General features: G+C 67.4%; 55 protein-coding genes (2 of these 55 running past the window's edge). 21 read left to right on the top strand and 34 right to left on the bottom strand.

Translation table 11 applies throughout. From position 1 onward, the window contains the following. From ACQY72_RS10010 to ACQY72_RS09990, 5 genes are all read right to left on the bottom strand, one after another. On the bottom strand, nt 1-614 hold the 5' portion of the coding sequence (locus ACQY72_RS10010) for an AraC family transcriptional regulator (protein ID WP_428153342.1). 208 nt of this gene lie to the left of the window's left edge; the window shows 614 of its 822 coding nt (coding positions 1-614); its start codon is at nt 612-614; the stop codon falls past the left edge of the window. 1 nt (nt 615) lies between these two features. Then, nucleotides 616-1050 carry a DUF1178 family protein gene (locus tag ACQY72_RS10005; RefSeq protein ID WP_428153340.1) on the bottom strand — a complete coding sequence of 145 codons (435 nt, stop codon included), beginning with the start codon at nt 1048-1050 and terminating at the stop codon, nt 616-618. Between the two features lie 7 nt (nt 1051-1057). Next, on the bottom strand, nt 1058-1897 hold the full coding sequence (locus ACQY72_RS10000; RefSeq protein ID WP_428153339.1) for a carbon-nitrogen hydrolase family protein: 840 nt from the start codon (nt 1895-1897) through the stop codon (nt 1058-1060). A gap of 4 nt (nt 1898-1901) precedes the next feature. Beyond that, entirely contained in the window at nt 1902-2159 is a 258-nt protein-coding gene (grxC, locus tag ACQY72_RS09995; protein ID WP_409717067.1) for a glutaredoxin 3, read from the bottom strand. Between the two features lie 61 nt (nt 2160-2220). Continuing rightward, complete coding sequence (locus ACQY72_RS09990) at nt 2221-3015, bottom strand: ComF family protein (protein ID WP_428153337.1); 795 nt, start codon at nt 3013-3015, stop codon at nt 2221-2223. Here ACQY72_RS09990 and ACQY72_RS09985 point away from each other — a divergent pair. Continuing rightward, nucleotides 3014-3916 carry a methyltransferase domain-containing protein gene (locus ACQY72_RS09985; RefSeq protein ID WP_428153336.1) on the top strand — a complete coding sequence of 301 codons (903 nt, stop codon included), beginning with the start codon at nt 3014-3016 and terminating at the stop codon, nt 3914-3916. The genes ACQY72_RS09990 and ACQY72_RS09985 overlap by 2 nt on opposite strands. Here the strand turns inward: ACQY72_RS09985 and ACQY72_RS09980 are convergent. Genes ACQY72_RS09980 through ACQY72_RS09965 form a run of 4 tightly spaced genes read right to left on the bottom strand, consistent with a single transcriptional unit; the run spans nt 3913 to nt 6799 of the window. Further along, nucleotides 3913-4104, bottom strand: coding sequence for a Flp family type IVb pilin (locus ACQY72_RS09980; protein ID WP_428153335.1), 192 nt, complete (start codon nt 4102-4104; stop codon nt 3913-3915). The genes ACQY72_RS09985 and ACQY72_RS09980 overlap by 4 nt on opposite strands. 25 nt (nt 4105-4129) lie before the next feature. Then, the gene (locus ACQY72_RS09975) at nt 4130-4543 is read right to left on the bottom strand and encodes a (deoxy)nucleoside triphosphate pyrophosphohydrolase (RefSeq protein ID WP_428153334.1); all 414 of its coding nucleotides are present in this window, start codon (nt 4541-4543) and stop codon (nt 4130-4132) included. Next, entirely contained in the window at nt 4540-5928 is a 1389-nt protein-coding gene (gene argJ / locus ACQY72_RS09970) for a bifunctional glutamate N-acetyltransferase/amino-acid acetyltransferase ArgJ (protein WP_428153333.1), read from the bottom strand. Before argJ ends, ACQY72_RS09975 begins: the two co-directional genes overlap by 4 nt. Nucleotide 5929: 1 nt before the next feature. After that, entirely contained in the window at nt 5930-6799 is an 870-nt protein-coding gene (locus ACQY72_RS09965; RefSeq protein WP_428153332.1) for a peptidylprolyl isomerase, read from the bottom strand. A gap of 288 nt (nt 6800-7087) precedes the next feature. Between ACQY72_RS09965 and secA the strand changes: the two genes are divergently transcribed. The 4 genes from secA to ACQY72_RS09945 are packed head-to-tail and all read left to right on the top strand — an operon-like array spanning nt 7088 to nt 11726. Further along, a complete protein-coding gene (gene secA / locus ACQY72_RS09960) occupies nt 7088-9937 on the top strand; it encodes a preprotein translocase subunit SecA (RefSeq protein WP_428153330.1) in 2850 nt (949 codons plus the stop codon). Nucleotides 9938-9994: 57 nt separating this feature from the next. Further along, nucleotides 9995-10276 (top strand): hypothetical protein, encoded by a 282-nt coding sequence (locus ACQY72_RS09955; RefSeq protein ID WP_428153329.1) that lies wholly within the window; start codon nt 9995-9997, stop codon nt 10274-10276. Then, nucleotides 10273-10569: a type II toxin-antitoxin system RelE/ParE family toxin gene (locus tag ACQY72_RS09950; RefSeq protein ID WP_428153327.1), complete on the top strand. Its 297-nt coding sequence runs from the start codon at nt 10273-10275 to the stop codon at nt 10567-10569. The genes ACQY72_RS09955 and ACQY72_RS09950 overlap by 4 nt, the downstream gene beginning before the upstream one ends. Then, on the top strand, nt 10566-11726 hold the full coding sequence (locus ACQY72_RS09945) for an aminotransferase class V-fold PLP-dependent enzyme (RefSeq protein WP_428153326.1): 1161 nt from the start codon (nt 10566-10568) through the stop codon (nt 11724-11726). The genes ACQY72_RS09950 and ACQY72_RS09945 overlap by 4 nt, the downstream gene beginning before the upstream one ends. On the opposite strand, the gene ACQY72_RS09940 is transcribed toward ACQY72_RS09945, so the two are convergent. Continuing rightward, nucleotides 11727-12626, bottom strand: a complete 900-nt coding sequence (locus tag ACQY72_RS09940) for a hypothetical protein (protein WP_428153325.1) — start codon at nt 12624-12626, stop codon at nt 11727-11729. Nucleotides 12627-13065: 439 nt separating this feature from the next. Here ACQY72_RS09940 and ACQY72_RS09935 point away from each other — a divergent pair, with 439 nt between their 5' ends. Continuing rightward, the gene (locus ACQY72_RS09935; protein WP_428153323.1) at nt 13066-17940 is read left to right on the top strand and encodes an NAD-glutamate dehydrogenase; all 4875 of its coding nucleotides are present in this window, start codon (nt 13066-13068) and stop codon (nt 17938-17940) included. A 79-nt stretch (nt 17941-18019) separates the two neighbouring features. Continuing rightward, nucleotides 18020-18487, top strand: a complete 468-nt coding sequence (locus ACQY72_RS09930) for a universal stress protein (RefSeq protein ID WP_428153321.1) — start codon at nt 18020-18022, stop codon at nt 18485-18487. A 10-nt stretch (nt 18488-18497) separates the two neighbouring features. On the opposite strand, the gene ACQY72_RS09925 is transcribed toward ACQY72_RS09930, so the two are convergent. Together ACQY72_RS09925 and timA are read right to left on the bottom strand one after the other, a co-directional pair. Then, nucleotides 18498-19619: an MltA domain-containing protein gene (locus ACQY72_RS09925; RefSeq protein WP_428153320.1), complete on the bottom strand. Its 1122-nt coding sequence runs from the start codon at nt 19617-19619 to the stop codon at nt 18498-18500. Further along, the gene (gene timA, locus ACQY72_RS09920; RefSeq protein ID WP_428156696.1) at nt 19619-20257 is read right to left on the bottom strand and encodes a TIM44-related membrane protein TimA; all 639 of its coding nucleotides are present in this window, start codon (nt 20255-20257) and stop codon (nt 19619-19621) included. The genes ACQY72_RS09925 and timA overlap by 1 nt, the downstream gene beginning before the upstream one ends. Nucleotides 20258-20456: 199 nt before the next feature. On the opposite strand from timA, the gene secB reads away from it, so the two are divergent. The 3 genes from secB to ACQY72_RS09905 all read left to right on the top strand — a co-directional run bounded on the left by secB (nt 20457) and on the right by ACQY72_RS09905 (nt 22877). Next, nucleotides 20457-20969 carry a protein-export chaperone SecB gene (gene secB / locus ACQY72_RS09915; protein WP_428153318.1) on the top strand — a complete coding sequence of 171 codons (513 nt, stop codon included), beginning with the start codon at nt 20457-20459 and terminating at the stop codon, nt 20967-20969. Nucleotides 20970-21034: 65 nt separating this feature from the next. Next, nucleotides 21035-21955 carry a DMT family transporter gene (locus ACQY72_RS09910; RefSeq protein ID WP_428153316.1) on the top strand — a complete coding sequence of 307 codons (921 nt, stop codon included), beginning with the start codon at nt 21035-21037 and terminating at the stop codon, nt 21953-21955. A gap of 79 nt (nt 21956-22034) precedes the next feature. Further along, nucleotides 22035-22877 (top strand): DUF3800 domain-containing protein, encoded by an 843-nt coding sequence (locus tag ACQY72_RS09905; RefSeq protein ID WP_428153315.1) that lies wholly within the window; start codon nt 22035-22037, stop codon nt 22875-22877. A 130-nt stretch (nt 22878-23007) separates the two neighbouring features. Here ACQY72_RS09905 and dut read toward each other — a convergent pair whose 3' ends face one another. Beyond that, nucleotides 23008-23466 (bottom strand): dUTP diphosphatase, encoded by a 459-nt coding sequence (gene dut, locus ACQY72_RS09900; RefSeq protein WP_428153314.1) that lies wholly within the window; start codon nt 23464-23466, stop codon nt 23008-23010. Then, entirely contained in the window at nt 23463-24692 is a 1230-nt protein-coding gene (gene coaBC / locus ACQY72_RS09895; protein WP_428153313.1) for a bifunctional phosphopantothenoylcysteine decarboxylase/phosphopantothenate--cysteine ligase CoaBC, read from the bottom strand. Before coaBC ends, dut begins: the two co-directional genes overlap by 4 nt. Nucleotides 24693-24794: 102 nt before the next feature. Between coaBC and ACQY72_RS09890 the strand changes: the two genes are divergently transcribed. Then, on the top strand, nt 24795-25304 hold the full coding sequence (locus ACQY72_RS09890; RefSeq protein WP_428153312.1) for an S-type pyocin family protein: 510 nt from the start codon (nt 24795-24797) through the stop codon (nt 25302-25304). A gap of 35 nt (nt 25305-25339) precedes the next feature. Further along, complete coding sequence (locus tag ACQY72_RS09885; protein WP_428153311.1) at nt 25340-26194, top strand: haloacid dehalogenase-like hydrolase; 855 nt, start codon at nt 25340-25342, stop codon at nt 26192-26194. On the opposite strand, the gene ACQY72_RS09880 is transcribed toward ACQY72_RS09885, so the two are convergent. From ACQY72_RS09880 to ACQY72_RS09870, 3 genes are read right to left on the bottom strand one after another with little or no spacing between them, the layout of a single operon-like run. Next, nucleotides 26191-26538: a PilZ domain-containing protein gene (locus ACQY72_RS09880; protein WP_428153310.1), complete on the bottom strand. Its 348-nt coding sequence runs from the start codon at nt 26536-26538 to the stop codon at nt 26191-26193. The genes ACQY72_RS09885 and ACQY72_RS09880 overlap by 4 nt on opposite strands. Then, nucleotides 26535-27401, bottom strand: a complete 867-nt coding sequence (locus ACQY72_RS09875) for a kinase (RefSeq protein ID WP_428153309.1) — start codon at nt 27399-27401, stop codon at nt 26535-26537. The genes ACQY72_RS09880 and ACQY72_RS09875 overlap by 4 nt, the downstream gene beginning before the upstream one ends. Nucleotide 27402: 1 nt before the next feature. Further along, nucleotides 27403-27723, bottom strand: a complete 321-nt coding sequence (locus ACQY72_RS09870) for a 2Fe-2S iron-sulfur cluster-binding protein (protein ID WP_135194274.1) — start codon at nt 27721-27723, stop codon at nt 27403-27405. Nucleotides 27724-27801: 78 nt separating this feature from the next. Between ACQY72_RS09870 and ACQY72_RS09865 the strand changes: the two genes are divergently transcribed. Further along, nucleotides 27802-28032 (top strand): hypothetical protein, encoded by a 231-nt coding sequence (locus tag ACQY72_RS09865; RefSeq protein WP_428153307.1) that lies wholly within the window; start codon nt 27802-27804, stop codon nt 28030-28032. After that, on the top strand, nt 28029-28406 hold the full coding sequence (locus ACQY72_RS09860) for a PIN domain-containing protein (RefSeq protein WP_428153305.1): 378 nt from the start codon (nt 28029-28031) through the stop codon (nt 28404-28406). The genes ACQY72_RS09865 and ACQY72_RS09860 overlap by 4 nt, the downstream gene beginning before the upstream one ends. Nucleotides 28407-28451: 45 nt before the next feature. Here the strand turns inward: ACQY72_RS09860 and ACQY72_RS09855 are convergent, their stop codons facing one another. Genes ACQY72_RS09855 through sdhC form a run of 4 tightly spaced genes read right to left on the bottom strand, consistent with a single transcriptional unit; the run spans nt 28452 to nt 31905 of the window. Beyond that, nucleotides 28452-29246: a succinate dehydrogenase iron-sulfur subunit gene (locus ACQY72_RS09855; protein WP_159847198.1), complete on the bottom strand. Its 795-nt coding sequence runs from the start codon at nt 29244-29246 to the stop codon at nt 28452-28454. Nucleotide 29247: 1 nt separating this feature from the next. Beyond that, complete coding sequence (gene sdhA / locus ACQY72_RS09850) at nt 29248-31032, bottom strand: succinate dehydrogenase flavoprotein subunit (protein ID WP_428153303.1); 1785 nt, start codon at nt 31030-31032, stop codon at nt 29248-29250. 7 nt (nt 31033-31039) lie between these two features. Next, nucleotides 31040-31444: a succinate dehydrogenase, hydrophobic membrane anchor protein gene (gene sdhD / locus ACQY72_RS09845; RefSeq protein ID WP_428153302.1), complete on the bottom strand. Its 405-nt coding sequence runs from the start codon at nt 31442-31444 to the stop codon at nt 31040-31042. Beyond that, nucleotides 31441-31905 carry a succinate dehydrogenase, cytochrome b556 subunit gene (gene sdhC, locus ACQY72_RS09840; RefSeq protein ID WP_428153301.1) on the bottom strand — a complete coding sequence of 155 codons (465 nt, stop codon included), beginning with the start codon at nt 31903-31905 and terminating at the stop codon, nt 31441-31443. The genes sdhD and sdhC overlap by 4 nt, the downstream gene beginning before the upstream one ends. Before the next feature lie 207 nt (nt 31906-32112). On the opposite strand from sdhC, the gene ACQY72_RS09835 reads away from it, so the two are divergent. The 4 genes from ACQY72_RS09835 (at nt 32113) to alaS (ending at nt 36821) form a co-directional block, all read left to right on the top strand. After that, nucleotides 32113-32706 (top strand): hypothetical protein, encoded by a 594-nt coding sequence (locus ACQY72_RS09835; protein WP_428153300.1) that lies wholly within the window; start codon nt 32113-32115, stop codon nt 32704-32706. 37 nt (nt 32707-32743) lie between these two features. After that, a complete protein-coding gene (locus ACQY72_RS09830; protein WP_428153298.1) occupies nt 32744-33604 on the top strand; it encodes a pirin family protein in 861 nt (286 codons plus the stop codon). A 116-nt stretch (nt 33605-33720) separates the two neighbouring features. Next, entirely contained in the window at nt 33721-34011 is a 291-nt protein-coding gene (locus ACQY72_RS09825) for a hypothetical protein (protein ID WP_428153297.1), read from the top strand. Nucleotides 34012-34169: 158 nt separating this feature from the next. Then, on the top strand, nt 34170-36821 hold the full coding sequence (gene alaS, locus ACQY72_RS09820) for an alanine--tRNA ligase (protein WP_428153296.1): 2652 nt from the start codon (nt 34170-34172) through the stop codon (nt 36819-36821). A gap of 398 nt (nt 36822-37219) precedes the next feature. Here alaS and ACQY72_RS09815 read toward each other — a convergent pair whose 3' ends face one another. The 3 genes from ACQY72_RS09815 to ACQY72_RS09805 form a co-directional block, all read right to left on the bottom strand. Then, complete coding sequence (locus ACQY72_RS09815; protein WP_428153294.1) at nt 37220-37774, bottom strand: DUF2939 domain-containing protein; 555 nt, start codon at nt 37772-37774, stop codon at nt 37220-37222. A 61-nt stretch (nt 37775-37835) separates the two neighbouring features. Then, a complete protein-coding gene (locus ACQY72_RS09810) occupies nt 37836-38411 on the bottom strand; it encodes a DUF2939 domain-containing protein (protein WP_428153293.1) in 576 nt (191 codons plus the stop codon). Nucleotides 38412-38621: 210 nt separating this feature from the next. After that, a complete protein-coding gene (locus ACQY72_RS09805) occupies nt 38622-39842 on the bottom strand; it encodes an NADP-dependent isocitrate dehydrogenase (protein ID WP_428153292.1) in 1221 nt (406 codons plus the stop codon). 310 nt (nt 39843-40152) lie between these two features. Here ACQY72_RS09805 and ACQY72_RS09800 point away from each other — a divergent pair, with 310 nt between their 5' ends. From ACQY72_RS09800 to ACQY72_RS09790, 3 genes are read left to right on the top strand one after another with little or no spacing between them, the layout of a single operon-like run. Beyond that, nucleotides 40153-40365 carry a DUF2945 domain-containing protein gene (locus tag ACQY72_RS09800; protein ID WP_428153290.1) on the top strand — a complete coding sequence of 71 codons (213 nt, stop codon included), beginning with the start codon at nt 40153-40155 and terminating at the stop codon, nt 40363-40365. After that, a complete protein-coding gene (locus tag ACQY72_RS09795; RefSeq protein ID WP_428153289.1) occupies nt 40362-41510 on the top strand; it encodes a DUF1176 domain-containing protein in 1149 nt (382 codons plus the stop codon). The genes ACQY72_RS09800 and ACQY72_RS09795 overlap by 4 nt, the downstream gene beginning before the upstream one ends. After that, the gene (locus ACQY72_RS09790; protein ID WP_428153288.1) at nt 41507-42430 is read left to right on the top strand and encodes an NAD(P)/FAD-dependent oxidoreductase; all 924 of its coding nucleotides are present in this window, start codon (nt 41507-41509) and stop codon (nt 42428-42430) included. The genes ACQY72_RS09795 and ACQY72_RS09790 overlap by 4 nt, the downstream gene beginning before the upstream one ends. Here the strand turns inward: ACQY72_RS09790 and ACQY72_RS09785 are convergent. The 10 genes from ACQY72_RS09785 to ACQY72_RS09740 form a co-directional block, all read right to left on the bottom strand. Continuing rightward, complete coding sequence (locus tag ACQY72_RS09785; protein WP_428153286.1) at nt 42427-44226, bottom strand: DUF885 domain-containing protein; 1800 nt, start codon at nt 44224-44226, stop codon at nt 42427-42429. The genes ACQY72_RS09790 and ACQY72_RS09785 overlap by 4 nt on opposite strands. A gap of 87 nt (nt 44227-44313) precedes the next feature. Beyond that, a complete protein-coding gene (locus ACQY72_RS09780) occupies nt 44314-46146 on the bottom strand; it encodes a DUF885 domain-containing protein (protein WP_428153285.1) in 1833 nt (610 codons plus the stop codon). A gap of 148 nt (nt 46147-46294) precedes the next feature. Beyond that, on the bottom strand, nt 46295-48532 hold the full coding sequence (gene pnp / locus ACQY72_RS09775; RefSeq protein WP_428153284.1) for a polyribonucleotide nucleotidyltransferase: 2238 nt from the start codon (nt 48530-48532) through the stop codon (nt 46295-46297). Nucleotides 48533-48779: 247 nt separating this feature from the next. Next, on the bottom strand, nt 48780-49049 hold the full coding sequence (gene rpsO / locus ACQY72_RS09770; protein ID WP_135194257.1) for a 30S ribosomal protein S15: 270 nt from the start codon (nt 49047-49049) through the stop codon (nt 48780-48782). Between the two features lie 79 nt (nt 49050-49128). After that, nucleotides 49129-50058, bottom strand: coding sequence for a tRNA pseudouridine(55) synthase TruB (gene truB, locus ACQY72_RS09765; RefSeq protein ID WP_428153282.1), 930 nt, complete (start codon nt 50056-50058; stop codon nt 49129-49131). 82 nt (nt 50059-50140) lie between these two features. After that, nucleotides 50141-50608 carry a 30S ribosome-binding factor RbfA gene (rbfA, locus tag ACQY72_RS09760; protein ID WP_428153280.1) on the bottom strand — a complete coding sequence of 156 codons (468 nt, stop codon included), beginning with the start codon at nt 50606-50608 and terminating at the stop codon, nt 50141-50143. A gap of 65 nt (nt 50609-50673) precedes the next feature. Continuing rightward, a complete protein-coding gene (locus ACQY72_RS09755; protein WP_428153279.1) occupies nt 50674-51384 on the bottom strand; it encodes a DUF2459 domain-containing protein in 711 nt (236 codons plus the stop codon). Then, a complete protein-coding gene (locus tag ACQY72_RS09750) occupies nt 51357-51896 on the bottom strand; it encodes a hypothetical protein (RefSeq protein ID WP_428153278.1) in 540 nt (179 codons plus the stop codon). Before ACQY72_RS09750 ends, ACQY72_RS09755 begins: the two co-directional genes overlap by 28 nt. A gap of 55 nt (nt 51897-51951) precedes the next feature. Next, on the bottom strand, nt 51952-52629 hold the full coding sequence (locus ACQY72_RS09745) for a LolA family protein (RefSeq protein ID WP_428153277.1): 678 nt from the start codon (nt 52627-52629) through the stop codon (nt 51952-51954). Between the two features lie 187 nt (nt 52630-52816). Next, nucleotides 52817-54751: the 3' portion of a DNA translocase FtsK 4TM domain-containing protein gene (locus ACQY72_RS09740; RefSeq protein ID WP_428153276.1), read on the bottom strand. 471 nt of this gene lie beyond the right edge of the window; 1935 of the gene's 2406 nt are visible here — the last part of the coding sequence; its start codon lies beyond the right edge, outside the window — the gene reads right to left on this strand; it ends in the stop codon at nt 52817-52819.

Below are 54751 nucleotides of genomic sequence, written 5' to 3'. Positions count from 1 at the left end.
CGACGAAAGCGAAAGATCGAACGCAGCAGGCGGGGCGACACCCCCACCCGATCCGCGAACCGGCGCTGAAGGGCGCGTTGCTCGGACGCCGATCGGACCGGCGCCGGGCGCTCGACCGCAGCGTCTTCGATCTCGGCGCGGATCGCGGGGTCGATCGTCCAGTCCGCGCCCCGTTTTTGCGCCTCCAGCCAGCCGGCGATGGCCGCGACCTGTCCCGTCGGATCCCCGGCCGGCGAGAAAAATCCGGCCAGCCGCTCGACCATGTCCAGCCGCCGGTCGGTCGCCTCGCTCAGCGGCCGTCCCAGAAAGCCGCGCGCGCCATCGGGCTCGAACCGCACGGCGACCAGTTCGGTCGGGCCGGTCGGTCGCATGACCAGGGGCCGGGTCATCTGCCCCGCGAACAGGGCCGTGGGCTGAAGGCGAAACACCCCGTCGTCGCCCTGTTCCGCATAGGGGGCGCCCAGGTCGAAGATCAGTTCGGGACAGCCGTCCGGCGCGATACGCTGGATGGTCGGCGTCGGATCGGGCGCGGCATAGGTCCAGACCACGCGGACGAAGGGCCGCAAAGCCGGCGGCGGCGCGAACTCCTGATACCGTTCCTCCCCCGAGGCCACCTCAGTTGACCTTGGACGGGTCCGGCGGAGCGTCGGGCAGGGCTGAGACCGGCACGCCGTCGTCCTTCAGCTTCCTGACCTCGGCGGGCGTCGCCTCGCCATAGATTTCGCGCTTCTCGGACTTGCCTTCGTGGATGTCGCGGGCCTCGCGCGCGAACGTGTCGCCGACATAGTCGAAGTTGGCCTCGACGTGGGCGCGCACTTCTCGGGCGGCGGTCATCATAAGGGTCTGCATCTTGGCTGCGACGTCCGAGCCCGGATCGGCCTTGCGCGCCCCGCTGACGGCCGGGGCCATGATCGCCTTCTGAACCGAATGCGAGCCGCAGAAGGGGCATTCCACCAGGCCGCGCCCCGCCTGGTCGTCAAAGTCGGACGAGGAGCCGAACCAGGCCTCGAAGTCGTGGGCCTGGTCGCATTTCAGGGCATAGCGGATCATGGGACAATCAAACGGCGGGCAGGAAATCGCGATCGTGGGTCAGGGCGGGCACGGCCGCACGCGCGCGGGCCACCGCCTCCATGTCCAGCTTCGCCGTCACGATGCAAGGCTCGTCGTGATCCGCCTTGGCGATCACCTCGCCCCAGGGTCCGACGACGGTGGATCGGCCCCAGGTGCGGCGCCCGTCCTCGTGCAGCCCGCCTTGCGCCGGCGCCAGGACGAAGGCGCCGGTCTCGATGGCGCGAGCGCGCAGCAGGGTCTCCCAATGCGCCTCGCCGGTCGGGGCGGTGAAGGCGGCGGGTACGGCGATCATCGCCGCGCCCGCCTTGGCCAACTGGCGATGCAGATGAGGAAAGCGGATGTCGTAGCAGATGGTCAATCCCAGCCGACCCCAGGGCGTGTCCGCGATCGCCGCCCCGTCCCCCGGCCGCACCGTCGCGCTCTCGCGATAGGTCTCGCCGTTCGGCAGGTTCACGTCGAAGACGTGCAGCTTGTCGTATCGGGCGACGATCCCGCCGGACGCATCGATCAGCAGCGAGCGATTGGCGGCGCGGCCGTCTCCGGCATGACCGGATCGCACGATGGCCGAGCCGATCAGAAGCCAGACGCCCAGTTCCGCCGCCAGACGACGCAGACCCAGAACGACGACATCGGCGTCCTCGGTCGTGATCGCGGCGTCGCGACGGTCGCGGCGTTGTTCCAGGACATTGGTCCCCTCGGGCGTCAGGATGAATTTCGCCCCGCCGGCCGCCGCCTCGCGGATCAGGGGCTCGACATAGCCCAGGGCCGCCTCAGCCGTCGCCGGCGTGCGGGTCTGGATCAGGGCGATGTCGAGCCCGCCGCTCATGGGATCAGGCCGCCAGAAGCGCGTCGAGCTTGCCGTCGCGATCCAGGGCGTGGACGTCGTCGGAACCGCCGACATGCTGTCCGCCGATGAAGACCTGCGGGAAGGTCATGCGACCGCCGGACTTCTCGACCATCTCGGCCTTCTTGGCGGGATCGTTCGAGGCGACGATCTCGGTGTAGTCGACGCCCTTCTTCTTCAGCAGCGCCATGGCGCTGTAGCAATAGGGGCAGCCGGGCTTGGTGTAGATGACGACGTCGGCCAAATCAGGTCTCCAGAACAGTATGTCCCCAGGCAGCGAGCCGCCGCGCGGGGAGCGATAGGGGTTACATAGTCAGTTCACGGGCGTTTCGCACCCGTGCGATGACCGCCAGGTCCACGCCGCGCGCTCCGGCGTCGAGCAGGGCGCGCGCGCAGGCCTCTCCGGTCGCGCCCGTGGTCAACACGTCGTCGATCAGAAGGATGCGCCGCCCCCGGATTCGACGCCGCCCGGCCTCGGTCACGGAGAACGCCTTCCTGACGTTCAGACGCCGCCCGCGCTGGCTCTTGCCGCCCTGGCTGGTGGTGTGGCTGGTGCGGACCAGGGCGTCGGGCAGATAGTCGCGGCGCGCGTCGCGGGCCAGCGGTCGGGCGATCTCGGCGGCCTGATTGAAGCGGCGCGACAGCAGGCGAAAGGGATGCAGCGGGACGGGCACGACCGCATCCGCCTCTTCGACCAGATCGGCGGCGGACCGGCCGATCCAGCGGGCGAACAGGGGCGCGAACTGCTGCTGGTCCCCGTGCTTGAACCGCAGGATCAGCCCTCGCGACGCCTCGTCGTATAGGCACGCCGCCCGCGCTCGCTGAAAGGCGTAGGGCTGGGCGATGCAGGCGGTGCAGCGGTCCTCGGCGAAGGCGCCGCCGTCATACTCGAACGCCGCCCCGCAGCCGTCGCAGACCGGCGCCTCCAGAAACCGGATGCGGCTCCAGGCATCGGGCGTCAGGCCTGCGGCGGCCGTCGCCTCGCGGCTGTCGTGCGCCATCGGCGGCAGGATCAGATCCGCCAATCCGCGTCCGGCGCCGCGCAACTGTCGCCCCGCCCCTTCCCAGGCGCGCCGCCAGCCCCCATCCTGTTCGTTCATGACCGCCCCCCAATCTCCTTCCGAAGGCCCCCCGCGCATCTTCGACGCCGCCCGGCGCCAAGCGCGGCTGGCGCGGTCCGCCGCTCGTTTCGACCAAGCCGACTTCCTGCACAAACGCGCCGCCGCCAACGCCGCAGAGAGCCTGGAAGCCATATTGCGCGATTTTCCCGTTGCGGTCGACCTGTCCGCCCATCCAGGGGTGTTCGAACGCGCGGTTCGGTCCAGCGACGCCGCCGGCCGTGTGGGTCAAATCCAGACGCCCGTCTCCTTGGCCCAACGCGCGGCGCCGGGCGCGGAAGCCCTGCCGCTGGAGGATGGATCGGCCGATCTGATCGTGTCCCTGCTGACCCTGCACTGGGCCAACGACCTGCCCGGCGCCCTGGCCCAGATCCGGCGCGCGCTGAAGCCGGACGGCCTGTTCATCGGCACCTTGTTCGGCGCGGGCACGTTGAAGGAACTACGGGCGATCCTGACCGAGGTCGAACTGGAGGAACGCGGCGGGGCTCAGGCGCGCGTCTCGCCCTTCGCCGATGGCTATGACGGCGCGGCCTTATTGCAGCGCGCCGGTTTCGCCCTGCCCGTCTCCGACGTGGACCGGTTCACCGTCCGCTATGCCGATCTGTTCGCCTTGATCCGCGACCAGCGCGACATGGGCGAGACCAATGTGCTGCATGGATCGGTCCGACCGCTGAACCGCCGCATCGTCGCCCGCGCAGCCACCCTATATGCCGAACGCCACGCACAGGCCGACGGCCGAATCCCGGCGACGTTCGAGATCATCCACCTGGCAGGCTGGAAACCGCACGAGAGCCAGCAGAAGCCCCTGCCCCGCGGCTCGGCCAAGACGCGGCTGGCCGATGTCCTGGGCGTCAGGGAAATGACCGGCGAGGAGTCGGATTAGTTGCCGACGACGGCCTTCATGGCGGTGGTCAGTCGTTCCACCGTCACGGCCAAGCCGCCGTTCTGGGTATTCGCCAAGGCGCTGATCGACGTGACGATCGCGAGGAAGATCAAAGCGCAGATCAGGCCATATTCGATGGCGGTGGCCCCGCTTTCGTTGCGCAGGAACCGGCCGGTAAGACGTCTCATGGCCGGCCTCCCTGGTCGGCGGTGATCAGAGCAGGTCGCGCAACCAGGCGACCAGAGGTTCGTCCGCCGGCGGCATGGGATAGTCCGATAGCTTGCTCGGCTTCACCCAGGCCAGACCGTCGTGCTCACGCGCCGTGACCACGCCGTCCCACCGTCGGCACAAATATAATGGCATCAACAGGTGAAACGAATCGTAAGCGTGGCTGGCGAAAACGAACGGCGACAGACAGTTTTCACTGACGTCGATGCCCAGTTCTTCCTTCAGCTCGCGGATCAGGGCCGCTTCGGGCCGCTCTCCCGGCTCGACCTTGCCGCCTGGAAACTCCCACAGGCCCGCCAGTTTCTTGCCTTCGGGACGTTTGGCGATCAGCACCCGCCCGTCCACGTCGATCAATGCGACGGCGACGACGAAAACAGTGGGGAGCGGCGCGTCGCTCATGAGCGATAATCGCCGTTGATCTCGATGTAGCCCTTGGTCAGGTCGCAAGTCCAGACGGTTGCCGAGGCTCGGCCCGCGCCCACATCGACGGTGATGTCGATCTCTGGCTTCTTCATATAGGCGCTCATCGCCGCCTCGTCGTAGGTGGCGGATGGTGCGCCGTCGACGGCGGCGACATTGGGGCCGAACCTGATGCCCAGGCGGTCGCGATCGACCGGCTCCTCGGTCTTGCCGACCGCCATGACGACACGGCCCCAGTTGGCGTCCTCGCCGGCGATGGCGGTCTTGACGAGGGGGCTGTCGGCGATGGACTTGGCCAGCTTTCGGGCCGAGGCCGGGCTGGCCGCGCCGTCCACCGTCACCTTGACGAACTTGGTTGCGCCCTCGCCGTCACGCACCAGCTGGTGCGCCAGGTCCAGCATCACCTTGTCCAGGGCGGCCGAGAAGCTCTTGAGGCGGCGATCCCCCACCCGCCCGATACGCGGCGCGCCCGAGGTTCCGGTGGCGAACAGCAATGCTGTGTCGTTGGTCGAGGTGTCGCCGTCCACCGTCACGCTGTTGAAGGTGGTGCGGACGTGCAGGCCAAGCAGCGCCTGCAGCACATTAGGGTGGATGTCGGCGTCGGTGACGATGAAGGCCAGCATGGTCGCCATGTCCGGGGCGATCATGCCCGACCCCTTGGCGATGCCGGCGATGCGAACCTTATAGCCCTCAATCTCGGCCTCGGCGTACGAGCCCTTGGGGAAGGTGTCGGTGGTCATGATGCCCCGACCGGCCCTGGCCCAGGCGTCGGCGTCCAGCCCGTGCTCGATCTCGGGCAGTTTGGCGACGATCTTCTTTTCGTCCAGCACCACGCCGATCACCCCGGTCGACGCCAGCATGACGTCGCGCTGGCGACAGCCGAACCGTTTGGCGACCTCCGAGGCCGTGCGGCGCGCCGCGTCGGCGCCGGCCTTGCCGGTGAAGGCGTTGGCGCAGCCGGCGTTGACCACCAGGGCGCGCACGTCCTTGCCGCCGTCGGGTCCGGTCAGATGTTTCTTGCACCAGTCCACGGGCGCCGAGCCGATCTTGTGGCGGGTGAAGACCCCGGCGCAGCTGGTGCCGCGCGCGAACCGGAACACCACCAGGTCGTCGCGCTCGTGCTTGTAGAATCCGGCGCGGGCGGTGGCGATCTCGACCCCGCCGATGGGCGGAATGGTCGGGAAGGGCACAGCCAGGGGCGAAATCTTCAGTCCTGGTTTGCCGGCGACGGGCGCGGGCGTCGTGGCCGCCGGGTCCGATCCCGGCGTGCGCGTCGCGCGCTTCAGGGCCGTGGCGAACGGGTCCAGCGCCTTTTCGAAGACATGTTCGATCTTCTGGCCGGTCGTGGAGGGGGGCTTGGTCATGTCAGGCGGCCGGTGCGGGAGATGAGGTGGACGCCGGGGCGGGCGCGGAGGCGGCGGGCGGCGACTGTGCAGGCAGGCGCACATCGACCTTGGCCTTGCCACGCAGCTGTTCCAGCAACTGGCGCACGCCCTCATAGGTCAGATAGCGCACGATCTGTGGACGCGCCTGCTCCAGCGTCGGCGGGTTTTCCTTGCGCCGATCCTCGACCCGCAACACGGCCCAACCGCCCTCGGTCTGGAACGGGCCGACGGTCGATCCGGCCGGCTTGTCGCGCAGGGCGTCGGCATAGGCCTGAGGCATGACGTCCAGCGTCGAATAGCCCAGGTCGCCGCCCGAGAACCGCGTCGCCTCGTCCACCGACCGCTCCGCCGCCACCGCCTCGAACCCGGCGCCCTGGCCCAGGATGCCGATCACGGCGTCGGCCTCGGGCTTGGTGCGCGACAGGATCAGGCGCACCCGGATCTCCTCGGAGGTCTTCGCCAGCCGAAGCTGCTCATTATAAAGCGTCTGCACGGCCTGGTCGGACACGGCCTTGTTGACCACGCTCTCGACCAGCATATCGCCCAAAATCCGCTCGCGGGTCGCCTCCAGACGCCGCTGCGCCAGGGGCGAAGAATCCAGCCGGCGGCGTTGCGCCTCGCCGGCCAGCAGTTTCTGGTCGATCACCTCGTCCAGCACGCGACGGAAAAGATCCGAGGTCGCATCCAGCGCCTCACCCTCGCCGATCAGGCCCTGCGCCACCGCCTCGCGCTTCACGTCCGACGCCCAAATGGTCTCATCCTGAACCGTCGCCACGGCCTGGTCGCCCTGTTCAGGCGGCCGGTCGTCGCCGCCGCGTGAACAGGCGCCCGTCGCCAAGACAGCCGCCATAAGCGCCGTCGTCAGAAGGTTTGAAGGTCGCCGGAATGGGGTCAAGGGGGCGCTCCGTCGAAGGCGGCCGAAAGCCCCTCGCGTTGACAGGGGTTAGGCCGGTGCTTAAGTCCCGCCTGCGCCCAAGTCGAGGGGTTTTGATCGTCTGCGCGGCCCTTCGCGCGCGCCTGATGCGGCGCTCCGGGGCCGTGATCGTTCAGGGCCTCTCTCGCGGCGTCCGTATCGCCGCCCCTCACGGGATTTCAGAGCCGCTCAGCTCGCAGACGCTCGACCGCTACCGGATCCAACATGCTCGGCTTCGCCAAGAAACTTTTCGGCTCTTCCAACGACCGCAAGGTCAAGGCCTTCCAAGACCACGCCCAGCGCATCAATGCGCTGGAGCCCAAGTTCGCAGCCCTGTCCGACGACGAACTGCGGATGATGACCGACGCCTTCCGCGACCGGCTGGCGAACGGGGAGACCCTGGACAAGATCCTGCCTGAGGCCTTCGCTGTCGTGCGCGAGGCCTCCAAGCGGGTGCTGGGCCAGCGACAGTATGACGTGCAGCTGGCCGGCGGCATGATCCTGCACGAGGGCGGCATCGCCGAGATGCGGACCGGCGAGGGCAAGACCCTGGTCGCCGTGGCCCCCGTCTATCTGAACGCCCTGCCCGGCAAGGGCGTGCATGTCATCACCGTGAACGACTACCTGGCCCGCCGCGACGCCGAGACGATGGGCAAGGTCTATCGCTTCCTGGGTCTTGAGGTCGGCGTCATCGTCAACGGCCTCAGCCAGGGCCAGCGCCAGCAAGCCTACAACGCCGACGTCACCTACGGCACCAACAACGAGTTCGGCTTCGACTATCTGCGCGACAACCTGGTCTATGACCGGCGCGAGATGGTGCAGCGCCCGCACAACTTCGCCATCGTCGACGAGGTCGACTCCATCCTGATCGACGAGGCGCGCACGCCTCTGATCATCTCGGGCCCGACCGAAGACCGTTCGGACCTCTACAAGGTGCTCGACGGCCTGATCAAGGAACTGATCAAGGACAAGGACGCCTACGAGCTGGACGAGAAGCAGAAGCAGGTTCTGCTGACCGAGCTGGGTTCGGAACGGATCGAAGAGGCGCTGGAGGCGGGCGGTCACTTCGCCGCCGACACCACCGGCCTGTACGACGCCGCCAACATCAGCCTGGTCCACCACGCCAACCAGGCCCTGCGCGCCAACACCCTGTATCAGCGCGACAAGGACTATATCATCAAGGGCGGCGAGATCGTTCTGATCGACGAATTCACCGGCCGCATGATGACCGGCCGCCGCCTGTCCGAAGGCCTGCACCAGGCCATCGAGGCCAAAGAAGACGTCAAGATCCAGCCCGAGAACCAGACCCTGGCCTCGGTCACGATCCAGAACTATTTCCGCCTGTACGAGAAGCTGTCCGGCATGACCGGCACGGCGGCGACGGAAGCGCAAGAGTTCGGCGACATCTACAAGATGGACGTGCTGGAGGTGCCGACCAACCGGCCGATCCAGCGCAAGGACTATGACGACGAGGTCTATCGGACCCACGCCGAGAAGAACCAGGCCATCGCCAAACAGATCGCCGAATGCCACCTGGCCGGTCAGCCGATCCTGGTCGGCACCGTGTCGATCGAGCGTTCGGAACAGCTGTCGGACCTGCTGAGCAAGTTCGAATACAAGGTCGAGGTCTCGCGCGCGCTGAAGCCGGAATATGCGGGCAAGGCCAAGGAAGCCGAGAAGATCGGCGACGCCGCCTATGACATCACCTACGAGACCAAGCTGCGTGGCATCCCGCACAGCGTCCTGAACGCGCGCCAGCACGAGCAGGAGGCCTATATCGTCGCCGACGCCGGTCTGCCGGGTGTGGTGACCATCGCCACTAACATGGCGGGCCGCGGCACCGACATTCAGCTCGGGGGCAACCTCGAAATGAAGATGCAGAAGTGGATGCTCGAACAGCGCAACATGGCGGTCGAGGTCACCCACGAGATGGAAGTGGCCCAGGAGGCCCAGTTCAAGGCTGACATCGCCGTCCAGAAGAAGATCGCCCTGGACGCCGGCGGCCTGTTCGTCCTGGGCACCGAACGTCACGAAAGCCGCCGCATCGACAACCAGCTACGCGGCCGCACCGGCCGTCAGGGCGACCCCGGCACCTCGAAATTCTACCTGTCGTGCGAGGACGACCTGCTGCGCATCTTCGCCGGCGACCGTCTCGACTCGATCATGAAGACGTTCGGCGTGGCCGAGGGCGAGGCCATCACCCACCCCTGGCTGAACCGCGCCATCGAGACCGCCCAGAAGCGCGTCGAGACCCGCAACTACGACATCCGCAAGAACCTGCTGAAATACGACGACGTCGTGAACGACCAGCGCAAGGCCGTGTTCGAACAGCGCCAGGAGTTCATGGACTCCGAGGACCTGTCCGAGCTGGTCGGCGACTTCCGCCGCGACGTGGTGTCCGACCTTGTCGAACGCTACATGCCGCCCAAGGCCTATGCCGAACAGTGGGACATCGACGGTCTGGACGAGCGCGTCCGCTCTACCCTGGGCCTGGAGCTGCCGCTGCACGACTGGGCCGCCGAGGAAGGCGTGTCTAACGAGGAGATCGAGGACCGGCTGCTGGCCGCCGCAGACGCCCGCGCCGCCGAACGCCTGGAGCAGATCGGCGCCGACCAGACACGCGGCCTCGAAAAGCAGTTCATGCTGCAGATGATCGACATGCAGTGGCGCGAGCACCTGGTCCACCTGGACCACCTGCGCGGCGTCATCGGCCTGCGCGGCTACGGCCAGCGCGACCCGCTGAACGAATACAAGACCGAGGCCTTCTCGCTGTTCGAGAGCCTGCTCTACGACCTGCGTCATAACGTGACGCGCTGGCTGATGACGGTCGAGTTCCGCTTCCAGCCCCCGCCCGAACTGCCCGAGTTCCAGGAAATCCACCTGAACCCCGGCACCGGCGAGAACGAGATGGCCAATCCGTCGGCCCAGAACCCGGAAGGCACGCTGATCGGCGACGACCGCTCCAAACTGCCGATCGAGATGTTGCCCCCCGGTTGGGAAATGACCGGCCGCAACTCGCCCTGCCCCTGCGGCTCGGGCCGCAAGTTCAAACACTGCCACGGGGCGCTGGTCTAGGCCGCGCGGCTTGCCTTGACGCGGTCTCTGGATGATCCTGATCGAAAGGAGACCGCGATGGGCAAGCTGGAACGGATAACGGCCGAGGTTCCGGTCGAGATGGCGAACGGCATCCGAGCCGCCGTTGGAGCCGGCGCCTATGCTTCGACCGACGCCTTGGTGCTGGATGCGCTGGCGCATTGGCTGGACGGCGCCCGCCCCGCAGAGCTCGCATCCGAAGACTTGCGCACGCTCATAGCAGAGGGGGCGGAAGGCGAAGGCATGGACGTCGATGCGTTCTTTGATCGTCTGGATCAAGAAATTGGCGCCCTGCATCATCCGTCGGCAAAGGCGGAATGAAGGTCGTCCTGTCGCCTGCCAGCCAGCGGGATATAAGAAGGATCGTCATCTACATCGCAGGCGACAGTCCGGTTCGCGCGCGATCGCTTGGTCTGGAACTGCGTCAACGTTGTCATGCAATCGGTGACGACCCCGGCCTCTATCCGCTTGCAACACATCTCGGCGAAGGCGTTCGCCTGGTAAAGCTCGGCGTCTATTTCATCTTCTATGTCGTCGAGCCGGACCACGTTCGGATTCGACGGGTCATTCATGGCGCTCGCCTGATCGACGCCGATATGGTTCGCTCGTCATGACCTACAAATCCCTCTTCTCCCGCGCCCTGTCGGCGGTCCCCGAGCGGCTGCATTTCGCCGCGCACAGCCATCACCTGTGGCCCGACGCCAGTTTCGAGGCGCAGCAGCAGGCTTGGCTGGACGCCAATCTTCATGCCGACCACAAGTGGGACCTCGTCTTCGGCCAGGTGATCCCTGAGGCTCAAGCCCATGTCGCGGCCGAGCTTGGCCTGCCTTCGCCCGACAGCGTCGTCTTCTCGTCCAACACCCACGACTTCCTGCTGCGCCTGTTCTCGGGCGTGGAGCGGACGCCTGTCCGCATCCTGGCGACGGACGGCGAGTTCCACTCCTTCCGACGTCAGGCCGAGCGGTGGGAGGAGATCGGCGCCGCGGTGGTGACGCGCGTGCCTTTGGCGCCCTTCGACACCTTTGCTGATCGGTTCATGGCCGAGGCCAGCAAGGGTGGCTACGACTGGATCGTGGTCAGTCAGGTCTTCTTCCGCACCGGTGGTCTGTTCGACCGGATCGAGGACCTCGCCGCCCTGGCCCGGCCCGAGGGGCCGTGGATCCTGGTCGACGGCTATCACGGCTTCATGGCGACGCCGACGGACCTGTCGGCGGTGGCGGACCGGGTCTTCTATGTCTCCGGCGGCTACAAATACGCCATGGCGGGCGAGGGCGCCTGTTTCCTGCACGCCCCGCCCGGCTTCTGTCCGCGCCCGGTGATCACCGGCTGGTTCGCAGAGTTCGGCGACCTGTCCGGCCCGCCCGGCGGGGTTCAGTACCGCAGCGACGGCGGCCGGTTCTGGGGTGCGACCTTCGATTGCTCGGCGCTTTATCGGTTCAATGCCGCCCGCCGGATGCTGGACGATCACGGGCTCAGCACCGCCGCGGTCGCCGCCCACTCTCGTGATCTGGCAGGCCGTTTCCAGGCGGCGGTTCAGGACGGTCGCGCCGGTGTGCTGTCGGAAGCCGAAATCCTCAATCCGGTCGAGGGCGACGCCCCGCGCGCCCGTTTCCTGGCCCTGCGCCATCCTGACGCCCAGGCCTGGTGCGCGGGTCTTCGTCAGGCGGACGTGGTCACCGATGTGCGCGACGACGTGATCCGCTTCGGCTTCGGCCTGTATCAGGACGCCGAGGATGTTGATCGTCTGATCGCGGCCTGCCGCACCCTCTGATCAATAGAAGGTCGTGTCGTCCTGCTTGGTCGGGGCCGGCGCCGCGCGCGGCGTCGAACCCGGCCGGTTCGGTCGAGACGGCGCGGTAGGTTGGGCTTGAGGCGATCCCGGCGTCGGCGTCGCGTTCGCATCCGGGGCGTTGACGGGCGGGATGGCCGGAAGCGCCGGATAGGGCATGGCCGGCGCGCCTTGCGGCGTGGGGACCCCGGTCTCGTCCTCGGGCGGCGCAATGTCGCCTTGCGTCTCTCCCAGCCGGTCGGGGGCGCCGACATCGTCTCGGATGAAGGCCCAGGCGCGACGGTCGGCGCAGCCGCAGGCTTTCAGGAAACCGTTCTGGTCGCGCCACAGGATCAGCGGATAGCTGATCTCGACCCCGGATTCCTTCAGCAGCTGGCTCAACCGTTCGTCGAACCGGCGCCCGGCCTCGACCACGGCCGTCCGCGCCAGATTGCCGTCCGCCTGGGGGACGCCGGCGGCGGTCCAGCTGTTCGCCGGGGTGGCCATCCAGCGTTCGTAAAGCGGCCAGTCTCGCGTCAGCCACAGCTCGGCGACCGTGGCGCGTTCCGCCGCCGTCGATTGCGGCGCGCCTTCCAGATCGGGGCGAGCGAACAGGATGAAACGGGTCTCGATCCCTGCGGCCTTCAGCTTGGCGACCTCGTCGCGCTCATAGCGATGGGCCGAGGCGCTGTCGCGATAGGTGACGATATAGAGGGCCTGCCCGCCGCTGCCGTCCGACACCCACGACGCCTCGTCCAGCAGTTGTTGGACCTCGGCCTGATTGCGGCTGATCGTGACCGGCTGGAACCGCGAATAGAAGTTCCAATAGGCCCAGTATCCCGCGCCTGCGAGCAACAGGCCGACCACGGCCGCCACGATCGATCCCAGAAGAAAGCGACGCATATGATCGGGTGCTCCAGCTTCACCGTTGACCCCACACAACGCATAGCATCGAAAACCGTTGTCCACGCCAGCGGTCGGCGCCGGACAGAGGCCAAAATGTCGCGAAGAATCCCCAGCGCCCGCTCTTGAACGACGAAACGGGCTTCCCATTTTTGTTTTCGACGCTGCGGGACACTCCCCCCCTCCGAACCGCAGCGAAGCGAGACCGGCGCCCTCCCCTCCCCTCCAGGCGCCGCTCGCGCAGGCCGCCGGACTCCCCCAGTCCGGCGGCTTTCTGCTTTGTGGCGCTGCACAATAATTCCAACCTGATCGCTGATCATCACAACGATCGGTCGCCAGGGGCTTCCCGAGCGACCGGACCTGGCCTAGTCAGCGGAGGTGGCGCCGCGTCGCGCCGCATTTCTTGCGGCCCTGCCGCGTTGTTCGAGACTGCTCGTCCATGACCGCCCCCGATCTGCGCCAAACCTCCGTTCAGCCGATCACCAAGGCCGCGCTGGAGGCGGCCTTCGCCAAGATCGTTGGGACCGGGCCCGGTGCAGTCGAACAGGCCTATCTGACCCAGGCGCAAGAGGACTATGCGGCTGACGAGACCCCCGAGCTGAGCGGCGAGGATCTCGCCGCCCTGCTCGCCGCCTCCTGGACCGCCGCCAAGACCTATCCGAACGACGCCGCCGCGCCCGTCATCACCGTCGGCCCGCTTCAGGGCGCGGACGGCAAGGCGCTGGACTACGACTTGGTGCGCATCGTCCAGACAGACGCCCCCTTCCTGGTGGACAGCGTCATGGGCGCCCTGGCCGAGGCCGGTGTCTCGGTGCGCGCCCTGTTCCACCCGGTTGTGGAGCTGGACGGCCGCCGCCTGTCGATCATCATGCTGGTCATCGACAGTGTGCCGCAGGAGCGTCGCGACGTGCTGGGCGAGGGGCTGGCCCAGAGCCTGTCCGACGTCCACGCCGCTGTCGCCGACCATGAGGCCATGACGACCCTGATGCGCCAGGCGGTGCAGCGACTGGAGGCGACGCCGCCGTCGGTCGATCCGGCCGTGCTGGCCGAGAACATCGCCTTCCTGAAATGGCTGAAGAGCGACCATTTCGTCTTCTTGGGCGCGCGCGACTACGACTATCCGCTGAACGCCGACGGCGACTACGAGGCCGAGGCCCCCTTGGGTCTGTCCACCGACGGACTGGGCATTCTCGCCGACCCGGAACGCACCGTTCTGCGCCGCGCGTCCGAGCCGGCGGTCCTGACGCGTCAGATGCGCCGTCAGCTGGACCTCAGTGAGCCGGTGACCGTGGCCAAGGCGAACGCACGCTCGCGCGTGCATCGCCGCGCCTACATGGACTATGTCGGGGTCAAGCGTTACGGCCCGGAAGGCAAGGCGACGGGCGAGACCCGTTTCGTCGGCCTGTTCACCTCCGAGGCCTACGACCAACTAGCGACCGAGGTGCCGCTCCTGCGTCGCAAGGTGGCCAACGCCCTGGCCCGCGCCGACAAGGCGCCGGGCAGCCACAACGAAAAACGCCTCAAGAATATCCTTGAGAATTATCCGCGCGACGAGCTGTTCCAGATCACCGAGGACGAACTGCTGTCCATCGCCTTGGGCATCCTTCACCTCTACGACCGGCCGCGCATCCGCCTGTTCTCACGTCAGGACCCGTTCGACCGCTTCGTCTCGGTCCTGTGCTTCATCCCGCGCGAGAAGTTCGATTCCGCCGTGCGCGAGCGCATCGGCCAGATCGTCGCCCGCGCCTGGGGCGGCCGGATCTCGGCCTGGTATCCGCAACTGTCGGACGCCCCCCTGGTGCGGGTCCACTACATCATCGGGGTGAATCCGGGCGAGCACCCGATCCCCGATCCGGTCCAGCTGGAGGCCGATGTCGCCGAGGCCGGACGCGGCTGGGTGGACCGGTTCGAGGGCGCCTTGCGCCGTTCGGGCGTGGAAGAGGTGTCGGTCGGGCCGCTCAGCGCCCAATGGGCCCGCGCCTTCGGCGCCGCCTACCGCGATCGCTATGACGCCGACGAGGCCGCGATCGATCTGCAATATGTGAACCGGCTGAACGAGAGCGGTCTGCCGGGCGAAGGCAAGGCCGTCGCCGTGCGCGCCTTCCGTTCCGCTGACGACAGCCGCCTGCAATTCCGCTTCAAGCTCTATCGGCGCGGTCCGGCCGTGCCCCTGTCCGACGTTCTGCCGATCCTGGCGGACATGGGCCTGAAGACGCTGGAGGAATACGGCTATCCGATCCGGCCGACGGGCGAGACCGAGATCCACGTCCACGAATTCCTGATGGAGGATCCGCGCGGCGAGGCCCTGATCTTCGATGATGTGAAGGGCCCGTTCGAGGACGCTTTCGCCGCCGTCTGGACCGGCCGCAACGAGAGCGACGGCTTCAACCGGCTGGTGATCGAACTGGGCGTCGAATGGCGCGAGGCGGCCCTGATCCGCACCCTGGCCCACTATCGCCAGCAGACCGGCCTGGACCCGTCGCAGACGGTGCAGGAAGAGGCCCTGCGCGAATATCCCGACGTGGCCCGCGCTCTGTTGTCTCTGTTCAAGGCCAAGTTCGAACCCCATTCCGAAGTTTCGGGGGGCGGCTCTGCCGACGACCGCGCGCCTGCCGCCGCCGAGCTGAACGACAAGATCGTCGCCCTGCTGCAGGACGTGAAGAGCCTGGATCACGACCGGGCCCTGCGCCGCATCGCCGCCCTGATCGGGGCGATCAAGCGCACCAACTACTATCAGCTGGACGCCGACGGCGCGCCCAAGCCGCACATCTCCATCAAGATCGCCTCGCGCGAGCTTGAGGACCTGCCGCTGCCCAAACCCTATCGCGAGATTTTCGTCTGGGCGCCGCACGTCGAGGGCGTCCACCTGCGCTTCGGCCCCGTCGCGCGCGGCGGCCTGCGCTGGTCGGACCGTCGCGACGATTTCCGCACCGAGGTGCTGGGCTTGGTCAAGGCGCAGCAGGTCAAGAATGCCGTCATCGTGCCAGTCGGCTCCAAGGGCGGCTTCTATCCCAAGCAACTGCCCCGCACGACCGACCGCGAGGCCATCCAGGGCGAGGCCATCCGCGCCTATCGCACCTTCCTGTCGGGCCTGCTGGACATCACCGACAACATCGCCGCCGACGGTTCCGTGACCCATCCGGCCAATGTGATCGCGTGGGAGGGGGACGACCCCTATCTGGTCGTGGCGGCCGACAAGGGCACGGCGACCTTCTCCGACATCGCCAACGGCGTCTCGGCCTCCTACGGCTTCTGGCTGGGCGACGCCTTCGCCTCGGGCGGCTCCATCGGCTACGACCACAAGGCCATGGGCATCACCGCCCGCGGCGCCTGGGAGGCGGTCAAGCGTCACTTCCGCGAGATGGGCAAGGACATCCAGACCCAGCCCTTCACCATGGTCGGCGTCGGCGACATGTCCGGCGACGTCTTCGGCAACGGCGCGCTTCTGTCCAAAGCCACGCGCCTGGTCGCGGCCTTCGATCATCGCGACATCTTCATTGATCCGAACCCGGATCATGTAGCGAGCTGGACCGAGCGCAAGCGGCTGTTCGACCTGCCCCGCTCGTCCTGGCAGGACTATGACAAGGGGCTGATCTCGGAAGGCGGCGGCGTCTTCTCGCGCTCGGCCAAGTCGATCCAGCTGACGCCCCAGATCAAGGCTGCGCTGGACATCACCGACGATGTGCTGGACCCCGTCAGCCTGATCCGCGCCATCCTGAAGGCGCCGGCCGAGCTGCTCTATCTCGGCGGCATCGGCACCTATGTGAAATCGGCGGCCGAGACCGACGCTCAGGTCGGCGACAAGGGCACCGACGCCCTGCGCATCAACGCCGACGAACTGCGGGTCAAGGTGGTGGGCGAGGGCGCCAACCTGGGCTTCACCCAGGCGGGCCGCATCGGCTTCGGCCAAGCCGGCGGCCGGATGAACACCGACGCCATCGACAACTCCGCCGGGGTCGACACCTCCGACCATGAGGTCAATATCAAGATCCTGGTCGGCTCGGCCGTGACCAACGGCGTGCTGCCGGTCGAGGAGCGCCCGGCGCTGCTGGCCTCCATGACCGACGAGGTCGGCCTCAAGGTGCTGGCCCACAATTACGACCAGACCCTGGCCCTGACCCTGCAACAGGCCGAAGGCGTCGGCGCCCTGGACGCCCAGCAGCGGTTCATGCAGACCCTGTCGGCGCGCGGCAAGCTGGACCGCAAGGTCGAGGGCCTGCCCAACGACGCCCGCGTCAAGGAGCTGATGGCCGCCGGCGTTCCGCTGGCCCGGCCCGAGCTGGCGGTCCTGATGGCCTATGCCAAGCTGGAGCTGTCGGACGACATCGTCGCCTCGCAAGCGCCAGAGGATCCCTTCTTCGAACAGATCCTGGTCCGCTACTTCCCCGACGCCCTGGCCCGTTTCGAGCCGGAGATGAAGAGCCACCGGCTGCGACGCGAGATCATCGCCACCGTCATGGCCAACGAAGTCGTCAACATGTGCGGCCCGACCTTCCCCGACCGCCTGCGCGGTTCGGCGGAATGCGACACCACCGCCCTGATCATCGCCTTCGAGGCCGCGCGTCGCGTCTTCCGCCTGGATCAGGCCTGGGACGCCGTCTCGGCCCTGGACCTGAAGATTTCGGCCGAGGCCCAGACGGCCCTCTATCAGGAAATCGCCGTGGTCCTGCGTCGCCAGACCTTCTGGCTGGCCCGCCGCGCCAAGGGCGGCCTGTCCGTCCAGGCCCTGATCGACCGTTATCGCCCGATCGCCGACGCCCTCCAGGCCGAGGGCTCACTGGTCCTGTCGCGCTTCGAACAGGAACGTCTGGACGCGCGGGTCAAGAAGTTCGCCGATCACGGCGCGCCCGAGGATCTGACCCGCAGCATCGCCATCATGCGTCCGCTGGTCGCCGCCTCGGACATCGGCGATCTGGCCCAGGAAGCGAACTGGCCCGTCGCGGCCATGGCGCGGCTGTATCACCAGGTCGGGGCGGCCTTCGACTTCGACCGTCTGCGCGCCGCCGCCGGCTCCATTCCGTCTGCGGATCATTTTGATCGCCTGGCCGTCCGTCGCCTAATCGAGGATCTGATGAACGAGCAGGCGACCCTGACCCGCGCCGTCGCCCGCGCCTCCGATCCGTCGGTGGGCGTCAGCGAGGATGCGGCCGAGGGCGCCGTGGACGCCTGGATCGGCTCCAAACAGGCGGCGGTCGAGGGCGTGCGCGCCTCCGTGGACGAGATCGAACAGTCCGGCTCGGGCTGGACCTTCGCCAAACTGACCATCGCCAACGCCACGATCCGCGACCTGGCGACGGCGGCGATGAATGGATAAGCGCGCGATCGTCTTCGGCGCTTGACGAAGCGGGCGTCTCACGGCCTCTTCGGCCCTTGATCAGGCTGGGGAGGCCGCCATGCCGAGAAAATTCCTCGTCGTCGTCGACGACAGTCCCGAGTTCGAGGCCGCCCTGCGCTTCGCCTCGCGCCGGGCGAAATCGACGGGCGGGCGCGTGGTCATGCTGCGCGTCCTGCCCACCGACAGCGACGCCCATTGGTCCGGCGTGCGCGAGGAGATCGAGCGCCAGCAGCGCGAAGAGGCGGAAATCCTGCTGAACCGGCTGGGCGAAGACGCCATGGCCCGTTCCGGCGCCGCCCCGGTCTTCCTGATCGAACGGGGCGAGGCCCAGGCCGCGATCAAGAAGGTCGTCGCCGCCGACCCCGACATCAAGATTCTGGTCCTGGCCGCCGGAACCGGCTCGCGCGGCCCCGGCCCCCTGGTCTCGGCCATCATCAAACAGGGCGCCCAGATCGGCGGTCGCAAGCTTCCCGTCACCATCGTCCCCGGCGAACTGACCGAGGACGAGATCGAGGACCTGGCCTGAGGGGAGGGGCCTAACCCCTCGGGACAAGGCGCCACATCCTTAAAGGATGGCGCACGGTCCCGGCCTCGGCCCCGGCCGCGTCGCCGCGTCCCATATAGAGGTCGGCCCGCACAGGTCCGCGAATGGCCGATCCGGTGTCCAGCGCCATGGCCAGGCCGCGATAGCTGGCCGTGGCGCCGCGCAGGTTCCCCCCGTCGGCCTCCAGCCAGACCAGCTCGCCATAGCGCCAGTGCGCTGGATCGACCGCGATGGCACGCCGCTCGGTCAGGGGTATCCCCGCTGCGCCCGCCGGATGGCCGTCGTCGTCCCCGTCCAGCCGGAAGAAGATGTAGCGCGGGTTCAGCGCCATGACAGCCTGGGCTTCATAGCCCCGATGGGTCGCCAGCCAGCCCCGGATGGCGTCGCCCGAGGTGCCGTTCTGGGGCAGCAGCCCCTGCTGCGCCATCGGCCGGGCGATGCCGACGAACGGCTTGCCGTTGTCGCCGGCGTAGGCGGCCCGGCCGCGCGTCCCGTCCTCGAACGTCAGATAGCCCGAGCCCTGGATCTGCAGGAAGAACAGGTCCTCGGCCCGCATCCAGGCCAGGGCCTGATCCGGTCGGGCGGCGGATTCGATATAGGCCCGGTCGCCGGCGCCGCGCGGATTGGCGGGCTTGGGCAGGACAGGGGCCGAGAACTCGGCGTCCGGCCGGCGTCGCGCCGGATATTCTGGCGCGAAATAGGAGGTCAGCAGGCCCGGCTTGCCGTCCGCCGTTGCCGCCGGAACCGCGCTGAAACTGGCCTCGAAGAAGGCGCGGGCGTCCGATGGAGTGACGGTGGTCGTCGTCGCCATGGCCTTGGCCCGTCCGCAGACGGCGCGAGCGGCCGTATCGCGCGCAGCGCCGCAGCCGTCGAGATAGGCGCGGAAGGCCGCCAGGTGATCCTCAGCGCTCCATCCCGGCAAAACGGCGGGACTAAGCGCATTGGACGGCGTGGGCTGCGGGACGCCGGGCGTCGGTGACGGCGTATAGGGAACAGGCCCCGTCTGTGGGCCCACAGGCGCGACCGGCGTCATGGGGCCGGTCGAGCAGGCTGCGACGGCCAGCACGCTCGCCAGCGTCAGCGGCCAGGCTCCGACCTGCCGCACGACAGACATCAGGCGTTGGCCGGCTCGACGCGGGCCAGGACCCAGTTGGGATCGGCCGCGCCCAGGGTGCGTTCGAACGTCCAGTGTTCGGCGGTGCGGCGCTCCTCGATCACCGGCTCGCCGGTTTCGGCGTCGGCGGGCTCGCCCGAGACCTTGGTCACGCGGCTGCGCAACTCGCCCAGGAAACGAACCTTGGCCACGGCCCGGTCGCCCTCGGCGACGGCGCCTTCCAGATCGGCGCGGGGCGGGAACAGGAACTCGACCGCCTCGGTCTCGCCGCGCGTCTCGCGCGCCGCGATGCCGGCCTCGAACGAGGCCATGACATTGGGCTTCAGCAGCGGCTGCAGCGCCGCCCGGTCGCCGGCGGCGTATCCGCGAACGATGGTCTCATAGGCCTGACGGGCGCCGTCCAGGAACCGCGCGGGGTCAAAGGCCGGATCGCGCGCCTTCAGCGTGGCGATGGAAGCCAGGGTGACGGGGTCGATCGCCGGGATCTTGGCGGTCTCGGCCGGCGCCGGGCCAGGCAGGACGGCCTTGGCGTCTTCCTGCGGCTGGCGGCCCACCCGCTTGCCCAGGACGTTATAGAGCTGGAACAGCACGAAGGCCGCGATGAAGGCGAAGACGACGACCTGGAACTGGACAGGTATGTTCAAGGGGAGATTCCTGTAGCGAACGACGGGCGCGTCAAACGTGTGTCTGGCGTGATTACGGTGTCATATAGGGTGAGGCAAGGCGAAGCGCGCCCCCCAATCGCGCGCGCGACGTTGCGGCCAAGCGTCCCGGCATGGTAGTCGCGGCGCCTCATTGTGGCCTCATCGGCCTCCAATCGCGCCAAAGACCGTTCACATGACCGACGCCGCTCCTCCCGCCGAACAGCCCCAGCAAGGCGACGCCCAACAGGGCCAGCCCGCCGGCCCCGGCTTCCGCATCCTGGCCCAGTATGTCCGCGACTTCTCGTTCGAGAACCCGCGCGCCCCGGAATCCCTGCGCATCGACGGCAAGCCGGCCATCGACCTGGGCGTCGAAATGGCCGCCCAAGGCCGCCCGGACGGTCTGTTCGAACTGGACCTGAAGCTGTCGATCAAGGCGACCCACGAGAACCAGCCCGTCTTCCACGTCGAACTGGTCTATGGCGGCCTGTTCCAGCTGGCCAATGTCAGCGAGCAGGACATCGAGCCGCTGCTGCTGATCGAATGCCCGCGCTATCTGTTCCCGTTCGCTCGCGAGATCATCTCGGGCGCCACGGCCGACGGCGGCTTCTATCCTCCGTTCCAGCTCGACCCCATCGACTTCGCCGCCATCTACATCGCCCGCCAGCAGCAGATCGCCCAACAGCCGGTCGAAACCGGCCAGGCGTAAGCCGTACGACGGCCGGGCGCCTCGGGCGTTCCGGCCGCATCGAAAGGCGCGGATAGAGAGTGAAGGTGACGACCAAGTCAGGCGAGGATGTCGCTCGCGGCATCGCCCTGCGCATCGCGGCGGCGGGTTGTTTCTCCGTCATGGCGGCGGTGCTGAAACTGGCGTCGCTGGACGGCGTCGTCGCGCCCGAGATGCTGTTCTACCGCGCCTTCTTCGGTCTGCCGGTTGTGCTGGCCTGGGTGGTGACCCAGCCGGGTGGTCTGGCGGGCCTGACCACGCGCCGCCCCCTGGCCCATGTCGGCCGCAGCGCCCTGGGCATCGTCTCCATCCTGTGCGTCTTCCAGACCCTGACGCTACTGCCGCTGGCCGACGCGACGACCCTCAGCTTCACCGCCCCCATCTTCGCCACCCTGCTGTCCTTCCTGATCCTGAAGGAGGCCGTCGGCCCGCGCCGCTGGGCCGCCGTCGCCGTGGGCTTCGTCGGCGTGCTCATCGTCATGCGGCCGGGTGCGGCGGACCATGCCGTGCCGGTCGAGGGGATCGCCTTCGGCCTGGTCGCGGCCCTGCTGACTGCCGGCGTAACCATCACCCTGCGCCAGTTGCGTGACACCGAGCATGTCGCCGCCATCGTCTTCTGGTTCTTCGTCGGCTCGTCGATCGTGGGGGCGATCCTGCTGCCCTTCGTCGGCCATTGGCATTCGCCCCTGACCTTCGCCCTTTTGATCGGATCGGGGATCGCCGGCGGCCTGGCCCAGCTGTTCATGACCGCCTCGCTGCAAAAAGCCCCGGTCGCCGTGGTCGCGCCCTTCGACTATCTTCAGATCGTCGGCGCCATCGTCTTCGGCTGGTGGCTGATGTCCACGACCCCGACCCTCAGCACCCTGGCCGGCGCCGCCCTGATCGCCTCCAGCGGCCTCTACACCGCCTGGCGCGAACACGTCCGCCGCAAGGCCGCCCTGATCCAGCCGACCGCGCCGCCAGTTTAGGATGGCTTTCGCCGTGGAGTAGCGAAAATCTCACGTTCACGGATATATGGCTCAGGCGCAATCCAACCCAAGCCCAATCATGAACGCATCCGCACCGGCCGACGCCGACCAACTTCCTCTTTTCGCCGGCGTCGAGAACCTCGGCGGCGAGGCTGCGGCAGAGAAGCCCAGGTTCAGCGACTACATCGTCTATGTCGATGAAAGCGGCGATCACAGCATGGTCGCCATAGACGACGCCTATCCCGTGTTCGTGCTGTCGCTCTGCATATTCCAGAAGGCCTATTATGCGCGTGCTGTCGTTCCATCGCTTGAAGCGTTCAAATTCTCGCAGTTCGGCCACGACATCGTCATTCTCCACGAGAGAGACATCCGCAAAGAAGTCGGCCGGTTCCGGTTTTCGAACGCTGCCGGAAAGAACCGTTTCATCGGCGCCCTGTCTCGGATCATCGAGGCCAGCAAATTCGTGCTCGTTGCGTGCGTCATCGACAAACGCCGCATGGTCGATACCGGCCAGACGGCAAGCAACCCGTATCATGTCGCGCTAAAATTCTGCCTGGAACAGCTACGTGATTTTCTGAGCGAGAAGGAGCAGCTCGACGGGACGACGCACGTCGTGGTCGAGTGTCGGGGAAAGAAGGAAGACGCCGAGCTTGAGCTGGAGTTCAGGCGGATTTGCGATGGCGCCAACAGGTTTGCGGCGCCTTTGCCGTTCTCTGTCGTATTTGCGGACAAGAAGGCCAACTCTTCCGGTCTTCAACTGGCGGATCTGGTGGCGAGACCTATAGGTCTCAGCGTCGTTCGCCGTGGTCAGACCAATCGGGCCTTCGACCTTCTGAAGAAGAAATTCTTCTGTCGAGGCGGCAGGGCCAATGTTGGAAAAAACTACGAGGGCGTGGGGTATCTGATCTACCCGGAGGCCTGAAAAGCGAAAGGCCCCGGTGAACCCACCGAGGCCATGACGCCGACCGGGAACCCCCAATCCACTTGACTCTACGTATAACTCATGAATTGAAAAATTGCAACGGGAGATTTAGTGAGTCCGCCGGACTCGCCTACCGCCCCGTCGACCCGAACCCGCCCGTTCCGCGCGCGGTCTCATCCAGCGTCTCGACCTCGACCCAGTCGGCGCGTTCGTGTTTGGCGATCACCAGCTGGGCGATCCGTTCGCCGCGGCGGATGACGAAGGGTTCGGCGCCGATGTTGGCCAGGATCACCCCGCACTCGCCGCGATAGTCGCTGTCGATCGTGCCCGGCGCATTGGGGCAGATGATCCCATGCTTCAACGCCAGACCCGAGCGCGCCCGCACCTGGGCCTCATAGCCCAGCGGCAGGGCGATCTTCAGCCCCGTGGGCGCCAGGACGCGCTGGCCCGGTTCCAGAGTAATCGGCTGGTCCTCAGGTACGGCCGCGCGCAGGTCCATGCCCGCCGACCCGGCCGTTTCATAGGCCGGCAGGGGCAGGCCCTCGGCATGCGGCAGGCGCAGGATCTGGACGGCGACGGGATCGGTCATTCGGGGCTCTTGAAATGGTCGGCGATACGGGCGGCGACGGCCCGGGCGATGGCGGTCTTAGACTGGCGCGGCCAGGTCTCTGTCCGGTCGGCCGTGACCAGCAGCACGGCGTTGCCGTCCGAGCCGAAGACGTCGTCGGACACGTCGTTGCCGATGATCCAGTCGCAGCCCTTGCGCGACAGCTTGGTGCGGGCGTTGGCCTCCAGATCCGTGGTCTCGGCGGCGAAGCCGATCACCAGCCCCGGCCGATTCGGTCCCGGCGCGGCGACGCCCGCCAGGATGTCGGGGTTCTCGATCAGGGCCAGTGTCGGCGGGCCGCCCGGCCCCTTCTTGATCTTGCCCCCGGCGATGGTGTCCACGCGCCAGTCGGCGACGGCGGCCGACAGCACGGCGATGTCGGCGGGCAGGGCCGCCCGCGTCGCCGCCTGCATCTCCAGCGCGCTCTCCACGTCGATCCGCGTTACGCCCGTGGGCGCGCCCAGCGCCGTCGGGCCGGACACCAGCGTCACCTCGGCGCCCAGCTCGGCCAGGGCGGCGGCGATGGCGTAGCCCTGTTTGCCGCTGGAGCGATTGGTCAGGCCCCGCACCGGGTCGATGGGCTCAAAGGTTGGCCCGGCGGTGACGACCGCGCGCTTGCCTGCCAGAGGCCGCCCGTCAGCGCCGGCTAGCAGGCCCTCGATGGCCTCCAGGATCGCCGCCGGTTCCGCCATTCGGCCGAAGCCATATTCGCCACAGGCCATCTCGCCCTCGTCCGGTCCGACCACCGCCACGCCGTGGAAGCCGGGAAAGGCCTTCAGCCGTTCCATATTGGCCTGCACCGCCGGATGCTCCCACATCCGCACGTTCATCGCCGGCGCCAGCAGCACCCGCTTGTCCGTGGCGATCAGGGTCGTGGAGGCCAAATCGTCGGCCAAGCCATTCGCCGCCTTGGCGATCAGGCCCGCCGTCGCCGGCGCCACGACCACCAGATCGGCCCAGCGCGACAGCTCGATATGACCCATGCTGGTCTCGTCGTCGGGATGGAACAGGCCCGAGCGCACCGGATGGCCGCTCAGCGCCGCCAGCGACAGGGGCGTCACGAACTCGGCCCCGGATTCGGTCAGGATCACCCGTGTCTGTCCGCCCGCCTTGGCGATCAGACGCACCAGCTCCAGCGCCTTGTAGGCCGCGATGCCGCCGCCGACGATCAGCAGGATCTTGCGGTTCGAAAGGGAGCGATTGTCCATGTCCTTCGTCTAGCCGCCTGGCATGACGCCGTCGAGACGAGAACATTGCACGAACAATAAAGTTGTGCTTTCGTCGCGCTCAGCGGGTATCTGGAGGGAAGAATGAGAACGCTGACGAGGGGAGGGGCCGCGCTGGCCCTGTGCGGTCTGCTGGGGCTGAGCGCCTGCGACAACAGTTCGGCGGTGGAGACGCGGGACCGGACGGCGGAAGCCGCTCCAGCTGCGGGTTTTGTGTCTGAAACGGTCGAAACCACCACGACGCAGGAAATCAAGCCGGGTCTGACGGTTACCCGAACAGAGACGATGGATGCCAAGACGGCGCGTCTTTTTCAGCGCAACGGCGCCGACTTCGACGCCCGGTCGCCTCAAGACTATATTGAGAAGGTGAAGGCCTTCACCTCCAGCCCGCCCAGCGACGCCGAGACGGTGAAACGGCCGAACGGCGACACCCTGATCTATCAGGCCTCGACCAACACCTTCGCCGTCGTGGCCCGCAACGGGGCGCCGCGCACCATGTTCAAGCCGACGACGGGCGCGGACTATTGGGCCGAGCAGAAGGCCGCCGCCCCCACCTTCGGCCAGCGTCGCCAATCGACGGGCGCGGCGGGCTGATATAGAGGGCGGGTTCCACCAAGGATCTCGCCCTCATGTCCGAACCCAAGACCCCGCTGCTGAAGACCGCCCTGATCTATGATTTCGACGGCACCCTGGCGCGCGGCAATATGCAGGAGGTGTCGTTCATCCCCTCGGTGGGCATGGGCATCGGCGCCTTCTGGGAGGAGGCCGAGCGCCTGACCAAGGACGCCGACGGCGACGGCATCCTGATGTACATGCAGCTGATGCTGCATCACGCGCGCCAGAACGGCGCTCCGGTGACGCGCGAGACCCTGCGCCAGCACGGCGAGGCCGTCGCCCTGTTCGAGGGACTGAAGGATCTCAGCTGGTTCGACCGCATGAACGCCTTCGGCGCCAGATACGGGCTGGAGATCGAGCACTACATCATCTCGGCCGGGCTGGAGGAGATGATCGACGGCACGCCGATCCGCCCCGCCCTGAACCACGTCTTCGCCTCCCACTACGTCTATGACGAAAAGGGCGAGGCAGCCTGGCCGGCCGTGGGCGTCAACTACACCACCAAGACCCAGTATCTGTTCCGCATCAACAAGGGGGTGAAGAACCACTGGGAGCACGAGCGGATCAACCACTTCATCCCTGACGACGAGCGCGCCGTGCCCTTTGATCGGATGATCTTCATCGGCGACGGCGACACCGACGTGCCGACCATGAAGATGATGCACACCAAGGGCGGCTTCTCCATCGCCGTCTATGATCCGCGCTCGAACGAGAAGGATCAGAAGAAGGTATATTCCCTGATCTCGGAGGACCGGGTCAACTTCGTCGCCGCCGCCGACTACCGCGAGGGTTCGGCGCTGGATCTGATCGTCAAGGGTCTGGTGGGGCGGATCGCCATCAACGCCGGCTCCATGCCCGCCGGGCTCTAGCGGCCCCCGGCCCTCAGCCAGGCTTCGCGTGCGCCAACCAGCCGGGCGGGCGCCAGGCCGCGCAGGGATTTGGCCCCGGTCTGTCTCAGCCCCGCTTCGTTCGTCCTCTGCCACACGACGGTCGCAGGATAGGCCACGGCTTGCGCGACATCGACCACCACCACCTCGCGCGGCAGGGCGGCGCCGCGGTCCAGCCGCACCTTCATGCCACCGTCCGACAGATCGACGATCAGACACGCCGTCTCCACCCCGGGCGCACAGACGACGCCGCGCGCATTGGCCGGCCGACGCGCCATCGACCGTCTGTCGTCCGTGATGGCGGGTTTGGATCCAAACAGGCTCATGGGGCGATAACGCGCGAGGCCGGCTCCGGCGCCACGCCCCCTGTCGCCGCGAGGAAATTCGCGCCCTCCAGGCCCACGATCCGGCGATCCCGGTCCAGATCGACGATCAGGTCGGCGGCGACGCCGCCATCGATCATATGCCGGGTCAGTCGCTCATAGTGCTGGATGAAGACCGCCAGGGCCGCAAGCCGCTCAGGCGGCACGGCGTCGCGCTTCATCAGCCCCGCCTCCTGCTCGCAGCGCCAGTCCAGCACGACATCGAACGACGGCGCCTTCAGGAAGATCAGGGCGTCGAGCCGCGCGTGCAGCGGCCCATAGTCCCGCGCCAGGGCCGCGTTGATCGCGCCCCGCCACAGGCCGTCGGCATCCTGCTTGGCTTCCAGCCCATTGATCAGCGTGACCAGGGCCGGCTCCGCCTGCGCCGTCGCACCCAGGCACCATCCCTCCAGCACGATCACCCTCGGTCGCCCCCTCACGACCGGCCAGTCCGCCTCGGGCGCCCGGTCGTCGGCCAGCTTGTCGAAGCGTGGCAAGGGCGTCAGATCGCCCGGACCCGCACTCGAAAGCCGGTCCAGAAGTCGATGCAGCAAACCCAGGTCATGCGTCCCCGGCGGCCCGCGCGTGGCGAACAGCGGATGCACCCGCCCCGCCAGATCGGCCCGTTCCGCCTTGGTCAGATAGACGTCGTCCAGCGACAGGGCCGCCCCGCCGAACCGCTCGGCCACGTCCTGCGCCAAGGTGGATTTTCCAGACCCTTGCGACCCTGAGATCCCCAGGATCGGCGGCGGTTCGGCCGGTTCGGCCTCCCCGATCCAATGGTCGATCCAGCGGCCGATCCTCTCGATCAGCCCCGGATCGCCCATTTCAGTGCTGGTTCTGCGGCAACCGCACGACCAAGCCGCTCAGCGCGTCCGAAACGCGGATCTGGCACGACAGGCGGCTGTTCGGCTCGACCTCTTCGGCGAAGTCCAGCATCGACTCCTCCATGGCGCTGGGCTTGCCCGTCGCTTCGCGCCAGGCCTCGTCGACATAGACATGGCAGGTGGCGCAGGCGCAGGCCCCGCCGCAATCCGCGTCGATCCCCGGCACATTGTTGCGGATCGCGCCTTCCATGACGCTCAGCCCCGGCTTCACGTCGACGACGTGCTCGGTTCCGTCATGCTCGATATAGGTGATGCTGGCCATGGCCCGCTCATATCAAGCCATGCCGCCCGCGCAAGGCCGTAAGTTGGCGCCAGCATCAGTATATGGCATTATCGACCCATGAACGACATGCGCAAGATCACCGCCATCCTGCCCGCCCGCCTCCTGGCGGCGGCTCAGGATGCGACGGGCCAGGGCGTGACGGAAACCCTGCGCCGGGCGCTCGAAACCCTGGCGCATTCGGACTGGAGCCGTCGCATGCTGGCCCTGGAGGGCCGCGCGCCGCTGGACGTCGATCTTGACGACCTGCGCCAGGATCGGCCGCTGGACGGATCGGATCGCACGGCTTGATCGCCGCCGACACCAGCGCGGTCCTGCATTTTCTGCACGGCTTCGATGGCCCCGCACGACCGGCGGTTCGCCGCGCCCTTCGTGACGAAAAGCTGGTGCTGCCGCCTTTGGTCCTGACGGAATTGCTGTCCGCCCCCTCGCCGGAAAGCGATCTCGACGCCCTGCTGGGCGCGGCGCCGCTCGTGCCGGTCATCGATGGCTATTGGGAAAGGGCGGCGCTCAATCGCCGCGCCCTCGCGATGCGCGGCCTCAAGGCGCGGCTGGCCGACGCCCTGATCGCCCAGTCCTGCATCGATGCGGGGATACCCTTGATCTCCGGCGATTCCGATTTTCGTCATTTCGCCGCCCACTGCGGCCTCAAGCTGGCCCAGTAGCGGACGACAAAAACCCCCGAAGCGTCGCTCCGGGGGGGTCTAAAATCAGGCTGCCTTCTTGCGGCTCGGCGCGACCATCAGCTTCTTGGTCTCGGCGATGGCCTTGGCCGGGTTCAGGCCCTTGGGGCAGACCTGGGCGCAGTTCATGATCGTGTGGCAGCGATACAGTTTGAACGGGTCTTCCAGATCGTCCAGGCGCTTGTCCGTGGCGTCGTCGCGGCTGTCGGAAATCCAGCGATAGGATTGCAGCAGCGCCGCCGGGCCGAGGTATTCTTCCTGGTTCCACCAGTAGCTGGGGCAGGAGGTGGAGCAGCAGGCGCACAGGATGCACTCGTACAGGCCGTCCAGCTTCTCGCGCTCGGCCGGGGTCTGCAGCCGTTCCTTCTCCGGGTCCGGCTCGTCCGACTGGAGGTAGGGCTGGATCGAGTCGTACTGGGCGTAGAACAGGCTCAGGTCCGTCACCAGGTCCTTGACCACCGGCTGGTGGGGCAGGGGGGCGATGGTGATGTTGTGCGAGTTGCACTCGTCCCAGCCCTTGGTGCAGGCCAGGGCGTTGCGCCCGTCCACGTTCATCGAGCACGAACCGCAGATGCCCTCGCGGCACGAGCGCCGGAACGACAGGGTCGGATCGATGGTGTTCTTGATGTGGATCAGGGCGTCCAGCAGCATCGGGCCGTGGTCGCCGGTCGGCACCTCATAGGTGTCCCAGCGCGGGTCCGCATCGACCTCGGGGTCATAGCGATAGACCTTGTAGGTCTTGACGTCCTTGGAACCCGGCGCGGCCTTGTGGACCTTGCCCGTCGTCGGCTTGGAGCCTCTGGGGAGAGTGAGCTGGACCATCTTAGTAAACCCGCGCCTTCGGTTCGATATACGCGATGTCGTCGGACATGGTGTAGTTGTGGACCGGACGATAATCGATCTGGACCTGCTCGCCCGGACGCTTCCACGCCAGGGTGTGCTTCATCCAATTGACGTCGTCGCGATCGGGATAGTCTTCGCGGGCGTGCGCGCCGCGCGATTCCGTGCGATTCAGGCCGCCCTCGATCGTCACCATCGCCTGGGCGATCAGGTTGTCGTACTCCAGCGTCTCCATCAGGTCCGTGTTCCAGATCAGGCCGCGATCGGTGGTCTTGATGTCGGCGCCGGCCGCCTCGATGGCGCGCAGCTTGTCGGTGCCCTGTTGCAGGGTCTCGCCGGTGCGGAACACCGCCGCGTCGGCCTGCATGGCCTTCTGCATCGACAGGCGCAGCTCGGCGGTCGGGGTCGAGCCGTCGGCGTAGCGGAAGTGGTCCAGGCGGGCCAGGTGTTCGTCGGTCTGGGTCTTGGAGGCCGACGGCACGGCCGAGGCCTTGTCCACCACCTCGCCGCAGCGCAGGCCGACGGCGCGGCCGAACACTACCAGGTCGGTCAGGGAGTTGGAGCCCAGGCGGTTGGCGCCATGCACCGAGACGCAGGCCGCCTCGCCCACAGCCATCAGGCCGGGCACCACGCTGTCGGGATTGCCGTCGCGCAGCGTCAACACCTCGCCGTGATAGTTCGTGGGGATGCCGCCCATGTTGTAGTGCACGGTCGGCAGGACCGGGATCGGCTCCTTGGTCACGTCCACGCCGGCGAAGATCTTGGCGCTTTCGGAAATGCCCGGCAGGCGCTGGTGCAGGATCTTGGGATCCAGGTGGTCCAGGTGCAGGAAGATGTGGTCCTTGTTCGGACCCACGCCGCGCCCTTCACGGATCTCGATGGTCATGGAGCGCGAAACCATGTCGCGTGGCGCCAGGTCCTTCACGGTCGGCGCATAACGCTCCATGAAGCGCTCGCCTTCCGAGTTGGTCAGATAGCCGCCCTCGCCGCGCGCGCCCTCGGTGATCAGGCAGCCGGCGCCATAGATGCCGGTCGGGTGGAACTGGACGAACTCCATGTCCTGCAGCGGCAGGCCGGCGCGCAGCACCATGGCGTTGCCGTCGCCGGTGCACGTGTGGGCGCTGGTGGCCGAGAAGTAGGCGCGGCCGTAGCCGCCGGTGGCCAGAACCACCATCTTGGCGCGGAACTGGTGCAGTTGGCCGTTGTCGAGCTGAAGCGCCGTCACGCCGGTGCAGACGCCGTCCTGCATGATCAGGTCGAGCGCGAAATATTCGACGAAGAACTTCACTTCGCGACGCACCGACTGGCCGTACAGGGTGTGCAGGATGGCATGGCCGGTCCGGTCGGCGGCGGCGCAGGTGCGCTGCACCGGGCCTTCGCCGAAGTTGCGGGTCATGCCGCCAAAGGCGCGCTGATAGATCTTGCCTTCCTCGGTGCGGCTGAAAGGAACGCCCCAGTGTTCCAGCTCATAGACGGCCTTGGGCGCGTTACGGACCAGATATTCGATCGAGTCCTGGTCGCCCAGCCAGTCCGACCCCTTGACGGTGTCGTACATGTGCCACTGCCAGCTGTCCTCGCCCATATTGCCCAGCGAGGCGGAGATGCCGCCCTGAGCGGCCACGGTGTGGGAGCGGGTCGGGAAGACCTTGGTCACGCAGGCGACCTTCAGGCCCTGCTGGGCGGCGCCGAGTGCGGCGCGAAGGCCCGAGCCCCCGGCGCCGACGACGACGACGTCGTATTCGTGATCGATCAGTTCGTAAGCGGCCATCAGCTAATCAGGCTCCGAAACCAGCGGGCAGCGGCGCCGAACCCAGCGCCAGCCGCACGATGAAGAAGACGCTGGCGGCGGCCAGCACGAGGAAGACCACGTTCAGCAGCACGACCAGCAGGCCGCGCGTGCCGACGCTGGGCACATAGTCTTCCAGGATGACTTTCCAGGCGACGCTGACATAGGCGAAGAAGACCACCACCGTGAGGGCCAGCAGGCCCGCGTTGAGCGGACTGGCGAACCAGGCCATGACGCCGTCATAGCCGGCGCCGGCCAGGGTGAAGCCGGTCGAGGCGACCCACAGGCCCAGCGGGATCAGGGCGACCAGCAGAACCCGCTCGATCAGCCATTCGCCGGCGCCGTGGCGCTCGGAAACCTTGACGTTGTTCTTGAACTTGGCGGCGCCGCTCACAGCGAGACCCTCCCGACGGCGAATAGGACGACCCAGAACAGCACGGCCAGCGGGATAGGCGCCCAGACGGCGATATTGGACAGCAGCGTCGCCGACTTCACCGTCAGGCCGTTGCCGGTGTCGTTATAGGTGTGACGCGCGCCGTTCAGGATGAAGGAGAACAGCACCACCGTCAGGCCGAAGCCCACGAACAGACCCAGCGGCGAGCCCGCGACGGCCAGCGCCGTGTCATAGGCGTCCGGCCCGAAGGCCAGGGCGCCCAGCCAGGCGATGAAGAACAGGACGCCGACGGTTGAGGCGATGATGGTGGCCCGGAACAGGATCGAGGCCGTCATGGTGACGTGCCAGCGCCAGATGCTCATGTGCGGCGAAAGCGGCGCGATGTGACCGTTCGGTTGGGTGACGAAGCGACCGGTCCGGTCGCTAGAGGCGCCACCCGGCGTCGGGCTGGGCTGGGTCATGCGAATGGTTCTCAAAAGCGAATGAATTCAATCGCCGTGTGCGGTTGCGAAGGCTTTTGTGACCCTGGGGGGCCGGTGTCAACGCACAGCGGCGAACATCTACGCATTGCCGCTCTTACGCAGGTTCCATCACGGCGGATCACGTTTGCGTTCGCAGGTCGATCGACGGCTAGCCGATGCGGGCCGGCATTTGGCACGGTGGGCCTCATGATCCTGTTCGCCCTGATCGCCGCCGTCGCCTTGGAGCCCGCCATCCAGACCACGGGTCTGCTGGACGCCACGCCCGAGACGTACCAGGCGCCGGCCGTCCGCCCGTTCGAACCGCCCTCCGACTTCGGCCGCGAAGAAGCCCAGGGCGACGCAGCGACGGATCGGCATCGGCGCCCCCTGACCGCCTCCGTCGAAGTGAACGCCTATGTCGGCGACTATGAGGTCAGCCCCACCGACGCAGAGATCGCCTATGACCAGGGCGTGGCCCAGGCCCAGATCGACGCGGACGCCCGCAGCGGTCCTCTGGACGGCCGCTGGCGCGTGACGAGTTCCGATGGAAAACCCCTGCTGTCCCTGGCCCTGACCGACCTCGGCGGGGGTCGGATGATCGAAGGCGCCTGGCGCCGGCTGGACCTCCCGGCCGGAACCGAACAGGGTGGACCAGCCGGTCCCGCCTCCAGGGCGGGCGACGTCGCGGTGATCCCCCTGGCCGGCGGCGAACTGCACCTGCGACCCGCCGCCAAGGGCTGGACCGGCGAACTGATCCAGAACGGCCGCGCCCGTCCCGTCACGGCGACCCGACCAGGCTGATCTCGCCACCGTTGATCCGCCACCCTATATGTAGCGAATGACCCAGCCTCGTTCCGTCCTTCGCCTGCATCCCGCCCACCGCGACGACATCGGCGATCTGACCACCCGTCGTCCCGTGCCCGGTCCGGGCCTGGACCAGGTCGATCCCTTCCTGTTCCTGAACCACCACGGACCGCAGACCTATGGGCCGGGCAACGCCGGCCTGCCGTTCGGTCCCCACCCGCACCGGGGGTTCGAGACCGTCACCTTCATCCTCGACGGCGAACTGGCTCATAACGATTCCGGCGGCGGCGAGAGCATCATCAAGGCGGGCGGCATCCAGTGGATGACCGCCGGCTCGGGCCTGATCCACGCCGAACTGTCGCCCGCCGCCTTCAAGCGCGACGGCGGGCCGATGGAGATCCTGCAGCTGTGGGTGAACCTGCCCTCGCGGCTGAAGATGACCAAGCCCGACTATGTCGGCCTGCAGAAATCCGACATCCCCACCTTCACCACCGAGGCCGGCGTCACGGTCGAGCCGGTCTCCGGCGAATGGCTGGGCGTCGCGGCGCCCATCCAGTCCCTGATCGACATCCATCTGGCCGTGGTGCGCCTGCCCGCCGGCGCGGTGTTCGAGACGCCTGTCGCTTCGGGCCGCAACGTCTTCCTCTATGTCGTAAAGGGCGAGGTCTTCGTCGCCGGAACCGCCGTGCCGCAATGGAATCTCGCCACCCTGTCCGACGGCGACGCGTTCCAGATCACTGCGACGACCGACGCCGTCGTCCTGCTGGGCCACGCCGATCCCATCGGCGAGCCGGTCTTCAGCCACGGCCCCTTCGTCATGAGCACCCGCGAAGAAATCATCCAGGCTATCCAGGACTACCAGTCCGGCAAGTTCGGCCCGCCGCCGAGGGTGTAAGCGCCTTTCTGTTCTGTAGATCGCGGTCGCGGGTGCAGATGGCAGACATGCCGGTGGGCTTTGGTGGGCGGTAAGCAGACGTTGACCGCTCCACCAAGCCCTGCTCACTTCTGCTCATGAATGACACGCTTGTCGGCTGGCCTATCGACCTGATCCAGGTGTTTGCCGCGCTTGGACGCGCCATGGGCGACCAGCAACTTCGGCCCGAGACGCTCAATACGCTGCCCGACTGGAATGGCGCGATTATAGAAGACCACATGGTCAAGATCACCCACATCTCTGGGCGTGACATCGGTCAGAAGCGCGGTCGTTATATTATCGAGATACAAGGCGTTCGTTGGCTCGATGGTGGCAGGTGGACCTTTGCTTCTGGCGAGTTGGAGACTTTGTCTCGCGCTGCATGTTAGTTGCACAGTGATCCCCCGCAGCGGGTCGCCGCAGCGTCAGAAAGCCAGTTTCTTAGGACGGTCTCTCCCTGACTCCCAGCCCGACCAGATGATGCGCTCGCCGCCAAAACCCTATAAGACGCCGGTTCCTTAGCGACCGCCCAGCCGAAGACACGCCCATGCCCAGCCTGAACGAGATCCGCGCCACCTACCTCGATTATTTCGCGGCGGACGGCCATGCCAAGGTCCATTCGGCCCCGCTGGTGCCGCAGAACGACCCGAGCCTGCTCTTCGTCAATGCGGGCATGGTGCCGTTCAAGGACTATTTCACCGGCGCGTCCAAGCCGCCCTATCCGCGCGCGACCAGCTCTCAGAAATGCGTCCGCGCCGGCGGCAAGCACAATGACCTGGACAATGTCGGCTACACCGCCCGCCACCTGACCTTCTTCGAGATGCTGGGGAACTTCTCGTTCGGCGACTATTTCAAGGAACACGCCATCGAGAAGGCGTGGAATCTGGTCACCCAGGACTTTGACCTGGACCCCAAACGCCTTCTGGTCACCGTCTATATCGACGACGACGAGGCGGCCGCGATCTGGAAGAAGATCACCGGTTTCGGCGACGACAAGATCATCCGCATCGCCGGGTCGGACAACTTCTGGGCCATGGGCGATTCGGGTCCGTGCGGCCCCTGCACCGAAATCTTCTGGGATCACGGCGACAAGATCGCCGGCGGCCCTCCCGGTTCGCCGGACGAGGACGGCGATCGCTACGTCGAGATCTGGAACAACGTCTTCATGCAGTATGAGAAGGAGAACGATCAGATCGTTCGCAACCTTCCCAAGCCCAGCGTGGACACCGGCATGGGGCTGGAGCGGATGACTACCGTCCTTCAGGGCGTGCATTCCGTGTTCGAGACCGACCTGTTCAAGACCCTGATCGCCGCGTCCGAAGACGCCACCTCGACCAGGTCGGACGGTGAGCGCGCCGCCAGCCACCGGGTCATCGCCGACCACCTGCGCTCGTCGTCCTTCCTGATCGCCGACGGCGTCACCCCGTCGAACGAGGGCCGGGGCTATGTCCTGCGCCGGATCATGCGCCGCGCCATGCGTCACGCCCACCTGCTGGGCGCCGCCGACCCCCTGATGCACCGCCTGGTCCCGACCCTGGTGGCCCAGATGGGCGACGCCTATCCCGAACTGGCCCGCGCCCAGCCCTTCATCGAGGACACGCTGAAGCAGGAAGAAGTCCGCTTCCGCACCACGCTCGGCCGGGGCATGGCCCTGTTCGACACGGCGGTTCAGGGCTTCCGTCCCGGCGACATGCTGGACGGCCAGACGGCCTTCACCCTGTCCGACACCTACGGCTTCCCGTTGGACCTGACCCAGGACGAGGCCCGTCGTCGCGGCTTCTCGGTCAATGTCGACGGCTTCGAATCCGCTATGGCCGAGCAGCGCCAGCGTTCGCGCGAACACTGGAAGGGCTCGGGCCAGACCGCCAACACCAACGAATGGCTGGCGATCCGCGACCGCATGGGGCCGACCGTCTTTACCGGCTACGACAATATAGAGGGGTCGGGAGAGGTCCTGGCCATCATGAACGCCGGCGCCCCCGTCGAGACGGCCGAGGCCGGCGACATCGTCGAGGTCCTGTTCGACACCACCCCCTTCTATGCCGAAAGCGGCGGCCAGGCCGGCGATCACGGAACCTTGGAATGGCCGGGCGGTGAGGCCGAGGTCATCGACGTGCGCAAACACGCCGGCGACCTGCACGTTCTGGTGGCCCAGGTCACGGCCGGCAAGCTGGAGATCGGAACCCGCGCCGCCCAACTGGTGGACGCCGAGAAACGCCGCACCACCCGCGCCAACCACTCCGCCGCCCACCTGCTGCACACGGCGCTGAAGAATGTGCTCGGCCCCGCAGTCGCCCAGAAGGGCCAACTGGTCGACGCCGAACGCGCCCGCTTCGACTTCAGCCACGGCGCCCCGCTGACCGAGGCCGAACTGTCGGCCATCGAGACCGAGGTCAATGCGGTCATCCGTCAGAACGTCCCCACCGAGATGAAGCTGATGGCCCCGCAAGAGGCCATCGAGGCCGGCGCCATCGCCCTGTTCGGCGAGAAATACGGCGACGAGGTCCGCGTCCTGACCTTGGGCCGGGCCCTGACCGGCGACAACAACGCCCCCTATTCGGTCGAGCTATGCGGCGGCACCCACGTCGCCCGCACCGGCGACATCGCCCTGTTCAAGATCGTTCAGGAAACCGGCGTCGCCGCCGGCGTACGCCGCATTGAGGCCCTGACCGGCGAGGCCGCGCGCCAGTATCTGTTGGCCCAGGCCGGCGTCGCCCGTTCGCTGGCCCAGGGCTTCAAGGTCCAGACCGCCGATGTCCCTGCCCGCGTCGACAGCCTGACCGCCTCGGTCAAGACGCTGGAGAAACAGGTCGCCGAGCTGAAGAAGCAACTGGCCCTCGGCGGCGGCTCGGGCGCATCTGCTGCGCCCGAAGAGATCGGCGGGATCAAGCTGATGGCCCGCGTGCTGGACGGCGTGGACGGCAAGGGTCTGCGCGGCGTCGCCGAGGACTTCCGTAAACAGGTTGGAACCGGCGTCGTCGCCCTGATCGGCGTCACCGAAGGCAGGGCGGCCGTCACCGTCGCCGTCACCTCCGACCTGACCGACCGCGTCAACGCCGCCGACCTGGCCCGCGCCGCCGTCATCGCCATGGGCGGCCAGGGCGCCGGCGGCAAACCCGACTTCGCCCAAGGCGGCGCGCCGGATGGGTCCAAGGCTGAAGACGGTCTGGCGGCGGTGCGGAACGCGCTGGGAGGCTGATACTCGCCTTCCTTATCTTTCCCTTCTCCCGTTGGGAGAAGGTGGCCCGCAGGGCCGGATGAGGGTCGGATCGTGGGCCATGTCGCACCACCCGACCCTCACCCTTTCACGCAAGGACGATCGCTGTCGCTCTCGTGCGCTCAAGCCCTCTCCCAATGGGAGAGGGATAAGGCGTCCTATTTTCGAGACTAACGGCCTTATTCTTCAGCGGCTTAAGCCGCCACAGCGTCCACTTCCTGCCCGCCCTCCAAACCGCGCGTATAATCGCCGCCGGTCATAGAGGAGGACGCTCATCCAGGACAAAAGTGCACCGATTGCACTCAATTTTTTGATCGGCGCCGCACCGTCCAATCAGACAGATTAGACACTTTAGACGTGTTTTTTGCTCCTCGACCGTCTCAGCCCATCGGATCGGGCGTCAGGTCCACCCCCGCCAGCTTCCACGTAAACGGCGTGCGGCGCTCCATGATCAGCACCAGGGCGTCGTCCGGTCGGTCGTCGCGCGTCAGGGTGACGGCGAAGGTGTTGATCCCGCGATAGGCCCATGACTGCTTGATCTTGTCCTTGTCCACGGCCGGAGTGTCGTCGGCCGGAACGGGTCGTTCCGGTTCAGGCGTCTCGCCTGAGCGCACCATGGCGGCGATGCCCTGGGGCGTGACGAAGTTGTCGACTGCGCCTTCGACCAGCGACGGGGCCAGCAGCATCCCCAGCGCCGCCAGACCGCGATCCCCCTTGGTCCGGCTGCGGATTTCCAGCGCCGCCCGCGCGTTCAGCTCGCTTTTCAGACTGGCGCGAAAGGCTGGGAAGTCCACCTGCCGCTCCAGCCCCGCCGCATCCCCCGTCCGCGCCGCCCGCACCAGGGCCTGGGCGGCGACGAAGGGCGAGGCGAACAGGGCGACGACCACGCCGACGACGACGGCGATCAGGGCTCCGGTGACGATCTTGCGGTTCATGCAGTCTCCTTGGAAAGCCAACGCGGCGCCCGACCGCCCGGTTGCCTCATTGTCCCTAGCCTCAGGGACGGGGCGTCACGCTCACGGCCGGTGCCGTCCCGTCCGGCAGGCCGATATGGACCAGCTTCCATTCGAACGGCCCGCGCCGCTCGAAGGTGAACAGGGTGCGCGACCCGCCCTGGTCCGTCACCGCCATCCGCGCTCGGTTGACGCTCCAATAGGCCGGGCTGGGCCAGGGCTTTCGGGCCTGGGCCGAAGCGGGCGCGACGCCTGCCCCTGTGCGCTGGCTGGCGTATCGTCCCTCGCCCCGCAACAAGGCCGTCAGCGCCGCCGGCGTCAGATAGGCGTCCACGTCAGGCTGGCGCAGGATGGGGTTCTGTTCGATCTGACGCCGAAACGCGCCGATGGGGTCTTCTAGGAACGACGGGGCGGGGGCCATCGCCTCGGGCCGTCCCGCCAGCTGCGGCCGCAGCGACTGGCGCACGGCGTTGAAATCGATCAGCCGCGAAAGCCCCGCCACATCGTTCGCCTCTGCCGCCGAGCGAATGGCGAAGAAGGCCACGGCGGGCGCGGCGAAGAAGGACAGCACCGCCGCCACGACCGCCGCCAGCACCAGATTTCCGAACAGACGCTTCACGACCGCTTCCTCATTATCGCCGATCATGCACGCCCCGGCCGTTCGCACAACGAAAAGCCCCGTCGGATCGCTCCGACGGGGCCTCATTCTTGTTTGTCCTATCGCGCTCCGCGCTGCTTGAGGACATTCCTCCCCAGCGAAGCGGGGGAGGGGGACCACGCGCAGCGTGGTGGAGGGGGCGGACGCCGCACGGACGCCCGCCGCCTAGCCTCAGCCCACGTCCGGCAGGGCGGTTTTCAGGTTCTCGGCGACCTTGTCGAGGAAGCCCTCGGTGGTCAGCCAGCCCTGTTGGTCGCCGACCAGCAGGGCCAGGTCCTTGGTCATGTGGCCGCTCTCGACGGTGTCCACGACCACCTTCTCCAGCGTGTCGGCGAAGGTCGCCAGGGCCGCGTTGTCGTCCAGCTTGGCGCGGTGCTTGAAGCCGCGGGTCCAGGCGAAGATCGAGGCGATCGAGTTGGTCGAGGTGGCCTCGCCCTTCTGATGCTGGCGATAGTGGCGGGTCACGGTGCCGTGGGCGGCTTCCGTCTCCAGCACCTTGCCGTCCGGCGTCATCAGGACCGAGGTCATCAGGCCCAGCGAGCCGAAGCCCTGCGCCACCACGTCCGACTGCACGTCGCCGTCATAGTTCTTGCACGCCCAGACGAAACCGCCCGACCACTTCATGGCCGCCGCGACCATGTCGTCGATCAGGCGGTGCTCATAGGTCAGGCTGCGCGCCTTGAACTCTGCGGCGTAATGGGCGTCGAACACTTCCTGGAACAGGTCCTTGAAGCGGCCGTCGTAGGCCTTCAGGATCGTGTTCTTGGTCGACAGATAGACCGGATAGTTGCGCTGCAGGCCATAGGCGAACGAGGCGTGGGCGAACTCGCGGATCGAGTCGTCCTGGTTGTACATGGCCATGGCCACGCCGGCGCCGGGGGCCTTGTAGACCTCGTGCTCGATCACGGCGCCGTCTTCGCCCACGAACTTGATCGTCAGGGTGCCGGGGCCGGGCATCAGGAAGTCGGTGGCCTTGTACTGGTCGCCAAAGGCATGACGGCCGACGACGATCGGCTGGGTCCAGCCGGGCACCAGGCGCGGCACGTTCGAGCAGATGATCGGCTCCCGAAAGACCACGCCGCCCAGGATGTTGCGGATGGTGCCGTTGGGCGACTTCCACATCTTCTTCAGCCCGAACTCGGCGACGCGCGCTTCGTCAGGGGTGATGGTGGCGCATTTGACGCCGACGCCGTGCTTCTGGATCGCGTGGGCGGCGTCGATCGTCACCTGGTCGTCGGTGGCGTCGCGGTGCTCCATGCCCAGGTCGTAGTAGTCCAGTTCGAGATCCAGGAACGGGAAGACCAGCTTGTCCTTGATCATCTGCCAGATGATGCGGGTCATTTCGTCGCCGTCGATGTCGACGATGGGGTTTTCGACCTTGATCTTGGCCATGCGTGAGGTCCGCCTGTGACTGTAGGGAAGGAATGTCGTGGCGGGGATATAGCCGGGCCGCGCGCCCGCGCAAACCCCGCCGTCCGTTAACCCCGCCCGGAAAAAACCTCCACGGCCACGCTGAACCCTTCTCTCTGTCTTGGCTTCTCCTTGGCCCAGCAACAGCGACGGACGACGCAATGACGAACGAAGAGCGTGACCTGGTCGATCGGTGGATCGTCACCTTCTGCGAGACGCCCCCCGTGATCGATGCGGAACTGATGCGCAGGCTGATCGCTGAACAGGAAGCGACACAGCAGGGAGCGCAGCCATGCCAGACAAGACGTTCAAGGCCGGCGACCGCGTGAAGTGGGACCACAGCCAGGGCACGACGACCGGCAAGGTCATCAAGAAGGTCACGGCTGAAACCCACATAAAGGGTCATAAGGTCGCAGCTTCGCCGCAAAATCCCGAGTATATCGTCGAGAGCGCCAAGACCGGCGCGCGTGCGGCGCACAAGCCGTCGGAGTTGAAAAAGGCATGAAGACCCTGTCTCGCGGCGTCGCGCTTTCCGCCCTGGTCCTGTCCGCCTTCGCCGTCGCCGGCTGTGGCGACAAGGACGCCGCCAAGACGCCCGGCGCGCCCCAGGCCGCCATGCCTGCAACGGCCGCCGCAGCCGCGTCTGCTCCCGTGCTTCAGATCCGCGCCGAGACGAAACAGTTCCGCGACTGGAGCGCGACCTGCGGCAACGACGGCACCTGCTGGGCCTTCGGCTTCGCGCCCGAGTTCGCCGCCGGCTGGGTCCGCATCACCTTGGCGCCCGGCCCGGACGCCCAGCCCCAGATCCTGTTCGGCTATTGGCCCGACGGCGACGCCAAGGGCCCCAATCAGATCGCGCTGACCATCGACGGCCGCGCCTTCGCCGCTGCGCTCAGCCCCGAGGGCGAAGCCGAGGCGCCCATCGGCGAAATCCGCACCGATGCCCGCGCCGTCATCGACGCCCTGGCTCAGGGCAAGGTCATGATCATTCGCGGCGCCTCGTCCCAGGACGTCTCGCTGCACGGCGCTGCCGCCGCCCTGTTGTGGATCGACGAGAAACAGGGTCGCCTCAATACGCCCACGGCCCTGATCCGCCGTGGCGACCGTCCCGCCGCCACCGTCCCGGTCGCCCCGCCCCTGCCGACGGTCACGCCCGCCCCGGCCGTGGATCAGACCGGCTTCGGCGACGTGAACCAGACCGTGCCCGCCGCCCTTCGCAGCCGCACCGAGGTCGGAACCTGCCTGAAGGAATCCGCCATGCCGGCGATCAGCGACATGGTGATGTCCGCACGGCTGGATGCCCGCACCGAACTGTGGGCCGTGCCCTGTGGTGCGGGGGCCTATAACGTCACCCACAACTGGTATCTGACGGGACCGGGCGGCCGCGACCCGCGCCCCGCGATCCTTGCCGGAACGGCAGGACCCGGCGCCGACCCGGTGATGGCCGACAACTCCACCGTCAACGGGGGCTATGATCCCAAGACCCGCACCCTGTCGGCCTTCGCCAAGGGACGCGGCATCGGCGACTGCGGCTCGGCTCAGACCTGGGCCTGGACCGGCGACCGCTTCGTCCTGACGGAGGAAAGCACGATGGGCCAATGCGCGGGCGTGCGGTCCGACTTGTGGCCCGTCGCCTGGCGCACGCGGTGAATGATCCAGAGGTCCTGATCATCGGCGCGGGTCCGGCCGGTCTGACGGCGGCGACCTATCTGGGGCGGTTTCGTCGGCGGACTTTAGTGGCGGATGGCGGCGCCCCCCGTGCCTGCTGGATCCCGCTTAGCCACAATATGCCGGGCTTTCCCGCAGGTATCGGCGGCTCGGACATTCTGAAGCGGATGCGCGAACAGGCCGAGGAGTATGGGGCGGTCGTCATGCCTGGCCGGGTCGAGACCCTGGCCCGCGACGGCGAGGGTTTCACAGCCGAGATCGAGGGGCGAGCCATCCGCGCCCGCGCCGTCCTGCTGGCGACAGGCGTCGTCGATCACCACCCCGACCTGCCAGGCGTCGAACAGGCGGTGCAGAAGGCGCTGGTCCGCATCTGTCCCATCTGCGACGGCTATGAGGCCACCGACAAGGCCGTCGCCGTGATCGGTCACAGCGACAAGGGCGCGCGCGAGGCCGCATTCATGCGCACCTACTCCGACCGGGTGACCCTGATCCACATCGGCGCGCCTAACGCCCTCAGCCGCCGCGACGAACTGGAACGGCTCGGCGTCGAACTGATCTTCGCCCCGCTGGAAGCCATCGTCATCGAACAGGATCGGGTGACGGCCCTGACCTGGAAGGGGCCAGGCGGGACCGCCCAGACACGGGCCTTCGACCTCGTCTATTCGGCGCTGGGCACGTCGCCGAACGCCGAACTTGCCAGGAGGTTGGGCGCGCGCCTTTACGGCGACGGTCGGCTGGAGGTCGATCTGCACCAGGCGACCAGCGTGCCGTGTCTCTACGCCGCCGGCGACGTGGTGCGCGGCCTCAACCAGATCGCCGTGGCGACCGCAGAGGCCGCCGTCGCCGCGACCGACATCCACAACCGCCTGCGCCGCATCGACGGCCTGACCGTCGCCGACTAGGCCTTTCCGCTCACGATCCGTTCCAGCACCGCCAAGGGTAGGGAGCCGTTCTCCAGCACCTTGTCGTGGAAGGCGCGCAGATCAAATCCGGGCTTGGCCTCGGCCTCTTTGCGCAAGCGGGCGATGACCGTATGGCCGACCTTGTAGGAGCAGGCTTGGCCCGGCCAGACGCAGTAGCGGTTGATCTCGCTGTTCGACGCATCCAGCGGCTTGGCGCCCGAGGCCGCCATATATTCGACCGCCTGTTCGCGGCTCCAGCGCTCGGAATGCAGGCCGGTGTCCACCACCAGCCGCACGGCCCGGAACAGGTAGGACATCAGGAAGCCGACCCGGCCCAGCGGATTGGTCGCATAGACGTCTAGATCGTTGGCCGCCACCGCCTCGGCGTACAGCGCCCAGCCCTCATTGTAGGCCGAGAACCCGCCCGCCCGCCGCCATTGCGGCAGTTCGCCGGACTCGCGCTGAAGCGCCACTTGCAGGTGATGCCCCGGCGACGCCTCGTGATAGGTCAGGGTCGGCAGGGCGAAACGCGGCCAGTTCCCGCTGTCGCGCAGATTGATGTAATAGGCGCCGGGCCGCGATCCATCCAGCGGCGGTCCCTGATAATAGCCGCCCGGCGCGCCCGACTGGATCGACACCGGCACGCGCCGGACCTCGACGTGGGACTTGGGCAGGCGGCCGAACACCTGCGGCAGTTTCGGCTCCAGATCGGCGACCAGCTGGTTCAGCCAGGCCAGCAACTCGGCCTTGCCCGCATCGGTGTTGGCGAAGAGCTGGGCGGGGTCCTTGTTCAGGGCCTGGATGCGTTCGCCGACCGTGCCCTGCGTATAGCCCTGCGCCTTCAGGATGGCGTCGATCTCGGCGCTGATCTCGGCGACCTGTTCGCGGCCCAGGGCGTGAATCTCCCTGGCCGACAGGGTCGTGGTCGTATTGGCCTTCAGTCCGGCCGCGTAGAAGGCCTCTCCGTCCGGCAGGCGCCAGACCCCGGCGTCATGGGTCGCACGGGGACGCAAGGCCTCCAGCGCCGCGATCTGGGCGGCCAGAGCCGGCTTGATCTTCTGGTCCACGATGGCGGCGGCGCGGGCGTCGTAACCGGTCAGATTCAGCCCGCCCGTCTTGCGCGCCAGCGACTTCAGCATGGCCATGTCGGCGGCGGGCGTGTCGTGCAGGGTGCGGATCTGCGGCAGCATCCGGTCGATGATGAAGTCCGGCGGGATCACGCCCAGACCGGCGTCTTCCTGCACCTTGGCCGTCTCGCCCTCCAGCACGCCCGAGAAGGCCTCCAGCCGCGACAGGAAGGCGTCGGCGCCCGCCGCGTTCTCGATCCGGTGCTGGTTGTCCAGGAAGTCCGGCGTGCTGAAATAGGCGCCCGACAGCTGGGTCACGATATAGGGCGACGGCCGTCCCGGCCCCGCGCCATAGTCGAAGCGCGCCGTCTGGGCCGCCGTTTCGGCGCCGAAGGCGGCGATGGCGTAGTTCAGCGCCCCGGCCGGCGACAGGCCGGCCTGATCGAAGCCGCTGAGTTGGCTCCAGCGGGTCACGGCCTTCGCGCGATCCTTGCGGATGGCGTCCGGTCCCGCCTCGCTGAGTTTCGACGACAGCCCCGCCCGCGCTCCCCGGTCCAGGCCCAGGTTCGTCGCGCCTTCGGGATTTTCCTCAATGTCCGCCTCGAACCAGCCGTCCAGCAGGCCGTTCAACCGTCCATCCGCATCGGTCGTGGCGGCTTGGGCTTGGGCCAGAGAGGGCGCGACTGCGGCTGTGGCGGCGGTCAGCAGAAGGCGGCGGCGATCGATCATGCAACGAACTTTCTACAGAGGGGACCGCGCTGCGCCGACGCGCCCCTGCTAGCCTTCGACTGCGACCCGGCGCGACCGTATCCGCGTTCAGGCCTGGGTCGCGACCCAGCCGTCCACGATCCGCTCCAGCACCGAAAGCGGCACCCCGCCGGCGGCCAAGGCCGTGTCGTGGAAGCCCTTGATGTCGAACTTGGGCCCCAGGGTCGTCTTGGCCTTTTCGCGCAGGCGGACCCATTCGTTGTGCCCGACCTTGTAAGCGCAGGCCTGGCCCGGCCAGCCGCAATAGCGTTCGACCTCGGACGTCGCCGCCCCCTCCTGATCGCCATAGGCCTCCATCATGTAGCGGATGCCCTGCTCGCGGCTCCAGCCCTTGGAGTGGATGCCGGTGTCGACCACCAGGCGGGCGGCGCGGAACATCAACGATTGAATGTAACCGATCTGTCCTGCCGGATCGTTCTCATAGGCGCCCATCTCGTCGGCCAGCTGTTCGGCGTACAGACCCCAGCCCTCGACATAGCTGGAGAAGCCCAACAGGTTCATCAGCAGGGGCGCGGACGGGCTCTCCTGTTGCAGGCTGATCTGCAGATGGTGGCCCGGCGTGGCCTCGTGATAGGTCAGGGTCGGCAGGGTCCAGGACGGCCATTCCGCCGTGTCCTTCAGATTGATCCAGTAGATGCCGGGCCGCGTGCCATCCAGGCTGGGCGAGTTGTAATAGCCCATGGGCGCGCCAGCCTCGATCTCGGGCGGGACGCGCTTGATCTCGACCTTGGCCTTGGGCAGCTTGCCGAAGGCGTTCGGCAGGCGCGCCTGCATGTCGGCCATCTGGGCGTTCAGCTTGTCGATCAGCTCGGCCTTGCCGGCGTCGGTGTTGGCGTAGACGTATTTGGGATCGTCCCCCAGGGCCTTGATCCGCTCGGCGACCGAGCCTTGCGTCAACCCTTGCGCCTTCAGCAGCACATCGGCGCGCGCCGTCAGATCGGCCATCTGCTCGACGCCGGTGCGGTGGATCTCGTCCGCCGTCAGCCGGGTCGTGGTGATGTAGTGCAGGCTGTTGGCGTAATACTGCTCGCCCTGCGGCAGGCGGCGCACGGACGCCTCGTGCACGGCGTTCGGCTGGGCGGCCTTCAGCACGGCGTTCTGGGCGGCGAGAGCCGGATAGACCCGCTCGGTCACCAGCCGCTCGACCTGGGCGCCCCAGTCGCCGGTCAGGCCCTTGGCCCGCGCGCGATCGACGACCGACTGCACCAGGGGCGAGGTCGCCGCCGGGGTCGCCAGGAAGCCGTCCTGCTGGCGGATCGCCTTGGCCAGGATGAAGTCCGGCGGGATGACGCCCAGCGCATATTCCTCCTTCACCCGATCCGTCTCGGCCAGCAGCACGTCGGCGAAGGCGTTGACCCGCGCCACATAGGCGTCGGCGTCGGCGGCCGTCTCGATGGTGTGCTGATTGGCCAGGAAGTCCGGGGTGGACTGATAGGCGCCGCCCTGCTGGCTGACCCGATACGGGTTGGGCCATCCGCCCTGGCCATAGGGGATGTCGAAGGTGGCGATCACCCCGTCCAGGTTCTGCGCCAGGCTGTCGTAGTAGTTGGCGTTGCGCGCATCCAGCTTGGTGCGGTCGATCCGGGCCAGTTCGGCGCGCTGGCGACGGGTGAAGGCGCGCTGGTCGTCTTCCTCCGCGCGGGTCGGGGCGGTCAGTTTCGACTTGGCGGCGGCGCGGTCGCCCTTGTCCAAGCCGAACATGGTGACGACCTCGGGGCTTTTGTCCAGCGTCTGCTCGAACGTGGCGTCCATGAAGGTCTTGAGCTGGGCGGCGGCGTCGCCCTGAGCAGCGGAGGCCTGTCTGGCGAAGGCGGGACCGCCCACGGCCACGAAACCGGCGCCAAGCGCGGCGGACTGAAGAAGACGACGACGATCGAACATGGAACGGCCCCTCGAAATTGGATGGGGCAATGGAGACCGCAGGCGCGGGCGCGGCAAGTGAAATTCCAGACAAGCCTGCACGCCGGCCAAAGAAAAAGGCCCGGCGGATCGCTCCGCCGGGCCTCTTCAGTCTCGATACCGAGGTCGCTTAGTCGCGACGACGACGTCCGCGATCGCCACCGCGATCACCGCCGCCTTCGCGCTTGGGACGGCCGCCGGTGTCGTCCGACAGAGGCTCTTCGCCACGCTCGGCGCGTTCGGCGTTGATCTTGTCGGTCAGGTCTTCACCCGTGGTCTGATCGACGATCTTCATCGACAGCTTGGTCTTGCCGCGATCGTCGAAGCCCAGGAACTTGACCTTGACCTCTTGGCCTTCCGACAGGACGTCGGCCGGGTTGGCGACGCGTTCCAGAGCGATCTGGGACACGTGGACCAGGCCGTCCTTGGCGCCGAAGAAGTTCACGAAGGCGCCGAAATCGACGACCTTGACGACCTTGCCGGAATAGATGGTTCCGACTTCCGGTTCCGAGGCGATGGACTGGATCCAGGCCTTGGCGGCGTCGATCTTCTCCTGGTCGTTGGCGGCGACCTTGATGGTGCCGTCATCGCCGATGTCGATCTTGGCGCCGGTCTTCTCGACGATCTCGCGGATGACCTTGCCGCCCGAACCGATCACTTCACGGATCTTGTCGACCGGGATCTTGACCGTTTCGATCTTGGGAGCGTGCTCGCCCAGTTCGGTGCGCGGCGCGTCCATGGCCTTGGACATCTCGTCCAGGATGTGGAGGCGGCCGGCCGAGGCCTGGGTCAGGGCCTGCTTCATGATCTCCTTGGTGATGCCGGCGACCTTGATGTCCATCTGAAGGCTGGTGATGCCTTCCGACGTGCCGGCGACCTTAAAGTCCATGTCGCCCAGGTGATCTTCGTCACCCAGGATGTCCGACAGGATGGCGAACTCGCCCGACGGCTCCAGGATCAGGCCCATGGCGATGCCCGAGACCGGACGGATCAGCGGAACGCCCGCGTCCATCAGAGCCAGCGAAGCGCCGCAGACCGTGGCCATCGAGGACGAGCCGTTCGACTCGGTGATCTCGGAGACCAGACGGATGGTGTAGGGGAAGTCTTCCTTGGACGGCAGCATCGGACGAACCGCGCGCCAGGCCAGCTTGCCGTGACCGATCTCGCGACGGCCGGGCGAACCCATGCGGCCCGCTTCACCCACCGAATAGGGAGGGAAGTTGTAGTGCAGCAGGAAGCTCTCTTTGTACGTGCCCGACAGGCTGTCGATGTACTGTTCGTCCTCGCCGGTGCCGAGCGTGGCGACGACCAGGGCCTGGGTTTCCCCACGCGTGAACAGGGCCGAACCGTGGGTGCGCGGCAGGACGCCGACTTCCGACACGATGGCGCGGACCTTGTCGAGGGCGCGGCCATCGACGCGGTGTGCGTTCTCGATGATGTCGCGACGCAGGACTTCGGCTTCGCATTCCTTGAAGGCGGCCGAGAACTTGGAGCCGTCGACGCCGTCGGGGTTCTCGTCGGTCTTCACCAGCTTGGCGGCGGCGGCCTTCTTGGCCGCGTCGACGCCCGAGCGACGATCGTATTTCCCGGGGTGGGTGTAGGCGGCCTTGATGTCTTCGCCGACCAGCGACTTGATCGAGGCGACGACGCCCGAGTGATCTTCGGCCTGGAAGTCGAAGGGCTCCTTGGCGGCGTGTTCGGCCAGTTCGATGATGGCGTCGATCACCGGCTGCATGCCCGCGTGCGCGAACATCAGGGCTTCCAGCATCTTCTCTTCCGACAGCTCCTTGGCTTCGGATTCGACCATCATCAGGGCGTCCTGGGTGCCGGCGACCACCAGGTCGAGGTCCGAGGTCGCGATCAGGTCGATGTGCGGGTTCAGCACCAGCTCGCCGTCGATCAGGCCGACGCGCGCGGCGCCGATGGGGCCCATGAAGGGCACGCCCGAGATGGTCAGGGCGGCCGAAGCGGCGACCAGGCCGACGATGTCCGGGTCGTTCTCCATGTCGTGCTGCAGCACGGTCACGACGACCTGGGTCTCGTTCTTGAAGCCCTTGACGAACAGCGGGCGGATCGGACGGTCGATCAGGCGGGAAACCAGGGTTTCCTTCTCGGTCGGACGGCCTTCACGCTTGAAGTAGCCACCCGGGATCTTGCCGGCGGCGAAGGTCTTTTCCTGGTAGTTGACCGTCAGGGGGAAGAAATCCAGGCCGGGCTTGGGCGAGCGGCCATAGACGACGGTGGCCAGAACCACGGTCTCGCCGTAGGTCGCCAGCACGGCGCCGTCGGCCTGGCGGGCGATGCGGCCCGTTTCCAGGGTCAGCGGGCGGCCGGCCCAGTCGATCGTCTTGCGTTTGATGTCGAACATATTTCGTCTTTCGTATCCCGGACGGCGTATTCCGCGCGGGGTCCCATCATTGGGGGTGGATGCGTCGGGCGTTCAGTCCTCGGCTCCGGGGGTCGCCGCGCCATCGCGGAAGACCCGAATGAGAGCCGGCATGGCCCTCGCATCTGCGCCGGCAAATTCCGCGGCGCGCGGCAGTCTCTAGTCGCACAACGAGGCGCGGACGTGACCGTCCGCGCCTCGAAAGCGTATTCTACACTGATCCGACGCCTTAGCGGCGCAGGCCCAGCTTGGCGATGAGCGCTTGGTAGCGATCGGCATCGACCTTAGTGAGGTGGTCGAGCAGGCGGCGACGTTGCGACACCATTTTCAGAAGGCCACGACGCGAGTGGTTGTCCTTCTTGTGGGTCTTGAAGTGTTCGGTGAGGTTGGCGATGCGTTCCGACAGGATCGCGACCTGAACCTCGGCCGAGCCGGTGTCGCCAGCGGTGCGGGCGTTATCGGCGATGATCTCGTGCTTGCGTTCAGCAGTAACCGACATCGAAGAGTCCTTTCTTGGCCTATCGCGCTTTGCGCTACTTGAGGCCGTGAGGTCTCGGCCCTTGCCGGATGGCGCGGGCCTAGAGGTTGAAAACGCGGTCGGGTTCTAACCGGCCGGCCCGCAACTGACAGAGTGCGACGAGGGTCTGGCCCTGAAAGGCTGAAACCGTCCGCGAACCGCCGGTAAGGCGATCCTTGAGGGTTTCCACCTGACGGGGGAGCAGAACGATCGGGCGTCCCTGCCGAAGCGAGAAGGCGTCCTGTTCCGTCACGGCCAGCTCCGGGATGTCGTCCAGGGCGGTCGCAACGGCAAGCAAGCCTTCCGAGGCGGCGCCCCTATGCACCATTTCTTCCAGAGAATCCAGAGTGACGGCGTTTTGCGTGCTGAACGGCCCGACCAGTTCGCGCCGCAGGGCCGACACATGACCCTCGGCGCCCAGTACGACGGCCAGGTCGCGCGCCAGCGAGCGGACATAGACGCCCTTGCCGGTGCGGATGGTCAGCTCTACGTGATCGGCGTCCGGCGCATCGCTGACCTCGGCCGAATATATGGTCACGCGTCGCGCCTGCAGCTCGAACTCCACCCCGTCGCGGGCCAGGTCATAGGCGCGGGCGCCGTCCACCTTGATCGCGGAAAAGCGCGGCGGCGTCTGGTCGATCTCGCCGACGAAGGCCGGCAGGGCCGCCTTCACCGCATCCACAGTCGGCCGCACGTCGGAACGGCCGATGATCTCGCCCTCGCGGTCCACGCTGTCGGTCGAGACACCCCAGTTGATGGTGAAGCGATAGACTTTCTGCGCCTCCATCATCATCGGCACGGTCTTGGTCGCCTCGCCCAGCGCGATGGGCAGGATGCCGCTGGCCAGCGGGTCCAGCGTCCCGGCATGACCGGCCTTCTGGGCGTTGAACAGGCGGCGGATGCGGCTGACCGCCTCGGTCGATCCCATCTCGAACGGCTTGTCCAGGCAGACCCAGCCGTCGACGATGTCGCCCTTCTTCTTGCGGGCCATTATGCTGGGCCTATCGCGCTTCGCGCTACTTGAGGCCGGAAGGCTGGGCCAACCGCGCTTCGCGCGACTTGAGACCGCTCAATCAAGCGTCGTTCCCTTCGTCGTCGCGGGCCGCCAGGTCGGCCTGGATGCGCGGGTCGGCGAACAGCTTGTCCATATGGTTGGCGGCGCCGAAGCTCTCGTCGTGGCGGAACTTCAGGTCGGGCGTGAACTTCATGTCCAGGCGCCGGCCCAGCTGACCGCGGATGAACTTGGTGTGGACGTTCAGCGCCTTGATGATCTCGCTCTCATGGCCGTTGGTCGCAGCGGCCTCGACGCCGGCGCCCAGGGGTTCGACGAAACAGGTGGCGTGTTTCAGGTCCGGCGACAGGCGAACCTCGGTCACGGTGATCGACACGTCGGCCAGGGCCTCGTCGCGGATGTCCTCCTCGCGCAGGATATCGACCAAGGCGTGACGGATCAGTTCGCCAGCGCGCAGCTGGCGTTGGCTGGGCGCTTTTCCCGCCGGGCTGGCGCTGGAGGAACTGCGGGTAAATTGCTTGTGGGCCATCGGCCTCTCCTTCTTGTTCGCCCGCCGGGGCTCGGACCCGGCCGGATAAGCGAAAGTCGGGCGGTCTAGTCTCGCGACGGGCTCCTGTCCAGTTTTCGCTCCTGTTCGGCCGTTCGCACCGACCGCATCACCTCGGCCGAGATGATCGACTGCACCGGACGGACAGGAACCCCGCCGGCGTTCAGCACGCCCGCCGTCCAGTGGTTGCACAGGTGCAGGATGGAGAAGGTCTCGCGGCTGGCGAAGAAGCGCGCATCGTCGCCGGGACGCGCCGTGGCGATGCGGGGCGCGCCGTCCGACAGGTCCAGCGACGCCTCCACGCGCGCGGCCAAGCGGTCGAACTGGGCGCGCGTCAGGGTCAGGGTCGCGTTGTCCTTGCCATAGCTGAGACGCGGATCGGCAGCCGCGGGATCCAGCATGACGACGGAAGGATTGTCGGGCCGCAAGAAGGCGCGGGCGCCGTCGGGCAGCCGGTCTGCGATCGGGCTCTGGTCTACATAAAAGCGGGCGTCGCCCCAGCCGATCAGGATCCAGTCGCCGGGCGCCAGCCCCGCGACGGCACGCGCCAGGGGGCCGCCGCGTCGCACCAGCGCCGCGCGCGGGACGGCCAAGTCGGTATGAAACCCGTTGTCGAGCACCTGAATGACGACGGTTTCCGGCGCGCCGGTGGGTGTGGCATCGCCCGGTTGGGTCCAGGTCAGAAGCGCCGCGACCGCCCCGATCAGGGCGGCCAGCACCGGCCCCCGCATCACCGGCTCAGGTCCAGAACGGCGCACAGCTGATCGTCGGGCGTCAGGGCGCCGGGCGGTGGTCCCTGCCGGACCGGCATCATGACGAAGCCGTCGCGCCGCACCGCCAGCGCCAGCCAGCCGACGGGATGACCCGCGCAAAGTCGGGTGTCCTCTTCCGCCGTAATGCGCCGGATCTCGATCTGCGCCTGGGGCGGCACCGTCATGGCGTCGGCGAAGATCGTGGAGAGGCTGGCCTGCTGATCCGCCGGGACCAGTCGATGCGGCTCGGATGTCAGCGTCCCGCCCGTGCCGGTCGATAGCGCGCCGCCCTTAATCTGGACCACCAGCGTCGATCCGGCCGTGGCGTATCGGCCGGCCAGCACCGCATCCCCGACCTCGACCCGGTCGGCCGGGCGATGCGGCGCAGGGTCATCCGCCGGTTCGATCAGGCGATGCACCGCCGGCTCCACCACCAGCGCGCCCAGCATGAACAGGGCGAAGGCGCCGACGCCGACCGCCACGATCCATTTCAGCGATGGCGGGGCGGTCGCGCTCATGCGGCCAGTCTAGAGGAACAGGGGTTGAGGAATGGTCACCCGCCCCTCAGGATCTTTAGTTCCGGCCGGGACGACGCGTCGGATCGGTCAGCTGGAACAGTCGCGCCGACAGGTTCGACGCCGGCTGCAACGCGGTCAGCTGGGTGCGGGTGCGCGCCCCTTGCGGATCGGTGATGGTCCACTCCTGCAGGCGCATCGGATTGCCCGCAAAGGCCAGGATCACCTGTCCGTCGTTCGGGCGATTGGCGTCACGGGCGGTGATGGCGAAGGCGCCGGACGCCATCCGGGTCACGCGCTCGATGCGGACGCCCTGGTCCAGCCGGACGTTGCGCGCCAGGAAGGTGGACAGCGGCGTGCGGCCCAGCGGCACCTGCTGGAAATTGTTCAGGCGGGGGTCGTAGCGTTTGACGTTATAGCCGTCCGACACGACCAGCAGCCCGGCCGGGTTGGTGTATTCGAACCGCATCTTGCCCGGACGTTGCAGATAGAACCGCCCCTGGCGGGTCTGGCCGCCCGGACCTGTCTCGGTGAAAGTCCCCTGCGCCGAGGTCAGGGCCTGCAGATAGCCCTGCGCCTGCTGAACCACCGCGCGGTCTTCGGCCGAGAGGTTCGATTGGGCCTGCGCGGCGTCGAACACGCCCAGGGCGGCGAACCCGGTCAGCAGACCCGCGCCCAGCAGCAGGCTGCGGCGCTGAAGGTCGGTCGGAGCGATGGCGAGCGTCTTGGAGGTCATGAAGTCCGTCTCCCGTTCGGGATGGTTGTCGATCCTGCCGTCTTGCCCGGTCGGCTTGGCGTCGGAATGACGCGAGCCTGACCATATTCCGGCGCTGCGATGAAGCCCTGTTCATCGAAATGCTGAAGCTTGGACACGATGGCGGGCCAGACAACGGCTCGCGGGCGCAGCCGTTCCTTGGCTCGGATCACACCATAGGCGGCGGACCGGCCAGGACGTCGCGCTTGCCCGCGTGATTGGCGGGGCTGACCACGCCTTCCTGCTCCATCCGTTCGATCAGGGAGGCGGCGCGGTTGTAGCCGATCTGGAGGCGGCGCTGGACGTAGGAGGTCGAGGCCTTACGGTCGCGGGTGACGACGGCGACCGCACGGTCGTAGAGGTCGTCGCCAGAACCGCCGCCGCCTTCGTCCACAGCGCCATCCGCGTCGCCGTCCGGTTCGTCGGTGATCAGGTCGAGATAGTCGGGCTCGGCCTGGGCCTTCAGGTGTTTGCAGACGTCCTCGACCTCCTTGTCGTCCACGAACGGGCCGTGCAGGCGGGTGATGCGCCCACCGCCGGCCATGTACAGCATGTCGCCCTGGCCCAGCAGCTGCTCGCCGCCCTGCTCGCCCAGGATGGTGCGGCTGTCGATCTTGGAGGTGACCTGGAAGGAGATCCGGGTCGGGAAGTTGGCCTTGATGGTGCCGGTGATGACGTCCACCGACGGCCGTTGCGTGGCCATGATCAGGTGGATGCCGGCGGCGCGGGCCATCTGGGCCAGGCGCTGCACCGCGCCCTCGACGTCCTTGCCGGCGACCAGCATCAGGTCGGCCATCTCGTCCATCACCACCACCAGGAAGGGCAGCGGCTCGGGCCGGATCTTTTCGGACTCGTAAACGGGGCGGCCCTGCTCGTCGAAACCGGTCTGGACCGTGCGCTCGAAATGCTCGCCTTTCGCTTGAGCTTCGCGGGCGCGCTCGTTGTAGGAGGCGATATTGCGCACGCCCAGCTTGGACATGCGGCGATAGCGATCCTCCATCTCGCGCACCGTCCATTTCAGCGCGACGACGGCCTTCTTCGGATCGGTGACGACGGGCGCCAGCAGGTGCGGGATGCCGTCATAGACCGACAGCTCCAGCATCTTGGGGTCGATCATGATGAAGCGGCATTCGGCCGGGCTGTGGCGATACAGGATCGACAGGATCATGGCGTTGACCCCGACCGACTTGCCCGAGCCGGTGGTGCCCGCGATCAGCAGGTGGGGCATGCGGGCCAGGTCGGCGACATAGGGCTCGCCGCCGATGGTCTCGCCCAAGGCGAGCGGCAGCAGGTGGCCCTTCTTGTCGTATTCGGCGCTGGACAGCAGGTCGCGCAGATAGACGGTCTCGCGCTTGGCGTTGGGCAGTTCAATGCCGATGGCGTTGCGACCCTGGACCACAGAGATGCGGCAGGCGCGGGCCGACATCGACCGGGCGATGTCGTCGGCCAGGGCCACGACGCGGCCGTGTTTCACGCCGGGCGCGGGCACCAGTTCGTACAGGGTGACGACGGGGCCGGGACGGATCTGGTCGATCACGCCGCGCACGCCGAACTCCTGAAGCACGCCCTCCAGCATCTTGGCGTTCTGCTTCAGCGAATCCTCGTCGACCGCGCCCACGCGCTGGGGGGGCTTGGTCAGTATGCCCAGCGGCGGCAGGTCGAAATCGCCCTCGGGCCGCACGAAGTCGAAGGCCTGCTGGTCCACGTCGTCCTTGCGAGCCTTGGGCGCCTTGACCGCGGCGACGCGCGGTTCGATCGGACGGGCGGCCGACGGACGCGGCGCGGGCTGGACGGCGTCGTCCTCCCAGGGCGGCAGGTCGTCATAGGCGGTCTGCGGCGCATCTGCGGGCGCGGCTTGCAAAGCCTCCTCGGGCGGGGGCGCGGCGCGGGGCGTGCGGGCCTTGGCCGGCGCTTTTTCGCGGGCGGGCTGGGCCGCAGCGCGGGGTGCGGCGGCCGGGCGCAGAGACTTGCCCCAATGCAGGGCGTCGATGAAGTCCATGGCGCGCAGGCCGATGGCGAAACCGACTAGCCACAGTCCGACGATCAGGAAGATGACGCCGGCGATGATCCGCCCGCCTGGAATATGCAGGGCGCCGATCCCGCG

Source organism: Brevundimonas sp. (assembly GCF_965279155.1).
Taxonomy (GTDB): domain Bacteria; phylum Pseudomonadota; class Alphaproteobacteria; order Caulobacterales; family Caulobacteraceae; genus Brevundimonas.
The sequence above is the reverse complement of the archived record's forward strand: the minus strand, read 5'-3'. Positions and strand labels throughout refer to the sequence as shown.

What these genes read in the sequence shown, in the direction of transcription:
- ACQY72_RS10005 (WP_428153340.1), bottom strand. Translation starts at nt 1,050, where the DNA reads ATGATCCGCTATGCCCTGAAATGCGACCAGGCCCACGACTTCGAGGCC.
- ACQY72_RS10000 (WP_428153339.1), bottom strand. Translation starts at nt 1,897, where the DNA reads ATGAGCGGCGGGCTCGACATCGCCCTGATCCAGACCCGCACGCCGGCG.
- ACQY72_RS09985 (WP_428153336.1), top strand. Translation starts at nt 3,014, where the DNA reads ATGACCGCCCCCCAATCTCCTTCCGAAGGCCCCCCGCGCATCTTCGAC.
- ACQY72_RS09990 (WP_428153337.1), bottom strand. Translation starts at nt 3,015, where the DNA reads ATGAACGAACAGGATGGGGGCTGGCGGCGCGCCTGGGAAGGGGCGGGG.
- ACQY72_RS09980 (WP_428153335.1), bottom strand. Translation starts at nt 4,104, where the DNA reads ATGAGACGTCTTACCGGCCGGTTCCTGCGCAACGAAAGCGGGGCCACC.
- ACQY72_RS09975 (WP_428153334.1), bottom strand. Translation starts at nt 4,543, where the DNA reads ATGAGCGACGCGCCGCTCCCCACTGTTTTCGTCGTCGCCGTCGCATTG.
- argJ (WP_428153333.1), bottom strand. Translation starts at nt 5,928, where the DNA reads ATGACCAAGCCCCCCTCCACGACCGGCCAGAAGATCGAACATGTCTTC.
- ACQY72_RS09965 (WP_428153332.1), bottom strand. Translation starts at nt 6,799, where the DNA reads ATGGCGGCTGTCTTGGCGACGGGCGCCTGTTCACGCGGCGGCGACGAC.
- secA (WP_428153330.1), top strand. Translation starts at nt 7,088, where the DNA reads ATGCTCGGCTTCGCCAAGAAACTTTTCGGCTCTTCCAACGACCGCAAG.
- ACQY72_RS09955 (WP_428153329.1), top strand. Translation starts at nt 9,995, where the DNA reads ATGGGCAAGCTGGAACGGATAACGGCCGAGGTTCCGGTCGAGATGGCG.
- ACQY72_RS09950 (WP_428153327.1), top strand. Translation starts at nt 10,273, where the DNA reads ATGAAGGTCGTCCTGTCGCCTGCCAGCCAGCGGGATATAAGAAGGATC.
- ACQY72_RS09945 (WP_428153326.1), top strand. Translation starts at nt 10,566, where the DNA reads ATGACCTACAAATCCCTCTTCTCCCGCGCCCTGTCGGCGGTCCCCGAG.
- ACQY72_RS09940 (WP_428153325.1), bottom strand. Translation starts at nt 12,626, where the DNA reads ATGCGTCGCTTTCTTCTGGGATCGATCGTGGCGGCCGTGGTCGGCCTG.
- ACQY72_RS09935 (WP_428153323.1), top strand. Translation starts at nt 13,066, where the DNA reads ATGACCGCCCCCGATCTGCGCCAAACCTCCGTTCAGCCGATCACCAAG.
- ACQY72_RS09930 (WP_428153321.1), top strand. Translation starts at nt 18,020, where the DNA reads ATGCCGAGAAAATTCCTCGTCGTCGTCGACGACAGTCCCGAGTTCGAG.
- ACQY72_RS09925 (WP_428153320.1), bottom strand. Translation starts at nt 19,619, where the DNA reads ATGTCTGTCGTGCGGCAGGTCGGAGCCTGGCCGCTGACGCTGGCGAGC.
- secB (WP_428153318.1), top strand. Translation starts at nt 20,457, where the DNA reads ATGACCGACGCCGCTCCTCCCGCCGAACAGCCCCAGCAAGGCGACGCC.
- ACQY72_RS09905 (WP_428153315.1), top strand. Translation starts at nt 22,035, where the DNA reads ATGAACGCATCCGCACCGGCCGACGCCGACCAACTTCCTCTTTTCGCC.
- dut (WP_428153314.1), bottom strand. Translation starts at nt 23,466, where the DNA reads ATGACCGATCCCGTCGCCGTCCAGATCCTGCGCCTGCCGCATGCCGAG.
- coaBC (WP_428153313.1), bottom strand. Translation starts at nt 24,692, where the DNA reads ATGGACAATCGCTCCCTTTCGAACCGCAAGATCCTGCTGATCGTCGGC.
- ACQY72_RS09890 (WP_428153312.1), top strand. Translation starts at nt 24,795, where the DNA reads ATGAGAACGCTGACGAGGGGAGGGGCCGCGCTGGCCCTGTGCGGTCTG.
- ACQY72_RS09885 (WP_428153311.1), top strand. Translation starts at nt 25,340, where the DNA reads ATGTCCGAACCCAAGACCCCGCTGCTGAAGACCGCCCTGATCTATGAT.
- ACQY72_RS09880 (WP_428153310.1), bottom strand. Translation starts at nt 26,538, where the DNA reads ATGAGCCTGTTTGGATCCAAACCCGCCATCACGGACGACAGACGGTCG.
- ACQY72_RS09875 (WP_428153309.1), bottom strand. Translation starts at nt 27,401, where the DNA reads ATGGGCGATCCGGGGCTGATCGAGAGGATCGGCCGCTGGATCGACCAT.
- ACQY72_RS09870 (WP_135194274.1), bottom strand. Translation starts at nt 27,723, where the DNA reads ATGGCCAGCATCACCTATATCGAGCATGACGGAACCGAGCACGTCGTC.
- ACQY72_RS09865 (WP_428153307.1), top strand. Translation starts at nt 27,802, where the DNA reads ATGAACGACATGCGCAAGATCACCGCCATCCTGCCCGCCCGCCTCCTG.
- ACQY72_RS09855 (WP_159847198.1), bottom strand. Translation starts at nt 29,246, where the DNA reads ATGGTCCAGCTCACTCTCCCCAGAGGCTCCAAGCCGACGACGGGCAAG.
- sdhA (WP_428153303.1), bottom strand. Translation starts at nt 31,032, where the DNA reads ATGGCCGCTTACGAACTGATCGATCACGAATACGACGTCGTCGTCGTC.
- sdhC (WP_428153301.1), bottom strand. Translation starts at nt 31,905, where the DNA reads ATGACCCAGCCCAGCCCGACGCCGGGTGGCGCCTCTAGCGACCGGACC.
- ACQY72_RS09835 (WP_428153300.1), top strand. Translation starts at nt 32,113, where the DNA reads ATGATCCTGTTCGCCCTGATCGCCGCCGTCGCCTTGGAGCCCGCCATC.
- ACQY72_RS09830 (WP_428153298.1), top strand. Translation starts at nt 32,744, where the DNA reads ATGACCCAGCCTCGTTCCGTCCTTCGCCTGCATCCCGCCCACCGCGAC.
- ACQY72_RS09825 (WP_428153297.1), top strand. Translation starts at nt 33,721, where the DNA reads ATGAATGACACGCTTGTCGGCTGGCCTATCGACCTGATCCAGGTGTTT.
- alaS (WP_428153296.1), top strand. Translation starts at nt 34,170, where the DNA reads ATGCCCAGCCTGAACGAGATCCGCGCCACCTACCTCGATTATTTCGCG.
- ACQY72_RS09815 (WP_428153294.1), bottom strand. Translation starts at nt 37,774, where the DNA reads ATGAACCGCAAGATCGTCACCGGAGCCCTGATCGCCGTCGTCGTCGGC.
- ACQY72_RS09805 (WP_428153292.1), bottom strand. Translation starts at nt 39,842, where the DNA reads ATGGCCAAGATCAAGGTCGAAAACCCCATCGTCGACATCGACGGCGAC.
- ACQY72_RS09800 (WP_428153290.1), top strand. Translation starts at nt 40,153, where the DNA reads ATGCCAGACAAGACGTTCAAGGCCGGCGACCGCGTGAAGTGGGACCAC.
- ACQY72_RS09795 (WP_428153289.1), top strand. Translation starts at nt 40,362, where the DNA reads ATGAAGACCCTGTCTCGCGGCGTCGCGCTTTCCGCCCTGGTCCTGTCC.
- ACQY72_RS09785 (WP_428153286.1), bottom strand. Translation starts at nt 44,226, where the DNA reads ATGATCGATCGCCGCCGCCTTCTGCTGACCGCCGCCACAGCCGCAGTC.
- ACQY72_RS09780 (WP_428153285.1), bottom strand. Translation starts at nt 46,146, where the DNA reads ATGTTCGATCGTCGTCGTCTTCTTCAGTCCGCCGCGCTTGGCGCCGGT.
- pnp (WP_428153284.1), bottom strand. Translation starts at nt 48,532, where the DNA reads ATGTTCGACATCAAACGCAAGACGATCGACTGGGCCGGCCGCCCGCTG.
- rpsO (WP_135194257.1), bottom strand. Translation starts at nt 49,049, where the DNA reads ATGTCGGTTACTGCTGAACGCAAGCACGAGATCATCGCCGATAACGCC.
- truB (WP_428153282.1), bottom strand. Translation starts at nt 50,058, where the DNA reads ATGGCCCGCAAGAAGAAGGGCGACATCGTCGACGGCTGGGTCTGCCTG.
- rbfA (WP_428153280.1), bottom strand. Translation starts at nt 50,608, where the DNA reads ATGGCCCACAAGCAATTTACCCGCAGTTCCTCCAGCGCCAGCCCGGCG.
- ACQY72_RS09750 (WP_428153278.1), bottom strand. Translation starts at nt 51,896, where the DNA reads ATGAGCGCGACCGCCCCGCCATCGCTGAAATGGATCGTGGCGGTCGGC.
- ACQY72_RS09745 (WP_428153277.1), bottom strand. Translation starts at nt 52,629, where the DNA reads ATGACCTCCAAGACGCTCGCCATCGCTCCGACCGACCTTCAGCGCCGC.